At 37.7% G+C, this 57,671-nt stretch carries 56 protein-coding genes, 2 tRNA genes and 1 pseudogene (2 of these 59 running past the window's edge); 21 read left to right on the top strand and 38 right to left on the bottom strand.

Features of this window, described 5'->3' with window-relative positions:
• Nucleotides 1-534, bottom strand: the 5' end (the start) of a protein-coding gene (locus ACK2WI_RS02380; RefSeq protein ID WP_409149634.1) for a hypothetical protein. The gene continues 1,080 nt to the left of window position 1, outside the view; 534 of the gene's 1,614 nt are visible here — the first part of the coding sequence; the start codon lies at nucleotides 532-534; its stop codon lies beyond the left edge, outside the window.
• Between the two features lie 54 nt (nucleotides 535-588).
• On the bottom strand, nucleotides 589-750 hold the full coding sequence (locus tag ACK2WI_RS02375) for a hypothetical protein (protein ID WP_157739477.1): 162 nt from the start codon (nucleotides 748-750) through the stop codon (nucleotides 589-591).
• A 577-nt stretch (nucleotides 751-1,327) separates the two neighbouring features.
• On the opposite strand from ACK2WI_RS02375, the gene ACK2WI_RS02370 reads away from it, so the two are divergent.
• Complete coding sequence (locus tag ACK2WI_RS02370; RefSeq protein ID WP_312698155.1) at nucleotides 1,328-2,146, top strand: glutaminyl-peptide cyclotransferase; 819 nt, start codon at nucleotides 1,328-1,330, stop codon at nucleotides 2,144-2,146.
• Here ACK2WI_RS02370 and ACK2WI_RS02365 read toward each other — a convergent pair.
• The 7 genes and pseudogenes from ACK2WI_RS02365 to ACK2WI_RS02335 form a co-directional block, all read right to left on the bottom strand.
• Entirely contained in the window at nucleotides 2,143-2,529 is a 387-nt protein-coding gene (locus ACK2WI_RS02365; RefSeq protein ID WP_312698156.1) for a VOC family protein, read from the bottom strand. The genes ACK2WI_RS02370 and ACK2WI_RS02365 overlap by 4 nt on opposite strands.
• Before the next feature lie 34 nt (nucleotides 2,530-2,563).
• Nucleotides 2,564-3,283: a DUF2071 domain-containing protein gene (locus ACK2WI_RS02360; protein WP_312698157.1), complete on the bottom strand. Its 720-nt coding sequence runs from the start codon at nucleotides 3,281-3,283 to the stop codon at nucleotides 2,564-2,566.
• Between the two features lie 54 nt (nucleotides 3,284-3,337).
• A complete protein-coding gene (locus ACK2WI_RS02355; RefSeq protein ID WP_409149631.1) occupies nucleotides 3,338-4,060 on the bottom strand; it encodes a sugar-binding protein in 723 nt (240 codons plus the stop codon).
• Complete coding sequence (locus ACK2WI_RS02350) at nucleotides 4,060-4,305, bottom strand: hypothetical protein (RefSeq protein ID WP_312698159.1); 246 nt, start codon at nucleotides 4,303-4,305, stop codon at nucleotides 4,060-4,062. The genes ACK2WI_RS02355 and ACK2WI_RS02350 overlap by 1 nt, the downstream gene beginning before the upstream one ends.
• 44 nt (nucleotides 4,306-4,349) lie before the next feature.
• Entirely contained in the window at nucleotides 4,350-4,634 is a 285-nt protein-coding gene (locus ACK2WI_RS02345) for an addiction module antidote protein (protein ID WP_312698160.1), read from the bottom strand.
• A 10-nt stretch (nucleotides 4,635-4,644) separates the two neighbouring features.
• A pseudogene (locus ACK2WI_RS02340) lies at nucleotides 4,645-4,806 on the bottom strand (hypothetical protein); the annotation flags it as partial.
• A gap of 565 nt (nucleotides 4,807-5,371) precedes the next feature.
• A tRNA-Ser gene (locus ACK2WI_RS02335) sits at nucleotides 5,372-5,462 on the bottom strand.
• 106 nt (nucleotides 5,463-5,568) lie between these two features.
• Here ACK2WI_RS02335 and ACK2WI_RS02330 point away from each other — a divergent pair.
• From ACK2WI_RS02330 to coaA, 4 genes are all read left to right on the top strand, one after another.
• On the top strand, nucleotides 5,569-6,633 hold the full coding sequence (locus tag ACK2WI_RS02330; protein WP_093096224.1) for a patatin-like phospholipase family protein: 1,065 nt from the start codon (nucleotides 5,569-5,571) through the stop codon (nucleotides 6,631-6,633).
• 135 nt (nucleotides 6,634-6,768) lie between these two features.
• Entirely contained in the window at nucleotides 6,769-7,161 is a 393-nt protein-coding gene (locus ACK2WI_RS02325) for a methylglyoxal synthase (protein ID WP_093096223.1), read from the top strand.
• Complete coding sequence (locus tag ACK2WI_RS02320) at nucleotides 7,151-7,579, top strand: OsmC family protein (protein ID WP_312697142.1); 429 nt, start codon at nucleotides 7,151-7,153, stop codon at nucleotides 7,577-7,579. Before ACK2WI_RS02325 ends, ACK2WI_RS02320 begins: the two co-directional genes overlap by 11 nt.
• Before the next feature lie 33 nt (nucleotides 7,580-7,612).
• Nucleotides 7,613-8,557 (top strand): type I pantothenate kinase, encoded by a 945-nt coding sequence (coaA, locus tag ACK2WI_RS02315; RefSeq protein WP_093096220.1) that lies wholly within the window; start codon nucleotides 7,613-7,615, stop codon nucleotides 8,555-8,557.
• On the opposite strand, the gene ACK2WI_RS02310 is transcribed toward coaA, so the two are convergent.
• Nucleotides 8,544-9,425, bottom strand: a complete 882-nt coding sequence (locus ACK2WI_RS02310; protein WP_093096218.1) for a mechanosensitive ion channel family protein — start codon at nucleotides 9,423-9,425, stop codon at nucleotides 8,544-8,546. The two genes, coaA and ACK2WI_RS02310, sit on opposite strands and share 14 nt — an antisense overlap.
• A gap of 190 nt (nucleotides 9,426-9,615) precedes the next feature.
• On the opposite strand from ACK2WI_RS02310, the gene ACK2WI_RS02305 reads away from it, so the two are divergent.
• On the top strand, nucleotides 9,616-10,569 hold the full coding sequence (locus ACK2WI_RS02305; RefSeq protein ID WP_312697141.1) for an acetyl-CoA carboxylase carboxyltransferase subunit alpha: 954 nt from the start codon (nucleotides 9,616-9,618) through the stop codon (nucleotides 10,567-10,569).
• A gap of 30 nt (nucleotides 10,570-10,599) precedes the next feature.
• Here ACK2WI_RS02305 and ACK2WI_RS02300 read toward each other — a convergent pair whose 3' ends face one another.
• The 8 genes from ACK2WI_RS02300 to ACK2WI_RS02265 all read right to left on the bottom strand — a co-directional run bounded on the left by ACK2WI_RS02300 (nucleotide 10,600) and on the right by ACK2WI_RS02265 (nucleotide 19,161).
• Nucleotides 10,600-11,943, bottom strand: coding sequence for a PDZ domain-containing protein (locus tag ACK2WI_RS02300; RefSeq protein ID WP_312697140.1), 1,344 nt, complete (start codon nucleotides 11,941-11,943; stop codon nucleotides 10,600-10,602).
• A 201-nt stretch (nucleotides 11,944-12,144) separates the two neighbouring features.
• A complete protein-coding gene (locus tag ACK2WI_RS02295; RefSeq protein ID WP_312697139.1) occupies nucleotides 12,145-12,996 on the bottom strand; it encodes a sugar phosphate isomerase/epimerase in 852 nt (283 codons plus the stop codon).
• Between the two features lie 145 nt (nucleotides 12,997-13,141).
• Complete coding sequence (locus ACK2WI_RS02290; RefSeq protein WP_312697138.1) at nucleotides 13,142-15,355, bottom strand: NADP-dependent isocitrate dehydrogenase; 2,214 nt, start codon at nucleotides 15,353-15,355, stop codon at nucleotides 13,142-13,144.
• 187 nt (nucleotides 15,356-15,542) lie between these two features.
• Nucleotides 15,543-16,199 (bottom strand): hypothetical protein, encoded by a 657-nt coding sequence (locus ACK2WI_RS02285; RefSeq protein ID WP_409149626.1) that lies wholly within the window; start codon nucleotides 16,197-16,199, stop codon nucleotides 15,543-15,545.
• A gap of 26 nt (nucleotides 16,200-16,225) precedes the next feature.
• The gene (locus tag ACK2WI_RS02280; protein ID WP_093096209.1) at nucleotides 16,226-16,507 is read right to left on the bottom strand and encodes a GNAT family N-acetyltransferase; all 282 of its coding nucleotides are present in this window, start codon (nucleotides 16,505-16,507) and stop codon (nucleotides 16,226-16,228) included.
• 7 nt (nucleotides 16,508-16,514) lie between these two features.
• The gene (locus ACK2WI_RS02275) at nucleotides 16,515-17,009 is read right to left on the bottom strand and encodes a nuclear transport factor 2 family protein (protein ID WP_313368175.1); all 495 of its coding nucleotides are present in this window, start codon (nucleotides 17,007-17,009) and stop codon (nucleotides 16,515-16,517) included.
• A 136-nt stretch (nucleotides 17,010-17,145) separates the two neighbouring features.
• Nucleotides 17,146-18,126 (bottom strand): cation diffusion facilitator family transporter, encoded by a 981-nt coding sequence (locus ACK2WI_RS02270; protein WP_312697136.1) that lies wholly within the window; start codon nucleotides 18,124-18,126, stop codon nucleotides 17,146-17,148.
• Nucleotides 18,127-18,174: 48 nt separating this feature from the next.
• Nucleotides 18,175-19,161 carry a bile acid:sodium symporter family protein gene (locus tag ACK2WI_RS02265; RefSeq protein ID WP_093096204.1) on the bottom strand — a complete coding sequence of 329 codons (987 nt, stop codon included), beginning with the start codon at nucleotides 19,159-19,161 and terminating at the stop codon, nucleotides 18,175-18,177.
• 146 nt (nucleotides 19,162-19,307) lie between these two features.
• On the opposite strand from ACK2WI_RS02265, the gene ACK2WI_RS02260 reads away from it, so the two are divergent.
• The 4 genes from ACK2WI_RS02260 (at nucleotide 19,308) to rplI (ending at nucleotide 21,928) form a co-directional block, all read left to right on the top strand.
• Complete coding sequence (locus ACK2WI_RS02260) at nucleotides 19,308-20,513, top strand: pyridoxal phosphate-dependent aminotransferase (protein WP_312697135.1); 1,206 nt, start codon at nucleotides 19,308-19,310, stop codon at nucleotides 20,511-20,513.
• Nucleotides 20,514-20,839: 326 nt separating this feature from the next.
• Entirely contained in the window at nucleotides 20,840-21,208 is a 369-nt protein-coding gene (gene rpsF, locus ACK2WI_RS02255) for a 30S ribosomal protein S6 (RefSeq protein ID WP_093096200.1), read from the top strand.
• Nucleotides 21,208-21,471: a 30S ribosomal protein S18 gene (gene rpsR / locus ACK2WI_RS02250; RefSeq protein ID WP_093096199.1), complete on the top strand. Its 264-nt coding sequence runs from the start codon at nucleotides 21,208-21,210 to the stop codon at nucleotides 21,469-21,471. The genes rpsF and rpsR overlap by 1 nt, the downstream gene beginning before the upstream one ends.
• Before the next feature lie 13 nt (nucleotides 21,472-21,484).
• Nucleotides 21,485-21,928, top strand: a complete 444-nt coding sequence (gene rplI, locus ACK2WI_RS02245) for a 50S ribosomal protein L9 (RefSeq protein WP_409149621.1) — start codon at nucleotides 21,485-21,487, stop codon at nucleotides 21,926-21,928.
• 517 nt (nucleotides 21,929-22,445) lie between these two features.
• On the opposite strand, the gene ACK2WI_RS02240 is transcribed toward rplI, so the two are convergent.
• From ACK2WI_RS02240 to ACK2WI_RS02210, 7 genes are all read right to left on the bottom strand, one after another.
• Complete coding sequence (locus ACK2WI_RS02240) at nucleotides 22,446-22,676, bottom strand: quinol oxidase subunit 4 (protein ID WP_197701038.1); 231 nt, start codon at nucleotides 22,674-22,676, stop codon at nucleotides 22,446-22,448.
• Nucleotides 22,677-22,781: 105 nt separating this feature from the next.
• A complete protein-coding gene (locus ACK2WI_RS02235) occupies nucleotides 22,782-24,050 on the bottom strand; it encodes a hypothetical protein (protein WP_312697134.1) in 1,269 nt (422 codons plus the stop codon).
• A gap of 54 nt (nucleotides 24,051-24,104) precedes the next feature.
• The gene (locus tag ACK2WI_RS02230; protein WP_312697133.1) at nucleotides 24,105-26,141 is read right to left on the bottom strand and encodes a hypothetical protein; all 2,037 of its coding nucleotides are present in this window, start codon (nucleotides 26,139-26,141) and stop codon (nucleotides 24,105-24,107) included.
• A 25-nt stretch (nucleotides 26,142-26,166) separates the two neighbouring features.
• Nucleotides 26,167-26,850, bottom strand: a complete 684-nt coding sequence (locus ACK2WI_RS02225; RefSeq protein WP_312697132.1) for a hypothetical protein — start codon at nucleotides 26,848-26,850, stop codon at nucleotides 26,167-26,169.
• A 313-nt stretch (nucleotides 26,851-27,163) separates the two neighbouring features.
• Nucleotides 27,164-27,532: an aspartate 1-decarboxylase gene (panD, locus tag ACK2WI_RS02220; RefSeq protein WP_093096189.1), complete on the bottom strand. Its 369-nt coding sequence runs from the start codon at nucleotides 27,530-27,532 to the stop codon at nucleotides 27,164-27,166.
• A gap of 15 nt (nucleotides 27,533-27,547) precedes the next feature.
• A complete protein-coding gene (locus ACK2WI_RS02215) occupies nucleotides 27,548-28,594 on the bottom strand; it encodes a DUF6695 family protein (RefSeq protein ID WP_312697131.1) in 1,047 nt (348 codons plus the stop codon).
• Nucleotides 28,581-29,567 (bottom strand): cysteine synthase family protein, encoded by a 987-nt coding sequence (locus ACK2WI_RS02210; protein WP_312697130.1) that lies wholly within the window; start codon nucleotides 29,565-29,567, stop codon nucleotides 28,581-28,583. Before ACK2WI_RS02210 ends, ACK2WI_RS02215 begins: the two co-directional genes overlap by 14 nt.
• 303 nt (nucleotides 29,568-29,870) lie before the next feature.
• On the opposite strand from ACK2WI_RS02210, the gene ACK2WI_RS02205 reads away from it, so the two are divergent.
• Nucleotides 29,871-30,170 (top strand): LPXTG cell wall anchor domain-containing protein, encoded by a 300-nt coding sequence (locus ACK2WI_RS02205; RefSeq protein WP_312697129.1) that lies wholly within the window; start codon nucleotides 29,871-29,873, stop codon nucleotides 30,168-30,170.
• Between the two features lie 15 nt (nucleotides 30,171-30,185).
• On the opposite strand, the gene ACK2WI_RS02200 is transcribed toward ACK2WI_RS02205, so the two are convergent.
• From ACK2WI_RS02200 to ACK2WI_RS02170, 7 genes are all read right to left on the bottom strand, one after another.
• Nucleotides 30,186-30,374: an Arc family DNA binding domain-containing protein gene (locus ACK2WI_RS02200; protein WP_093096180.1), complete on the bottom strand. Its 189-nt coding sequence runs from the start codon at nucleotides 30,372-30,374 to the stop codon at nucleotides 30,186-30,188.
• A 33-nt stretch (nucleotides 30,375-30,407) separates the two neighbouring features.
• Nucleotides 30,408-31,277, bottom strand: coding sequence for an SPFH domain-containing protein (locus ACK2WI_RS02195; protein WP_093096178.1), 870 nt, complete (start codon nucleotides 31,275-31,277; stop codon nucleotides 30,408-30,410).
• Nucleotides 31,278-31,478: 201 nt separating this feature from the next.
• A complete protein-coding gene (locus ACK2WI_RS02190) occupies nucleotides 31,479-31,982 on the bottom strand; it encodes a hypothetical protein (protein ID WP_312697128.1) in 504 nt (167 codons plus the stop codon).
• Between the two features lie 216 nt (nucleotides 31,983-32,198).
• On the bottom strand, nucleotides 32,199-32,774 hold the full coding sequence (locus ACK2WI_RS02185; RefSeq protein ID WP_312697127.1) for a cytochrome b/b6 domain-containing protein: 576 nt from the start codon (nucleotides 32,772-32,774) through the stop codon (nucleotides 32,199-32,201).
• A gap of 15 nt (nucleotides 32,775-32,789) precedes the next feature.
• On the bottom strand, nucleotides 32,790-33,242 hold the full coding sequence (locus ACK2WI_RS02180; protein ID WP_312697126.1) for a hypothetical protein: 453 nt from the start codon (nucleotides 33,240-33,242) through the stop codon (nucleotides 32,790-32,792).
• Nucleotides 33,243-33,249: 7 nt separating this feature from the next.
• Nucleotides 33,250-33,846 (bottom strand): TetR/AcrR family transcriptional regulator, encoded by a 597-nt coding sequence (locus tag ACK2WI_RS02175; RefSeq protein WP_312697125.1) that lies wholly within the window; start codon nucleotides 33,844-33,846, stop codon nucleotides 33,250-33,252.
• Between the two features lie 426 nt (nucleotides 33,847-34,272).
• Nucleotides 34,273-34,345 (bottom strand) — tRNA-Lys (locus tag ACK2WI_RS02170).
• A gap of 778 nt (nucleotides 34,346-35,123) precedes the next feature.
• Between ACK2WI_RS02170 and ACK2WI_RS02165 the strand changes: the two genes are divergently transcribed.
• The 3 genes from ACK2WI_RS02165 to ACK2WI_RS02155 all read left to right on the top strand — a co-directional run bounded on the left by ACK2WI_RS02165 (nucleotide 35,124) and on the right by ACK2WI_RS02155 (nucleotide 37,742).
• Nucleotides 35,124-35,444, top strand: a complete 321-nt coding sequence (locus tag ACK2WI_RS02165; RefSeq protein ID WP_093096161.1) for an import component protein — start codon at nucleotides 35,124-35,126, stop codon at nucleotides 35,442-35,444.
• Between the two features lie 63 nt (nucleotides 35,445-35,507).
• Entirely contained in the window at nucleotides 35,508-36,461 is a 954-nt protein-coding gene (locus ACK2WI_RS02160; protein ID WP_409149615.1) for a DUF3829 domain-containing protein, read from the top strand.
• A 120-nt stretch (nucleotides 36,462-36,581) separates the two neighbouring features.
• Nucleotides 36,582-37,742, top strand: coding sequence for a hypothetical protein (locus ACK2WI_RS02155; protein WP_312697123.1), 1,161 nt, complete (start codon nucleotides 36,582-36,584; stop codon nucleotides 37,740-37,742).
• 88 nt (nucleotides 37,743-37,830) lie between these two features.
• Here the strand turns inward: ACK2WI_RS02155 and ACK2WI_RS02150 are convergent, their stop codons facing one another.
• Both ACK2WI_RS02150 and ACK2WI_RS02145 read right to left on the bottom strand, forming a co-directional pair.
• Nucleotides 37,831-38,439: a dienelactone hydrolase family protein gene (locus ACK2WI_RS02150; protein WP_312697122.1), complete on the bottom strand. Its 609-nt coding sequence runs from the start codon at nucleotides 38,437-38,439 to the stop codon at nucleotides 37,831-37,833.
• Between the two features lie 77 nt (nucleotides 38,440-38,516).
• Nucleotides 38,517-39,452, bottom strand: a complete 936-nt coding sequence (locus ACK2WI_RS02145; RefSeq protein ID WP_312697121.1) for a ring-cleaving dioxygenase — start codon at nucleotides 39,450-39,452, stop codon at nucleotides 38,517-38,519.
• Nucleotides 39,453-39,630: 178 nt separating this feature from the next.
• Between ACK2WI_RS02145 and ACK2WI_RS02140 the strand changes: the two genes are divergently transcribed.
• The gene (locus ACK2WI_RS02140) at nucleotides 39,631-40,893 is read left to right on the top strand and encodes an FAD/NAD(P)-binding oxidoreductase (protein ID WP_312697120.1); all 1,263 of its coding nucleotides are present in this window, start codon (nucleotides 39,631-39,633) and stop codon (nucleotides 40,891-40,893) included.
• A gap of 88 nt (nucleotides 40,894-40,981) precedes the next feature.
• Here ACK2WI_RS02140 and ACK2WI_RS02135 read toward each other — a convergent pair whose 3' ends face one another.
• Complete coding sequence (locus ACK2WI_RS02135; protein WP_093096150.1) at nucleotides 40,982-41,785, bottom strand: response regulator; 804 nt, start codon at nucleotides 41,783-41,785, stop codon at nucleotides 40,982-40,984.
• A gap of 4 nt (nucleotides 41,786-41,789) precedes the next feature.
• Nucleotides 41,790-44,900, bottom strand: coding sequence for a two-component regulator propeller domain-containing protein (locus tag ACK2WI_RS02130; RefSeq protein WP_409149611.1), 3,111 nt, complete (start codon nucleotides 44,898-44,900; stop codon nucleotides 41,790-41,792).
• A 180-nt stretch (nucleotides 44,901-45,080) separates the two neighbouring features.
• Between ACK2WI_RS02130 and ACK2WI_RS02125 the strand changes: the two genes are divergently transcribed.
• The 5 genes from ACK2WI_RS02125 to ACK2WI_RS02105 are packed head-to-tail and all read left to right on the top strand — an operon-like array spanning nucleotide 45,081 to nucleotide 54,106.
• Nucleotides 45,081-48,248 carry a TonB-dependent receptor gene (locus tag ACK2WI_RS02125; RefSeq protein ID WP_312697118.1) on the top strand — a complete coding sequence of 1,056 codons (3,168 nt, stop codon included), beginning with the start codon at nucleotides 45,081-45,083 and terminating at the stop codon, nucleotides 48,246-48,248.
• 2 nt (nucleotides 48,249-48,250) lie between these two features.
• On the top strand, nucleotides 48,251-50,068 hold the full coding sequence (locus ACK2WI_RS02120; RefSeq protein WP_312697117.1) for a RagB/SusD family nutrient uptake outer membrane protein: 1,818 nt from the start codon (nucleotides 48,251-48,253) through the stop codon (nucleotides 50,066-50,068).
• Between the two features lie 4 nt (nucleotides 50,069-50,072).
• Nucleotides 50,073-50,747 carry a DUF3823 domain-containing protein gene (locus ACK2WI_RS02115; RefSeq protein WP_093096143.1) on the top strand — a complete coding sequence of 225 codons (675 nt, stop codon included), beginning with the start codon at nucleotides 50,073-50,075 and terminating at the stop codon, nucleotides 50,745-50,747.
• A gap of 6 nt (nucleotides 50,748-50,753) precedes the next feature.
• A complete protein-coding gene (locus tag ACK2WI_RS02110; RefSeq protein ID WP_409149608.1) occupies nucleotides 50,754-52,244 on the top strand; it encodes a sulfatase in 1,491 nt (496 codons plus the stop codon).
• Nucleotides 52,245-52,255: 11 nt separating this feature from the next.
• A complete protein-coding gene (locus tag ACK2WI_RS02105) occupies nucleotides 52,256-54,106 on the top strand; it encodes a glycoside hydrolase family 2 protein (RefSeq protein WP_409149606.1) in 1,851 nt (616 codons plus the stop codon).
• Between the two features lie 300 nt (nucleotides 54,107-54,406).
• Here ACK2WI_RS02105 and ACK2WI_RS02100 read toward each other — a convergent pair whose 3' ends face one another.
• Nucleotides 54,407-55,474, bottom strand: coding sequence for a hypothetical protein (locus ACK2WI_RS02100; protein ID WP_312698457.1), 1,068 nt, complete (start codon nucleotides 55,472-55,474; stop codon nucleotides 54,407-54,409).
• 311 nt (nucleotides 55,475-55,785) lie between these two features.
• On the opposite strand from ACK2WI_RS02100, the gene ACK2WI_RS02095 reads away from it, so the two are divergent.
• A complete protein-coding gene (locus tag ACK2WI_RS02095; protein WP_312698458.1) occupies nucleotides 55,786-56,247 on the top strand; it encodes a hypothetical protein in 462 nt (153 codons plus the stop codon).
• Here the strand turns inward: ACK2WI_RS02095 and ACK2WI_RS02090 are convergent.
• Nucleotides 56,212-57,671, bottom strand: partial view of a TPM domain-containing protein gene (locus tag ACK2WI_RS02090; RefSeq protein WP_312698459.1) — the 3' portion only. It continues 49 nt past the right edge of the window; the window shows 1,460 of its 1,509 coding nt (coding positions 50-1,509); the start codon falls outside the window, past its right edge; it ends in the stop codon at nucleotides 56,212-56,214. The two genes, ACK2WI_RS02095 and ACK2WI_RS02090, sit on opposite strands and share 36 nt — an antisense overlap.

Genomic DNA, 57,671 nt, shown 5'->3' with positions numbered 1-57,671 from the left:
GCTATTGGTATAAACTAGATCCGGTAAGGGATCATTTGCGCTATTGATTGAGTAAGCGACAAAAGTATATTTTTTTCCGGCATCTAAGCTCATACCACTTGTTGCCCCTTCGTTGCCATAGGTATAATCCTTAGCTTGATTAAAAGAACCATCTGCGTTGAAGGCCACTAATCTATATTTAGTACCCTTTGTCAGTTCGGTTGTTTTTGTTACTGCAGCCGCCATATTAGCATCAGAACCGCGGTAAACAGTATGGTTACTTACTGTTCTATTTGATCTATCGTTGTCTTGGGTCATTTTGACATCCACAACAAAATCATCATAAACCAAAGAAGTATCTTTTACTATACCAGACGCAACTGAACCGTTTGTACTACTTTTCTTGTCGAAGTCTATATTGTCTTCCTCAAAGGAAACCCCATCAATCTGAACATTAAGTTTAGCTTCTCCATTGCCCCCAACTGGATCATCAGATCTTTTACAAGACCCAAAACTAAGCATCAGGACTGCCAAGAATCCAATACTAAATTTCATACTGATATTTTTTTTGATGTTATTCATATTCTCTTTACTATCCAATTATTGTAATTACCAATCGATATTTCTGTTATCGTCTTCCTCTTGGGTCCATTGGTCTTCAACCACATTGTTTCCATTTTGAGGGTATACTTTTGCAGACCCCAGTGCGATGTCGACTTCCATTTGTACTTTAACTAAATGAACACGGGGAGTTTTGTATTGCTTTTTCATCTTTTTTATCCTCCATCACGGATTTCATTCAAAACCAAAAAGAAAAAACTAATTTTCCTATCAGTTAAGAAAAAGCCGCAATTTTGTATGCCTTTATATTATTTTTTTTAATAGTTGTGTGCCATATAATTATGGTCTACAAAAATACACAGGAATTCGATTACCTGAAATCAATAGTATCTTTTTAGAGCTGTTAATTAAAATTTGTAGCCCTAGGTCTACAATAGCGAGTAAATTGAAAAACATTGCTAATATGTTTTAGTCCCTTATTTATTGTTTTTTTTCATAGAATTAATTGACTTTTTAATCTATTGTTTTTCAATAAAATTTAAGGTAAAACCTTTGTTTATCGGCTTTGAAAGGAAAAAGATAAATTTGAAAAAACCTTGAATTTTTAGCAGGTAATTAGCATAAAAAGTCAGTTTGCGCTGAATCATTAAAATGAGCACTTATATATTAATTGGATACTAATATTAACAATTGGTTTCATTTTATTAAAAACAAGTAAACTAGGTGTTTGAACACGCATAATAAGGAGCATTTTCTTTATATTAGGATCTATACATGAATATTGGGAATGAAAACACACATTATTTCACTATTACTTTTCTCTCTGATCCTTATCTTTTCCTGTCAGCAGGAATCAAAATCGACAACTACTCAAAGCACTTCAGAAAACACAATCCCAGAACCTACTCCCCTAACCTTTCAAATCATTAGAACCCTAGCTCATGACACATCAGCCTTTACCCAAGGTTTTATCTTTGATAAGGGACAGCTGATCGAAGGAACTGGGCTGGAAAAGCATACCCGAATCAATAAGATTGATACTTCGTCGGCAAAGGTTGAAGTGCTGAAGTCTAATTATGATAATGATATCTTTGGTGAAGGGATCACCATCTTAAACAATAAATTATACCAGCTGACTTACCTGAACAATAAGATCTTTACCTTTGATATGGACAACTTGAAGCAACCTATTGCTACCCATACTTGGCAGAATGAAGGTTGGGGCTTGACCCATGATTCTACCTCATTGATCTTGAGTGACGGCTCCTCCACGCTTTATTACCTCAATCCAGAGAACATGGCAATCGTAAAGGAACTAAAAGTACAGGATAACTTAGGATCTGTGAACAGCCTGAATGAATTGGAATATGTAGACGGTTTCATCTATGCTAATCAATGGGGTTCTGATTTCATCTATAAAATAGACCCTAAAACTGGGTATGTGGTAGGAAAAATGAGTTTTGAGGGTGTATTGCAACTTTATGACAAGGATTTTCAGTCTGATCCTGAAAAGGTGCTTAATGGGATTGCCTGGGACCCTGAGAATAAATTTATGTTTGTTACTGGCAAAAACTGGCCTTTAATATTTAAGATAAAGATCAATTAACCTTCATAATTATGATCTTCAGTAATGCTGATAAAATAGCCATCGAGATCGTAAAATGAGAATTCCATTTTTTGGGAATTGGGATTCTTATGTAAATCTTCAACCATTTGTATGCCCAAATCATTAGCTCTATTATAGATTGCTTGGTAATCCTTGGTCTTGAAATATAAGATTAAGCCATTGCCGTGGGCGAGATCCGGATTCACCATAGAGGGATGATGATGTTCGCCCCATTGGTGCAGACATAGAATAGTTTCACCAGTTGAGTCCTGAAATACGGCGAAATGTTCGCCTCCATGGTTATTGTGCAGATTAAAAAGGTCTTTATACCAAGCAGCACTCTTTTGAACATCTTGCACGGCGATAATAGGATCTAGTTTCATATTTGTTCTATTTACCTCTATTTAGCAAAAACAACTAAAGACAGGAAATTGATTTCAGAGATTGCCATTCATGTTCGATATTTAACATTAATACGGCATGATCAAATTGGATAGAGCCTTCAGGAAAGCGGTTTTTATCATCAAAATAAGTCGATTTTATGTTTAGTACCTCTAAAGGACTTACCTCCCAATTGTAGGTTTTTAACTTGAGTCCATCGAATGATTTTCCATTAGGTGAATAACCAATGGATCCTTTTTCAAAGAACTGGGAGACTTCTTGAAGGTTGTCAAAAATAGATTCTGAGATTAATTCGGAAGTACTTCTGGCATCGATTTGAATATGATTTTGATCTGAACTGCGGGCATCTAAATGGTAATTTCCATTCGACTCATGGATATTGAATTGTGCAAAGTGATGTTTTCCTGGGAAAACCCTACCTCCTACTAAAGTGTTGAGGTAAAGACTGGTATCTCTCCTGGGAATATAGACGCCTTCGCAAATTTGGCCGGATTCATCTGTCCATTCCACAGCAAAACGATGGGCGGCATTTTCAGAACTAACTCCAATAAAGTTAGGAAAACCCTTCGGCTTGATAGATTTGAGCCGGATCAAACAGATGCCCACAATTGCTTTTCCTTTATATAGTTTTGGCCTAAATGGAGCTGGCAAGAGTTTGCTCAAGACTTCAGGATCCGCGGTATAATTGGCTAAAATCCTTCTTTCTATAAACCCATGTATCTTTGGTATTTTCATCGGAAATTCTAAAGTCTATCTTGCCAATATTTTATTAGTAGTTTACAATATGTTTTACTGTCCAAATTGCACTTTTTTGAATGCAGATGGAATATGGAAATCTGGTTTTTTACTCGTTGGTCTGATCCAAGAAATCCAATTGATTGTTTTCTCATTCCATTCCAAACTATCAAATTCTCCTCTGAATAAGCCTAGATAAAGACCTTGCTCGGAATTTGAAGCCATTAATCCTTTAATGAAAGCCATTGGAATCCTTCCTTCCAGAATATAGCCATCAGGATTGATTTTTGACTTTACTTCTAAACTTTCTAAATCCCATCCATAATCAAACTTTCTATAATGACTTGCCCTATAATCCAAAACCTTTGCACTTGGCGATATTTCGAAGCAATAGTACTCCCTTAAATCTGAATATGCCGATAGAAATATCTCTCCTCTATCTCCTCTACCTACATCTTGTTCTTTCTCGAATTTCTTTTCTACGATATTATTATCCTTAATATCAAAGTAGAAATAGAAATAGGATCCATCATGAAAAGCTTTGAAGATGGTCCTCTCAAAGTTTTGATTTCCCCAAGGGGAAATAAATTGATTTACGCAAAATAGATTGTTTTGATTGTTCCAATCGGATAAGTTGCCGTCTATAGTGATGGAAAGATCTTTATTGAATGGAATTATGGGGGTATCCGTTAATTGAGCAATCGTGTATTTGGGATGACTAAACAAGCCGACCAGGAGGATGAAATTGAATAGAAAAGGTTTAGATTTTTCAAACATTATAGATTTCTTGATTTGATCTCGTCTTCTAATTCCTTTGTGCTCTTTTTGGATTTGACAAACCAATACACAAATAATAAAGGGAAGAGTGTGAAAAAACTGAATCCCTTGTTATAGAAACTATAGGCTGCAACGCCAATCGCTGCACCTATTAAGATTGCATTGATCAGATTGGTGGATTTTAATTTCTTTTGCTCAATAAGGAGTTGTTCGTCTGTGAATTGGGAATATTTATTTTGGTTCATGGATTTGGGTGTGAATTGTTTTACGAATATAGAGAAAAATGGAATTAGGTTGAAGAAGGGACAATTTTTAATTGGGCTCCAATTACCCTCAACACTTTCATAATAGTTTCAAATTGCGGCTTTGCACCTTCTGATAATGCCTTATATAAGCTAGGTCTACTCATCCCTGCTTCTTTTGCAATCTTAGACATACCCATTGCTTTTGCAACATGTCCAATTGCGGTTATTAAATCAGCATCATTCCCTTCTTCTAAAATCGCATTTAAGTATTCAACAATCATCTCATTACTGTCAAGGTAATCTGCAACATCAAATTTTGAAGTATTCATGTGTATTTAATTAGTGTTTTTTATTTTTTGAAAGGTTTTTTAAAATTAGTTTAGCCTTCTTTATATCTTGGTTCTGGGATGTTTTATTACCACCTAATAATAAAAGAATAATTTTATCTTTATGTTCCGTAAAGTAAACCCTATAACCATTTGCATGATTAATTCTCAGTTCATTTACTCCTTCTCATACTTGTTTACAATCGCCAAAATGACCTTCTTTCTCAATTTTCTGTATTCTGATAAGAATCTTTGCTTTTCCGGTTAAATCCTTTAGTTTTTTTAACCATTTGTCAAATTCAATCGTTTTTTCAATATAATACATTGGCAATAATGTCTCCGTATGGATACTAAAATAAAGATTTTATTTTTATAAAAGAGGACAATTAGGAAATTTTTATTGTTGTTTGGAAGTTGATGTGATGTTAAGATTATTAGCTATTGATTTGAGAAAAATTTTTGATAGTTATCATTATTGGAACATTATTGGTATTCTTTTTCTCAAACAAGTTTGGTATAGTTTAAAGGAAGACTATCAGGACTCTTTACCTTAAAAGGATTGGTTCAGCCCCACAAGGCCCGCACGCAAACCCTGAACCTTCCCTTTGGGTGGGAGGCTTCAAAGAAACAATTGCCTTGCTTCGCAGGCATTTTGTTGTTTCAGGACACTTTTGCTCAAACAAGTTTGGCAAAAGTGTCCTGAAACAACAAAACCCAACTATCATTGGGCTTTGTTTCTTTGGCGGAGAGAGAGGGATTCGAACCCTCGATACAGTCATCCCGTATACAGACTTTCCAGGTCTGCTCATTCGACCACTCTGACACCTCTCCTGTTTGTGGCTGCAAATATATTACTTTTAATGAGCTTTAAGGCATTTTTATTGAAAAATATTTATCCTTTCTGATTTCCTTTCCCTAACTTAGGTCAAACTCGAAAATGAAAAGGATTTTATCTATCGATGGCGGTGGAATCCGAGGAATTATTCCCGGAATGATGCTGGTATCCCTCGAACAAAAAATAAAGAAAGCTTCAGGCAACCCAAATGCCCATCTCTCGGAATACTTTGATTTCTTCGCCGGAACAAGTACAGGAGGAATTCTGATAAGTATCTTACTTTGCCCCGACCCTAAGGACCCAGCAAAACCAAGGTTCTCTGCCAAAGATGCCCTAGATATTTACCTGAAACATGGAACTGAAATATTTACAACAAGCAGCTGGAGACGATTCCTGAACCAATTCGGTTTATTGACGGAACTCTATGATGAAAAGGTTCTAGAACGGGTGCTGGAAAGCTATTTCGGGGATCAAAAACTATGTGAACTGATCAAACCTTGTATCATTACAGCCTATAATATTGAACTCCGCAAAAACCATCTTTTCCGACAGCAGAAAGCCATTTCACACGGAGAATCTCGGGATTTCTTTTTAAGAGATGTTTGTAGAGCGACCTCAGCGGCGCCTACCTATTTTTCTGTTGCAGAGATATATTCTTTGGCTGGAACTCGGTATCCATTGGTTGATGGAGGTGTATTTGCCCATAACCCTGCGATATCGGCTTTGTTGGAGGTGTTGAAGACTTACAAAACCTTTAAAATCGATGATGTCCACATCCTTTCCTTAGGAACTGGGATTGCTAAAAACGCTTATAAATATGAGGATTTCAAAAAACAGAAAGCAATTTCCATCGGACCTGCCCTAGTCGATATTATGACTAGTAGCTCCTCGGAAAGCAATGATTATTTCCTCCATCAATTGTTTCGATCGGTCCAACATTCCTCAAATTATATAAGAATCGAACCTTCCAACCTTTCTTCTATAGAACCTGCATTAGATGCAGCCTCTCCAGGAAATATCCAGAAGATAGTTTCCTTGGCTGACAAATTGATCAGTGATAATGAAAATATGCTTGACGCCTATGTTTTGGACCTCATCGCAGAAAAAGAGAAAAATGGAGAGAAAAAGCATAACTCTGTTTGGAAATTTCTACGAGAAAAATTATGATTTCCTTAAAATAAAGTCATAATTCCGACTAATACTTATAAACTTGATATTTTAATAGCCTTAAAATAATCTTGTAGAAATATTTTTGTTATATTATCAAAGCGATTAAAAACAGAACGCAAACAAAAAATTCAAATGGCAAAAACAATAGCTTTAATTGCACATGATGGTAAAAAAGCCGAAATGGTGGCTTTTGTAAAAGATCATCAACAAGGACTATCCAAAGCCCACCTCGTGGCAACAGGAACAACAGGTTCCTACATCCAACAAACTGGTTTAGAAGTAGAATTAAAATTGTCTGGTCCCAAAGGTGGTGATGCGCAAATAGCTGCTATGGCCGCCGAAGGGAAGATTCAAGGCATTATATTTTTTAGGGACCCACTTGGAAAGCATCCACATGAGCCGGATATACAGATGCTGATGCGCATTTGTGATCTATGGAATGTTCCATTGGCAACCAACCCAGCAACTGGGTCATTGATTATTAAAGGATTATTAGAAGAAGATACAGAGATATATGGCAAATGAAGTATTAGTGAGTATTGGAGAAACTAGTTATACAACGACTATTTCCTATGAAGATTTAAATATTTTAGCAGATGAACCCATTGAAGTTGGTGGTCAAAACAAAGGTTTGGCTCCGACTCAATTATTGCTTTCCTCGGTGGGCGCCTGCAAGGCAATTACCATGCGGATGTATGCAAACCGTAAGGAATGGAAAGTAGACAAGATTGATATTAAGGTATCAAGCGAGGTACAAAGGAGTGAACAGCAACAAACTACTTATATCAAATGCAATATCTTTATCGAAGGCGACTTGGATGAAGAACAAAAAAGAAGATTATATGCCATAGGTGAGAAATGTCCCGTGCATAAGATGTTAATGAACCCTATCGTGATAGAAAGTAATCTAATTGATACAATGCAGGAAAAAGACATTTCTTGATTGTATATTTGCGACTTGAAAAAATAAATTGCTATGCCCTTAATCAGCGAACATACTTTTACAAGTCCGTTCCAAAACTTTACTCGAGAACAATGGAAAAGGTTGAATGGTCAGTTGAGCCATTCCATTCAAGAGAAAGATTTAGATCAATTGCATGCCCTAAATGAGCCATTGACAATGGATGAAATTGAGGATATCTATATCCCATTGGCTCATTTACTGGAGGTTCATATCCATAACTTCCAGGAGCTTCACTCTAAGAGCAATGTTTTTTTCAAGAGAAACCATCAAAAACTTCCCTTTATCATTGGTATTGCCGGTTCGGTAGCAGTGGGTAAAAGTACTACGGCTAGGGTTTTGACCAAAGTCCTTTCGCTATTACCAAATAAACCAAAGGTAGAACTGGTAACAACAGATGGTTTTTTATATCCAAACAAGGAGTTAATAAAACGCAATATCCTGAACAGAAAGGGATTCCCTGAAAGCTATGACACCAAGAAACTAATGCAGTTTCTTGCGGACATCAAATCAGGCAAATCTCAGGTAACTGTACCTTTATATTCCCACTTGGAATATGATGTATTGAGCAATGAAAAATTAGTAATTTCTCAGCCGGATGTTCTGATAGTAGAAGGTATCAATGTTTTGCAGGTTAATTCAAGAAAGAATGGGGTCTTCGTTTCTGATTTTTTTGATTACTCCATCTACGTGGATGCTGATGAAAAAAATATCGTGAAATGGTATATCGACCGTTTTGAATCCCTGAGAGCCACAGCTTTCCAAAACTCTGCTTCTTATTTTCATAAGTATGCGAATTTATCGGAAGAGGAAAGCTTTGAAATGGCAAAGCATATCTGGAATGAAATCAATAAGCCTAACCTACATGAAAACATCCTTCCCACCCGATATAGAGCTGACCTGATCTTGAAGAAAGGTTCAGAGCACTTTATTAAGCGTGTAAAGGTTAGGAAGATTTAAGGATATTCCTTTCGAATTTGATAATCTCTTTCAAAATCTCATTCTCAATGTTCCTGTGCATTCTATTGCTGTTCGTAACAGCATAAAGATCCAATTTATAACGAACATAATCTTTTCCGATCTCTAAGACCTTCACCTGAAATTCATCTTCTTTGATTTCCAAGTTCGGATGTGTTGTCAAACTCAGTCTTAAATGTTCTTCTAATTCTTCAATATGAAGGGAAACTTCTAATGGAAGTTCGAATTTAACGGTAAAAAGACTGGATTGATGAGCAGATAGGTTCATGAAAGTAGCCGTAAATACCAAGTTGTTTGGAACCATGACGATATCGTCTTCTTCATCTTGTAAAACAAGATTGGCAAAGGTAATGTCAATAATCCTACCCTTGTGCTCCCCCACCTTAATCCTATCCCCTACGGACAATTGCTCAGAGAACATCACAATTAATCCAGAGATCATATTGGTGATGTAATCTTTAAAGATCACGGCAATGGCCATCGCCACAATGGTTATGCTGGTGATAAAGTCTTTGGGATTGATTCCAAAGGCTGTCATGATGGCTATTACAAAAAATACGGTATTCAATACAGCAGTAAGCCTATTGATGCCTAGAACAAAGTTTCCTCGCTCCCTTTTTTGAGAATCACGTGCATTATAAAGCATGATCACAATAAAGCGGAACATGGAAAGTACGATACTAGGGATCAAGAAGGAATACAGCCCTTTTAGGAATTGGGCTAATATTTTCCTTTTCTCGATATCATATTCAAAATTGATATGTAGAGCAATTATGATAATCACGAGAAGGACTTTTCCAATAAATACCCAAGGAATTTTTGGTTTATTTTCTGCGGCAGCTGCATTCATGGTCTTGAATATATTATTTTTTTATATACAACACAAAACAAGAATGAACTAGATTTTGTTATATCGCTAATTATCAACCACTAAATAGTTTTAGGCAGTGTTTATCTTTCCTTAATGATTAAATAACATTTTATAATTCTTAAAAAACAAGTAACTTAGCTACCGCTTTAATGACACCAAACAGGTAATTATGGAAACAACATTTGATTTTGAAAAGCCGATTGCTGATCTACAAACGCAAATCGAAAAGGTGAAACAAGTAGAAGAAAAAACCAAAGTAGATATGGGCGCAACAGTTCGTGAATTGGAAGAAAAACTAGAGCAAACAAAAGTTGAGGTGTATAGCAATATGACTGGCTGGCAAAAAGTTCAGATGTCCAGACATCCTGATAGACCACAAACATTCGATTATATTGACTTGATCTGTGATGACTTTATAGAGTTGCATGGAGATAGAAATGTACGTGATGATAAAGCTATTGTAGGTGGTTTTGCTACCATTGGCGGTCAATCTGTAATGGTTATTGGTCACCAAAAAGGAAAGAACACCAAGGAGCGTCAATTCCGCAATTTCGGTATGGCGAACCCAGAGGGATATAGAAAAGCGCTTCGTCTGATGAAGATGGCTGAGAAGTTCAACAAACCTGTTGTAACTTTAATCGATACTATGGGAGCTTATCCTGGTTTAGAGGCTGAAGAGCGCGGACAAGGTGAGGCTATCGCAAGAAACTTACTTGAGATGTCTGTTCTGAAGGTACCGATTATCTGTATCGTTATTGGTGAAGGTGCTTCCGGTGGTGCTTTAGGTATTGGAATCGGAGATAAAGTTTATATGTTGCAAAATACATGGTATTCTGTGATCTCTCCTGAATCTTGTTCTTCTATCTTATGGAGAAGCTGGGATCAGAAAGAAAGAGCCGCAGAGGCCTTAAAATTAACTGCAGAGGACATGCTTGGTAATGGATTGATCGATGGTATTATCGAAGAACCTATCGGCGGTGCACATCAAGATCCTGAGGCTACTGCACTAAACGTAAAAAACAAAATCCTTTCAGACCTAACTATTCTAGGTGCTAAGGATAAAGACACACTAGTTGCTGAACGAATCGACAAATTCAGCAAAATGGGAGTTGTAAACGAATAAAGAAAAAGCCTTGAGAATCTCAAGGCTTTTTTATTGATATTTCTTAAAAGGAATGGGATCCTTCAGAATAAACTGAGCTTTGACTTCCTCGGTTCCCCGCAAAAGCACCAATCGAATTTCCTCTCCATCTTTATGCATTAATTTCCCAATTATTTGCTTCAATTTCATACTTTGGGCATTACTACCATTTATTTTAAGCAATTCATCATCCACTTTTATTCCCGCTAAATCCGCCGGTGAACCTTCTCTTACACTTGCTATTTTATAGATTGGCCTCAGCGTGAATTCATATTTGAATTCTTCATAATTGTAAACATTGATTCCAGAATTGGGGTTTTCTGAGTCCCTCTTACCGATGTTTGTCGTAATCCTTCTCTTGGTCCATTCCAGTCCATCATGTTTGATCTCCATTCCAGACATATTGATTTCGAATTTCTTTCCAAAATTTCTATTCTTCTTAAGATAGATTTCATTCTTTGGATAATTGAGCAGAACATGGAAGTGCTGTAAGACCTGGTTACCGATGGAACCGACGCGATTGACGGCAAGCTTTGCTGCATGGACAGCATTGGAGTCTGGATAGGAAACAATGGGTTCCTTGATATAAAAACCTGACCAATCAAAACCCTCTATCCTATTCCTCTTTCCAAAGATCAGTCCGTTGAACCCCCTTCCGATAAAATCATATATACTTGGTTCATGGACTTCAAAAGAATCAAGCAAAAAAGGAAAAACCAACATGCCATCTGAATTTCCCATGTCCACCAGCATCTTGGCATCTTCTACTTTTCGGGTTCCTAAATCAACGTCAATATGAACATAAGGTCTGCTCCTTTCAAGTAGGACAGGAATTCTTGTAAATTTATCCGTCAGCTTTTCTGGATATTCATAAGCGTCATAAATAATTATCCTTTTCTTTAAGTAATCGACCTTAATCATGTAATCTTCAAAAAAGTGGCTTCCTAAAATTCCATTAATAGGCACGCCGATATGACTTGATAGGTCAAGGTCATCTCCATTCACAACGTAAATATTATGCAAGCTATCGATCAAGGTATTTCCGACCAATAGCTCATTACCGACTGCCATAATCCCTTCAACGCCATCTTCGATACCAATACCCGAAAACTTAACCTTGGAAACATTTTCCAATGGGACAGAATCCTGAGGAGTGGCAAAGAGAATAGTTTCTTTGACACCGGTATCCAATAAAAAGGAAAGTTCAACCCCATTTACTTTGACAGGGATAATCACCAGATTACCGCTTAGATCAAATTTGAAGGAATTCTTTTTGGGATTAATCAATGAAAAACTTCTTTGCGCATAACTATGCAAGAACATGATGTTCAGCAATAATAGAATTATGATTTTCATACACAAAGGTTTATATATGCTAATTTACCTAATTTTTAGATTCAAATAACTTAACATACGCTTAATATTAAACATTTGATAAATTATTAAGTTTCAATAAGCCCAATTAAAAATGTAAATGAAATGCCCATAAAATATTATTAAAACAAAAAGGAATAATCAATTTGATTATTCCTTTGTAAATGATCTTGGAATTTATCCTTAGACAGCGCTAAGCACTCCTCTAAAATATCCTACTGACTCAGCAATTCCAGCCAAAGGATCCTTCATGTCTTTTTCAAATTCTATACTGCAGCATCCTGGATATTTATTCTTCAATAATGCCCTTACAAAAGCAGGAATATCGATCACCCCTCTACCCAACTCACAGGTTGTACCTTTAGCATCTGCAGCAGTCACATTTTTCAAGTGAATATCGAATATGCGATCCTTGTATTTCACATAATCTTTAATGGCATCTTGCCCATCCCTAGTATCATGCCCCATATCAAAACACATCCCTAGGTTTTTATCTAAATCTTTGATGTGGTTCCAAATAACGGTAGCATTCGGATAGATCTTATCCTCAGGTCCATGGTTATGGATACCAAACTTTATATTGTTTTCTTTAGCTTTTTTGGCCACATAAGGAAGATCTTTGATTTCAGGAATGCCTATCATAAGATTCACACCAACGCGCTTACAATAATCAAAAGCTTTATCAATTTCAGCTTCGGTCTTCATATAGATTGGACCAACAGCATAACCAGTAACATTTGACTCAGCCAGTTTTTTATGGAAATCTGCGATCTGTTCGGCAGTACTATTCAAAGGCAGGTGAAAATCTTTGATGCAAAGATACTTTACATCCATTCTTTTCATCATGGCAAGGGACTGATCCAAATTGAAGTTAACAAAACTATAGCCGGCAATTCCTAATTTCAAACTGTTTTGGTCTGCTAAATCCAGATCTTTAGAATCAGCACTCGCTGTTAACCAACTCGGACTTGTCAATACTGCTGCAGCTCCCAAAGCACTGCGCTGCAAAAAATTTCTTCTACTGTTATTGCTCATTGATATAGGTTTATGTTGTTTTACTAACTAAAAATAACGAATAATACCCAAAATGGCAATAATATACCGTGGAATCATTTTCTAAAACAACAAAAAAAAGCCCTTGCTAATAATTAGCAAGGGCTTTTGATATTATTCTGAAATTCTACAATGAAGCGATTGCAGCATTCAAAGTCTCAGATGGACGCATTGCTTTAGCAGCTAATTCATCGTTTGGATAGTAATATCCACCGATTTCTTGAGCTTTTCCTTGCGCTGCAATCAATTCTTCATTGATCTTAGCTTCTTGTTCAGTTAAAGCTTTTGCTAAACCAGCAAATTTAGAAGCCAATTCAGCATCTTTTGTTTGGTTAGCCAAAGCCTCTGCCCAGTAAGTAGCCAAATAGAAGTGAGAACCACGGTTATCGATTTGACCAACTTTACGAGCTGGAGATTTATCATTAGCCAAGAACTTAGCATTTGCTTCATCAAGGGCATCCGCTAATACTTGAGATTTCTCATTATTTTGTGTTTGAGCTAAATGTTCTAAAGAAGCTTGTAATGCCAAGAATTCACCTAATGAATCCCAACGTAAGTACCCTTCTTCCAAGAATTGCTCAACGTGCTTAGGAGCAGAACCACCAGCACCAGTTTCAAATAAACCACCGCCATTCATCAATGGAACGATAGATAACATTTTAGCTGAGGTACCTAATTCTAGGATTGGGAATAAGTCAGTTAAATAGTCACGTAACACGTTTCCAGTAACTGAAATAGTATCCTCACCTTTGCGGATTCTATCAATAGAGAATTTTGTAGCCTCAATTGGCGACAAAATACGGATGTCTAATCCATTAGTATCGTGATCAGCCAAGTAAGTATTTACTTTTTTGATGATTTCTCTATCGTGAGCACGGTTTTCATCTAACCAGAATACAGCTGGAGTAGCTGACAAGCGAGCGCGATTTACAGCTAATTTAACCCAGTCTTGGATTGGAGCATCCTTAGTTTGGCACATACGGAAGATATCACCCTCTTCAACTTGTTGTTCCATCAAGGTTTTACCATTGTTGTCTACAACTTTGATTACGCCATTTGAAGGAGCTTGGAAAGTTTTATCGTGTGAACCATATTCTTCAGCTTTTTGAGCCATTAATCCAACGTTAGGAACAGAACCCATCGTTTTAGGATCGTAAGCACCATTTACTTTACAGTCTTCAATAACTGCTTCATAGATTCCTGCATAAGATCTATCCGGAATGATAGCTAATGTATCACGTTCAGCACCATTTTTATCCCACATTTTTCCACCGACACGGATCATGGCTGGCATAGAAGCATCTACGATAACATCAGAAGGAACATGTAGGTTGGTAATTCCTTTATCCGAATTCACCATTGCTAAATCAGGTCCGTTTGCAATTGCAGCATTGATAGCCGCTTTTACTTCAGCTTCTTGCGGAGTACCTGCGATTTTTGCATATACTTCACCTAAGCCATTATTTTTGTTGATACCTAATTCTTTGAAAAGAGCATCATATTTTTCAAATACCTCTTTGAAATAAACTTCAACGATAGCACCAAAGATGATCGGGTCAGAAACCTTCATCATGGTCGCTTTTAAGTGAGCTGACAATAAAACCCCAGCTTCTTTAGCTTCCTGAATAGCTTGTGCAACAAACTCTTTCAATTTAGCAACATGCATAACAGAAGAATCGATTACTTCGCCAGCTTTCAACTTAGCAAGACCTTTTAATTCTTTCGTTTCACCATTTGCAGCAACAAATTCAATTTTAAACTGGCTGTCTGCATCTAAGGTCAATGATTGCTCTGAGCTGTAGAAATCGCCATCTTGCATAGAAGTTACGCTCGTCTTGCTATCCGAAGCCCAAGCTCCCATTCTGTGTGGATTAGCTTTCGCATAATTCTTAACAGCTTTAGGTGCACGACGGTCAGAGTTTCCTTCACGTAAAACAGGGTTTACTGCAGATCCTAAAACTTTAGCATAAGCAGCTCTGATTTTCTCTTCTTCCTCGTTTGCAGGTGCATCTGGGTAATTAGGAATGTTATATCCAGCTTTTTGCAATTCAGCGATTGCTCCTTTTAATTGAGGGATAGAAGCTGAAATATTAGGAAGTTTAATGATGTTTGCATCAGGAGTAGTTGCCAATTGTCCTAATTCTGCCAACGCATCAGTAGTTTTTTGGTCCTCTGATAAATATTCGTTTAAATTAGCTAGGATACGTCCTGCCAATGAAATATCTCTTAATTCGACTTCAATATCAGCAGTTTTTGCGAATGCTTGAACGATAGGTAGAAATGAATACGTTGCCAATAAAGGCGCTTCATCTGTTTTTGTGTAAATGATCTTAGATGACATAATTTTCTATTGAAATGATATTATTTTGCAATTAATAGTGAAATTCAAAGAGTTGATAAGCCTCTTTTTTAAAATTCGCCTAAAGATAATAAAATGAATTTTAAATAGCCATAAAAGCCGAAATAATGATGGATTATCAAAAAACTTTGTCTTAATTCAATAGAATAACAGGAATTACAAAGTTGATCTAAGCTTTTTCTCCTAATTCGCCCCAGATCTCTTTGGAATTATAGATGTCGATCAAACCATCCTTGTCCTCAAATGCAGCATCCATGATCGCCCTCGCCAGGAACATTGTACTGATTGGTTTATATAATTTAAATAAACCCAACTTATTCAAAAACTTAAGGGTGCTGACTGCATACTGTTCGCCCTTCCTTTTGGTATTGGGGCGATCTATAGGACCAGGCCTAACGATTATTAATTTCGGGAAATTCAGTGCTTTGATCCCCTCTTCCAACAATCCTTTCATTTTGGTATAAAAGAATCGGGAGTTCTTATTCGCTTGGGCAGACGAAAGCAGCACAAAGGTATGGAACCTATTGAGTTTGCATAAAGCAGCAAACTTCAATTGATAATCATAATCCACCACCCATTGCTGTTCTTTGCCACCGGCATCTTTCAAGGTGGTGCCCATCGTTGAGAAAGCCACATCACCGATGATAAAATGGCTGAAATCTTCTAAACGATCAAAATCAACAATTACCTCATGTAATTTGGGGTCAGGCGTAAAAAACGGTCTTCTAACCAATACATTGACCGAATCCACTTTTGGATTGGACAACAATTGAAGGACCAATTCCCTACCTGTTGCGCCCGTAGCACCTATGACAACTGCTTTCATAATTGTTGATTTTGAATGTTTATCAATTAAAACAGAACATCGCGAATATTGACATCACGATCAAACTGTGCCTTAGCAAATGGACATAAAGGCATTATTTTCATTTTGTTATCCCTAGCGTGCTCAACTGCTTTGTTCAATAAAACTGAACCAATTCCTTTTCCTTTTTCTTCTGGATCTACCTCGGTATGGTCGATAATGATTTTACCAGGTCCAGCTTTGGAATAGGTCATTTCGCCTATTGTTTTGCCGTCTTCCACTGCTACAAATGATCCCTTATTTCCATTTTCTTCGTGTTTCACTAACATATTATCTTTATTTAAGTTTTAATTCTTCAATTATTTGATCTTCTAAATCGGTTTTCATTTTCACCACTTCATCAGCCAATTCATTAGGTACAGTCATGGAAAGTACATATTGCTTGATCAGCCATTTTCCATCTTTAAGGACTAAAACGCCCGAACCTCTACAGATCTTCATTTGTGTATTTAACAATTCATCTATCCATGCGGTTTTACCATCTTCAGAAATTTCTATGTTTCTCTCCAAACTACTGAAGTTCCAAGCTTTGCCTTTATCAAAATGTGGCCTTGCATAATCCATAAATTCCTGTTTGTCCCAACGCTCGGTGGCATCTGTACCAATGAATACCGAATTGGCATCCATCAGGTCAAAATACTCCTTAAAATTTGCCTTTCCAGCGGCAGCATGCCACTGATCTAAGACTTTTGCAACCTCAGTCTGTCCAGACTGTGCAAAAGAAACCTGAATAAACATCAATAAGGCTGCGAATAAGCTGTAGATTTTCATATGAATTGGTTTTTAATAAAGATACCTTTTTGAGAATTAAGACACAAGGCTAGCGCAAAAGACCATAATATCCTGACAAAACAGTGGGAATATTAGCAAGATCTTCGGTTTTCTCTCTAAAAATATTTGGTATTCCTTAGGCTTTCCTAAAGTGTTTCATATTCTTGGTGACATTGACAATGTTCCAATCTATATGTTTAGAGAAGGGTTCGGAACGGATGGGGCAGTTTTCTACGTTGCAATAATGGCAACATTCAGGCATGCAAGGGTCTGCATGGATAAAGAATTCCGTTTTGGATTCTAGATTATCGTTTAATAGAGAGTCAAAATCGGAGATACTGTCATGTACCTGATTGAGATCGTAATAATTAGGTAAAGTTAAATGGCAGTCAATATGTAATTCTTGACCATATCGTTGTACACGCAGGTTGTGCACATCAATCCATTCTGCTTTACGTTTCTGGTTCAGAATAGCTACCACCTCTTCGATTACCTCCGCATCAGATTCATCCATCAATCCTGAAATCGATTTCCTCAACAGCTTATAGCCGTTGTACAAAATAAAAGCACCTAGAACAAAGGATAGCGCCAAATCGATCCATGCCAAGCCAGTCAGCTTCATCAATAGTAATCCGGCGATCAAACCTATGGAACTGTAGGCGTCTACCTGCAAATGCTTACCATCAGCTTCAATAGTCAATGAGCGTAAGGCTTTACCCCTTTTCATCAGATAAAATCCAACTCCAAAGTTTATCAAGGAAGTAGCTAAGATCAAGTACATACCCTCCTCTACGTTATTTAAAGGTTGAGGTGAGAAAATAGCATAAATGGATTTGATCAGGATAATGCTACCAGCGATAAAGATCATCCCACCTTCGACAAAAACAGAGAAGAATTCTACCTTTCCATGTCCATAGGGATGGTTTTCGTCTTTGGGCTGAGCAGCTAGGTAAATACTGTAATATGCGAAACCAGATGCGACAATATTGACTATACTTTCGGCGGCATCGGAGAAGATTGCATTGGATTCCGTAATAAAATAGGCAACAAACTTGATCAGCATCAATACGATACCTGTAATCAAGGATAACAAAACCAACCTCATTTGCCTATTCATAACGCTAAATTTGAATCGCAAAAATAATTAATTAAGAAATAGTATTTATTACTTTTTTGTTAACATACCCTCATCTTTCTGATTTCCTAAGCGTTGCGCTATAATAGTAACTACAAAAATCTGAAAGGCATGATAGATCATCAATGGCAATATATATAGCCCTAATTTAGGGTTATTAGCGAACAAAAATTTAGAGAAAACACTGCCATGTGTAAGCGACTTCTTTGACCCACAGAATAATCCAGAAATTCTATCTTCACGATTGAACTTCAACACATAGCGAACCAACAGCAAAATAATCAGATAAACCGTAAAGAACAGCGCAATTACAGCGATAAATAAGCTAGCTAAGTAAGTCGTTCCAATGGTACTAAAGATATCATTCATAAAGGATTCCGAGAAACTGCTATACACAATCAGCAGAACTACCCCTTTATCAAAATTGGATAAGGCTTTGCCATATTTATGGGCCCATTTACCCCAATATGGCTGGATCAACAATCCTAAAATAACTGGAAGTAATACTTCAAATAAAAGTCCTATATACAGCTCCCCAAACACATTGACCTCTCCCACTTCTAAAAAGAAGTGCATCAACAACGGGGTGATCGCTACACCGATTAATCCAGAAATAGAAGCATTAAAGATGGCGGCAGGAACGTTTCCCCGAGCGATGGATACCATAACAACAGATGAAGTTACGGTTGAAGGAAGTGCGGCCAAGAAATAGAAGGAAAGCCAAAATTGCTCCTGCGTCTCGGTATGTACCAATGGACGGAACAGCAGGACAAGTAGAGGAAATAAACCAAAGGTAAAAAGCTGCACGGATAAATGTAGCTTCCAGTTTTTCATTCCGTCCTTGATTTCGTTGAAACTCAGCTTCAAGCCGTAAAAGAAGAACACTAATGCCACTCCTACACTGATCAAGGCATCCAAAAACTTGCCATCTAAATAACCCGCAACATCCGGAAAGACATAGGCAAGGATTATCATGAAAATTAAGGCTATTATAAACCCATCAAATTTTAACTTCATCTAAAACCTAAATTTTGCCTACAAAGCTATAATTTATTTCATAAACCCCCATTCCAATAGGTCCATTTACAAAGTATCATTTTTATAGAGATTTTGTTACACTTTTCTCATCGATAATAAATTGTATATAATATATTTGCAATATCATGAGTACAACATCCATATTATCCGATAGAATAAACAATCTATCCGAGTCAGCAACATTAAAGATGACCAAATTAGGCCGTGAACTGGCGGCTAAGGGTATTAATGTAATTAGTTTGAGTGTAGGTGAACCTGATTTCAATACGCCTGAGCATGTAAAAGATGCAGCTAAGAAGGCCTTGGATGAAAACTGGACCCGTTACTCTCCTGTTTCTGGTTATCCTGAACTTCGCCAAGCGATCGTAAATAAATTAAAAAATGAAAACGGTTTAGATTATGACATCTCTAACATCGTGGTTTCTACAGGTGCTAAGCAATCCCTTTCCAATGTATTGCTAACCTTAGTGAACCCTGGAGAAGAAGTGATCATCCCTACGCCATACTGGGTTTCATATTCTGAAATGGTCGTATTGGCAGAAGGAAAATCAGTTTACATCGACACGACGATTGAATCAGATTTCAAGATCACTCCAGAACAACTGGAAGCTGCGATCACGCCAAAATCCAAAGTCTTCATGTTCTCTTCGCCTTGTAACCCTACAGGTTCCGTATATTCTAAGGCTGAATTGGAAGCATTGGTTAAGGTTTTTGAAAAATATCCACAGATCTTTATCATTTCCGATGAGATTTATGAGCATATCAATTTCGTAGATAAACATGAGTCTATCGCACAATTCCCTTCTATAAAGGACCGCGTAATCATTATCAACGGTTTTTCAAAAGCATTTGCCATGACCGGATGGCGTCTTGGATACATTGCTGCTAACAAAGAAATCGCTGCAGCGAATGAAAAAATGCAAGGACAAACCACTTCTGGTACCTGTTCGATCTCTCAACGCGCTGGTATTGCAGCTTATGAGCAAGGATTGGAAAGTGTATTGGAAATGAAAGAAGCATTTGCTCGCCGTCGTCAATTGGTATACGACTTATTGAACGATATCCCTGGAGTAAAAACAAACTTGCCTGACGGAGCTTTCTATTTCTTCCCAGAAATCAGTTCTTTCTTCGGTAAAAAAGATCCAGAAGGAAATGTAATTAATAATTCAGCTGACCTTGCTTTATACCTCTTAAACTATGGTCATGTTGCTACAGTGGGTGGAGACTCATTCGGTAACAACAACTATATCCGTCTTTCCTATGCCGCTTCTGACGAAAACTTAAAAGAAGCCCTTCGCAGAATCAAAGAAGCATTGGCGAATCTGAAGTAGATTTGAGATATGAGATATGAGATTTGAGATATTAACCGGAAAACTACCTCCGCAATTTATCTCAAATCTCAAAACTTTTATCACGCTTGATATCTCAATACTCACATCTCAATACTCATTTCTATTCCCGTTTGATATCTCAATACTCATATCTCAATACTCATATCTACTCAATATCAGGCTACAATGATTTGAAAGGGGTTGATTACCAAATCTTCACACAAAAAATAATTCAGCATTTTTTTAATAATCAATGGATTTTTCTATCTTTGCACTTCCGTTAATATAACTACGGATAGAAATTAATAAACATAATTATTTACAAAATGCAACAGTACGAATCTGTAATCATTCTTACCCCGTTGCTTTCAGAAGATGCTGCGAAAGAAGCAATCGCAAAATTCAAAGACATCTTGACAGAAGGCGGAGCCGAAATTATCGCTGAAGATAATTGGGGTTTGAGAAAATTAGCGTATCCGATCCAGAAAAAAACAACTGGATTTTATCACTTAACTGAATTCAAGGCTCCAGGTGAATTAATCAAAAAATTAGAGGTTGAATACAAACGTGATGAGCGCGTGATGCGTTTCTTAACAATCTCTCTAGATAAGCATGCTTTGGCTTACAACGAGAAAAAACGTAGCGGTGCATTCAACAAGAAGGCAGAAACTAAAACTGAGGAGGTAGCAAACTAATGGCAAACGAAAACATCCAATACGTGACTGCTCCTAAAGTAGAGGACAACCGTAAAAAATACTGTCGCTTCAAAAAGAACGGTATTAAGTACATCGACTACAAAGACGCTAACTTCCTTTTGAAGTTCGTAAATGATCAAGGTAAAATCTTACCTCGTCGATTAACAGGAACATCATTGAAATTTCAACGTAAAGTTGCTCAAGCCGTTAAACGTGCGCGTATTATCGGACTTATGCCTTACGTAACTGATTCATTAAAATAAGGAGGATACGATAATGGAAGTTATATTAAAACAAGATGTTAAACACCTTGGAGAGAAAGACGATATCGTAGTAGTAAAACCAGGTTATGGCCGTAACTACTTAATTCCTCAAGGATTTGCAGCAATGGCGACGCCTTCTGCAAAGAAAGTATTAGCTGAGAATATCAAACAAGCTCAGTTTAAACAAGACAAAATTAAAAAAGATGCTACTGAATTAGCAGCTAAATTAGAATCAGTAAAATTAACTATTGGTGCTAAAGCTGGTGAGTCTGGCAAGATCTTCGGAAAAGTTAACAGCATTCAAATCGCTGACGCTCTTAAAGTTCAAGGTTTTGAAGTTGACCGCCGTCGTATCACTTTCGAAACTGAACCTAAGCAATTAGGTGAGTACATCGCTAACTTGAACTTACACAAGGAAGTAAAAGTACAAATCCCTTTCGAAGTTATCGCTGAGTAAGCATTTGACAATAAAAAAATCCCCGTTATCTTTTGATAACGGGGATTTTTTTATTGCTTAGTATTTAGTATTAAGTATTTAGTATTTAGACTGCATGGCTATCAATTATCGGAGCTATCCTAGGTAAGGGATAATTTTCAATCGAGGATCATTCATTGTATTAAATTTTTGAATGAACGGTGTTGATGGATTAAATATTGACCTCATTCGGGACACATTCGGAATTTTCGCAACATGAGCACATCTATTCTCGAACGTTTCTCGAATATGCCTCGAATAAGTCTCGAATGAAACCCACATTTCAGTCTATTAAATTCCTCTTAAAAAATAGTTTTTTAGGGGATTATATCTTTGGATTGGGATGAATGAACTGTTTGAATTTCCAAGGTTCGGATAGAATATTCTCCATGACTGATAATTAAATAGCAAAGAAAAAAGCCCCTCATATATTAAAGAAGGGCTTGTAGAATGCTATTTTTAAAGGAAATACTAAATTTCCGATTCTAAATCCTGATGATTAATAATGCCACATAACATCTACCCTATGTCCAGGATGGTTATGTCTGCCTTTATTTCCTTTGTATTTTTTCTTTTGTTGACCAGGTGCATAACGTTTTGCGGATTTACCACCGTATTTCTTCTTAGCCTGACCTGGAGGCATTCCATGCGGATGGTGACGATGTGTATAACATGCTGATACACTAAATGCCATAAAGGCTACCAATAATAATCCCAAAAATCTTTTCATACGATATTCATGTTGTTCGCTATATATGACCAAAATCTAAGCCAAAAGTTTAAAATTTTAATAAAGCATTAATAATTAAATGTTTGAACACTGATTATCAACATTTTACCTAGAGCCGATAATTTGATAAAAGGAATTAATTGCTGGGTTATCAAGGTCAAATCCACCTTTCAAACGCAAGCCGTTTGTTCCCTCCGCTATACCATTTACTTCTCCTTTTAGGATTTTATCATAATTGGGTAACCAGCCTAAGTACTTCGCCGCTACAGGTTTTTTCTGGTAGCTCATTACAAATACATTGGAGGATGGTTGAAGCTCCATATTTTGCCCAAGTGCCGCTGGATCAGTACTCAATCTAATCAATCCATTATGAAAATCCTTTCCAAACTTATAGAACATCTTTTCTGGCAGATATCCTAATAAATGTGGGGAGGCCATAACTTGGAATGTTAATGAAGGAACCTCAACCTGATTGATTTCCTTTTTCTCGGTCATCTCAAAATTATCATCATAATCATAAGTAATGATGGTATCAGACTCCAAGACTTCTTTATCCTTTAATTCAATGGCTGCAAAATTACCTACATATTTATAGATACTATCGACTGGTAGCTTTAGTTTTTCAAGTTCAGCCTCCTTATCCTTCAAAATAAGGGAAAGATCAGAATTTAAGGCCATATAAAACACATTGTCTTTAGGTATAGTAGCTTGGACCGGCTTTGAGGGGAAGCCTAATAAAGAGGATTTTACAAATGCATCTATATCAAATCTTCCATTTTGAAAATTAACAATAGCCCAATTGTCTTTCTTATCCACAAAGCTCATATCAGCCTCTTGGATCTCGCTTACATTTTTGCCCAGACCATTAGCATAAACCCAATCTCCTTGATCAGCTTTCAGTAAGGAAAGCATGGTTTCAGGTTGATAATCCTTACCCAGCGAAAAGACCAATTTATGATCATCCAATAATACTTGCACATGTTTTTTGGCATACAAGTCCTGCCCTTTTTCCAAACTTTGGACCACTGAATCTTGACTAAGCCCCAACTCTCTCTCTAAGAATGCTTGTAGTTTAGTTTTATCGGACACTTCCAATACCGAATAATATTGATATGAAGTATCACTTAAGCTAAACATATATAATTTAGCAGGTATGTGAACACCTATATTCCAAAGTTTTGGTTTATCCCCTACTGTACTGCTATCCTTCTTGCTGCCGTAATAATCTGAATAATTGGAAAGCGAATTCTTTAACATCTTCAAGAGAAGGTCATCCACATTCAATCGAATTACAGAAGCCGTATTTTCAGGGATCTTCAGGTTTTCTGCTTTCGAAGTTCTATAATATTTAAAAACAAAAAAACTTATAGCCAAAATGGCTATAAGTCCTATTAAAAATACTGTTATTTTTTTTATCCAACCCATCGGTTAATCATTTAATGACTTACTGATACGGTCTATAGAATTGAGCAAATAATCTAAAGCATTTTTACCGGTATTAGGAAAATCCACTCCCGCTTCCCAAGTAAAATTTTTGCCTTTCATACCATTGCTGATCATATAGATATCACCATATTCAGACAAGCCTTTCAGTTCACTTTCCATAGAACGGTGGACCGGAAGATCCAGATCATCAACCATACTTGGAACTTTTTTAGTGTTGAACAACATGGAGAATTTATTTTTCTTGGCGATAGCAGCAAATCTTCCTGGATTTCCTTTAAAGGTTTTATCCTTGATCTGTTGCATCTGCTCTAAATCATTGCCCAAGAAAACAATCCCTTGCTGAATCAAGATATATGGAGCAAACTCATCAACCTTTCCGCCAACAATCTCATAGATTCCATCATGGTTTACCATATTGTTCTCGGTCACTAAAATAGCAAAGATTTTTTCAAATATGCGAGTATCATCGGAAGAGAACATCCACAAATAGTTCGGGATTTTCTCCATTTTGGTTTTTTCTACCTCTTGATAGTTGTAATCATCATCATATTCATAGTCAATATATTTCACTTCTTTTTGGGTAATTCCATTCAAGATAAATAGGTTATCCCCCTTGAAAACTTTTGCTACAGCCTTTTCATCAACGATAATTCCCATACTGGTAGTAAATAGGTCGATGATCTTCTCTACTTTACCATCCATACCACCATAAATTCGTTGTACGATCCTAGGCATATGGGTTAAGTAGGCTTCTGTATTGACATTAAAAGAAAGGAACCCTAAAGCATCGTCATTTAAGTAGGTCAAAAATTTAGGATTGATTTTCTTATTGTAAATCTCCTTATAGAACCTGGTCATCTCCTTATCGAAGCTAAGATCGCCGAGGATTTTCATTCTATTGCCGTCAACCACAACAGTACTGTTGATATTTTCGTAGCCATATTCAAAACTTGGTTGTCCACTCATATATCCATACAGCAGGTTCCTTGGGTAATAAAAGTGCATCAAGCTATCAAACGAACCTATTTCTATTCTAAGCAGTTCATTATCCTTCATAGATGACATTTTTTTCGATTTATAACTCTTAATGTTTCCGGCTATAATTCGATCCATGAGGTTATTGACCTCTTGGTTTACAAAAACGTTCTTTATGGAGTCATTGTGATTAGAAGCCTGACTGTATTTCAAATAATAATCGTCTTGGTACTCATCTTTTTCTAAAACAGAATCCACGTATTTAAACTCATCCGAGACCATCGGTGGTGCGATATAACCTTCTTCCCCAGGTTGAGCCACTTTTTCGGGAGGTAATGGTAAACTATACAAATCTGAGGTATCTCTTTCCACTGGAGCTTCTTCCTCGATTTGATATACAGTGTCCGCAGCTACTTCCCAAGCGTTCCAATCCAAGGTACTATCTGCTGCCACTGCTATTGAATCCGCAGCATCATAGTCGTAATCATAGTCATAGTCATCTGCTGCATAATCGTACTCAGGCATTTCCAAAAGTCCAAATTTCTGCTTGATGTCCTCACGACTAAAATAGTTGTCCATTGGCACAGCAGTTAACAGGAAAATAGTATTTTGATTCCAACTGATACGGAGGGTCCTATCTTCATTATAAACGGTACTTAGGTCACCTTGCAAATCGATTGTATATTCTTCAGGAAAGATCGATTCAAATTGCGCTTTATCTTTTAATGGCAACATTGCTCCGAGGAACTGTAAGCTATCATTGACATTGGAATACAGATATGATTTGGCATGAATATCAATACCTAATTCTTCAATATTCTCAGATTGAAAATTGCTGTTGTCTTCTGCAATTTTTTCAAATAGACCAGCTCTTTTTAAGATACCATTCAGTTGTTGGGCACTCGCATGTTTGAAAAATCCTTTCCCATTTAATGCGATCACCACTTTAGATTCAGCAGGAACCTTGGACAAGAGATCTTGCGAATATACATTCCCTCCTAGACTTACTGCCAATAAGGCGATGGCAAGTTTCAAGTTATTCATATATGTTTTATTAGATATTCTTAAATTATTTAAGGACGATATTGTTAGATAGATTAGCCTTACCATTGATTAAGCTAGGCACAGAAACCTTCACCATCACAGCTTGCTTGTTGCCAGAAACTTTACCGCTCGTATTGTCCTGTTTAATGACAGGATTCTGAAAACGATAAATACTGGTATAAAATGCCTGATCAAATGATTTTTGATTTTCAGGCTTTAATTTGTCAAATTCCTTTTTAGCTTCCGTACTATATTTATAGTTTCGAACGAACGTTTTATTACTTGGATTAAAACTATAGCTAGAGTAACTGTTAAGCTTGGTTTTGAAATGCTTAGATAGTGTTTCCGTATAGGAATTTAAAGCTTGTACGTTTTGGAAATCGCAAGAAATACTTGCAATATAATTATTAAAATCAAGCCTGTAATCTACATTGCTGATTCCTTTGGTATTCTTTAACAACTGAACGATCGTTGCCACTTCCTTTCTGATCTCTGCTTGATTGGGGATCTTAAATCCATCAATCTTATCTAATTTCATAAGGGAGGAAACCTTTGTACGGCTTTTGCTCATGTTCAACGTCCCAACGATGGATCCGCTGCCATTACTCTTCATATCGATCTCTTCGACCACATCAAAACAGGAACTAAGAAATAAACAAACAATAGAACTGATAGCAAGTAACCCGATTTTCCTGATTTTATTCAACATATTAATAGTATTAGCAATCCAAATTTTCAATCTTCGAAATTATCAACTTAAACACAATAATCCTTCACTGATTTCAGTGATTTTTAAACTTAATGCTTAATGAAACATTATACAAGAAACAGAATGCGATAATTATATAAATAAACAATATTTTCAGCTTCCATTATATTAGCTAAATCATAGCATGACCCTTAGATCTGAGGAAGTTTAATAGTAATGTTACCCTAACAAATATCAGTATAATCAGCCATAACAAACAAAAAAAGCCATCTACAAATTGTAGACAGCCTTATAACTCCTTATTTACAATACCTTAGTAGTTGTATTTTTCTACTGATTTAATTTCATTGTTACCTTCAGTAAAGACCAAAGTCGGTTGATAGGTCTCCGCCTCTTCTGGACTTAGGTTCACGAAGGAAAGTATGTGCACTGTATCGCCTACTTTGGCATGCAATGCTGCACCACCATTCATACAGACTTCACCACTTCCTCTCTTACCAGGAAGTACATAAGTCATGATACGACTGCCATTCACCGCATTATTGATATAGACTTGCTCATATTTTACAATACCAGCTGCATCTAATAAATCTGCATCGATGGTGATCGAACCATTATAACTCACATTTGCTTCTGTTACTTTTACCGTATGAATTTTTGCTTTTAAAATTTTTAATTCCATTTTTTATTGTACTTTTTAGATAGACTGTTTTAAATTTAAATTATTAATATCTAATGTTTTAAACACTATTTCTTTATCCTTATGTTTAACTATATGTTTTTTATGGTGTATATGATAACTAAACTTGAAATCATGTAAATCAGTATAGGCAATATCCGAACTACCAATCACGGAATATTCAACTTCGCCCTTATGGTTAAACTTACAGATTTCAGCATCATCATTATTTACTGAAATAGAAAACCAACCTCCTTCTCCCAAGCCTCCTAACCATTCAGCAGAAGCAGGAAGATCCTTTGGGCGCTTAGGTTCCTCTATGAATCCTAACAAAAGATCGTTTGGAACTTCATGCGATCTTGAACTCAGGAAATTTGGTTTCAAGAGGTCGATCTGGAACCTTAAAGATTCCCAACGTCCCATTTTTTTCTTTTCCAAAACAGCTTTATGATAACAATATATCTCGTTATCCAGTACAGCATTGACCACGTTGCTGGTTGGACTGGCTTTCAAACATTCTGGAAAAAAAATCTTATTGCAACGCGGATCGTTCTTTTCCATGGCATTGACCAGGATCTGTGCAACGTACCTGGAGCAACTGTTGTTATTTGGTGCAATAGCTCCGTATAAAATCGGTCCTTTATCCACCAGGGATTCTGCAAATTCTACCCCTTTTTGAAAGGAAATATTATCTGCTATCGAACATAATAATCTCCCGGCTCCATGTGTGGCAGACTCCTTCTGGGAAAGTTCAATCAAAATCTCTTCGAAATTCAACAGTTGATCATCTGCGGAGAATCTCGCTTTGCTGAACAGCTCCAACCTAGGATCAAATTCGCTGGACCTCGCGCGACCAAATCCTCTTGGGACTATATAGCGTCCAAAATCAAAATATCTGAGGTCTCCTGTTTTTCTTTCAATAAGAACTATAGCTGCATGACCAACTTTGAAATTGAGGTTCTTAACAACCCCTATTTTCTTTAATGCAGCCATCCATAACTCATCACCCCTAGCCGTTTGGTCTGGCCAAGCTATTGGAATTGCGATATCGTTATATTGATGCATTAAAATTCTCTTTTATTTTTTTATGAGGATGGTGATCCTGATACAATTTATTAATATATCGACTACCATGGTCTGGAAAGAACAAGACCAATTGATCATCTTCTTTTAAGTCCATTTTATCAACATGCTCGTCCAAGGCAGCCAACACGGCGGCACTAGAAAAACCAAGCAATTCACCCTGTTCTTCTAAATACTGATGGGCCATGGAGACCGATTTATCCTTTCCTATTTGAAAAATATGGTCCACAACCTGTTTATCAAATGCTCCTGGTATAAATGTGCGGCCAATACCCTCAATGGCATCAAAACGAACTTCTTCTTCAGGAATCGGCTTGTTATTCATAAATAAATGGTAGACAGAGTTTTTAGGTTCTACTCCCCAAATCTTAACTTGAGGATTACGCTCCTTTAAAAACCGCCCGATACCCGAAATAGAACCACCTGTTCCGACACCTACTAAAACATGGGTGACAGCAGCATTGGTCTGTTGCCAAATTTCTGGTCCCGTTGTCTTATAATGTGCTTTGATATTGTTCGAATTATAATATTGGTTCGTAAAATAGGTATTTGGGTTATTGGAGCAGAACGCCTGTGCAAGATATTGAGTAGAATTGAAAACATGTAAACCATTTGAATTATCGCAGCGTTCTATTTCCGCTCCATAACTCTCTAATAATTTAATCTTTTCATCAGAACAGCTAGCGGAAACAAATATCTTTGATTTATAGCCTAGCTCCTTTGCAATAAGCGCTATGCTGATACCTGTATTACCACTACTGGCTTCAACAATGGTTCCTCCTTCTACTATTTTATTGCGTTTAATGGCATCTTCGACCATAAACCATGCAGCCCTATCTTTGGATGATTTTCCAGGATTATAAAACTCTTCTTTGATTAATATATTTGTTCTATAACGCTTGGATAAATATTCATCCCTTCGTAACGGTGTATTCCCAATAAAATCCTTTATCAATATTCCCTTTGTTTAGTTTTTATAATTTAACGTCAATATACTTAAGATTATTCTACTATTATAACCTAAAACGTGCCAAAAAGTTTATTAACAGTATTGATACAATCCAAATTGGATAAAAAATCGAGGTTAATAACCTAACTGCCAGGAAATACTATTCAAAACTTTTAATATTAGGAAACTTAATAAAATTACAATAAATTTTTAATAAAGTCTATAATGCGGTGTCCTGCATTAGCATATTCATACTAAAAATTGAAATCCTAGCTTATTTTTATAGTTTTGTTGTTAAAGTTTATCGATATGAAACCAAAGACCATAGTAATCGCTGTATTATTGGCCTTATTAGCCATTGTCCTTTTCAATAACAAAGAGGAAGCATCTTTTTGGCTATTTGGAGACATCCGAACTTCCAAATTGATTATCCTGGGGATATTCTTTCTGTTAGGAGTAGTTGTCGGTGCTATTTTATTTAGAAGAAAAAATAAGCATCCTAAAGAATATGGCATTACAAACACCGTCAATCCGACTGAGGATCAAAAATACCTGAGCAACGACGATGAAATGACGGATGATGACAGGGAATATATCAGAAGGGATTAAAAGATATGGAATGGATCAGTCATCATCTTTGACTGATCCATTTGTGTTTTTTGCTTTTGATTTTTTCATACGGCCAGATTTCTGTAAACCTTGATGTATCAGAAACTCAATCTGTCCATTGACACTCCTAAATTCATCTTGAGCCCATGCTTCCAATAGCTTAAAGGTTTCTTCATCTATCCTGATCACAAAACTCTTTTTCATAAATCTTTCTTTACTATTTGGAACAACTCTGTCTTAATTATAAAGAGTTCCTGTATTTACAATAGGTTGAGCTGCTTTTTCACCACATAGCACAACCATCAAATTACTGACCATGGCCGCTTTTCGTTCATCGTCCAGTTCGACAATATTCTTGTCTGATAGCTTTTGCAATGCCATCTCAACCATCCCTACAGCACCTTCTACGATCTTGGCCCGTGCAGCAACAATAGCTGATGCCTGCTGACGTTGTAACATAGCACCTGCAATTTCTGGTGCATAAGCAAGGTGGGTAATCCTCGCTTCTTCAACGACTACACCTGCTTTGGAAAGACGTGCGGAAAGTTCAGATTCTAGGATTTTATTTACATCCTCACCCCCATCACGTAAGGTCAAATCGGCATTTTCATCCTCAAAACTATCATAAGCAAAACTAACAGCAAGATGCCTCACTGCTGCCTCGCTCTGCACCCGTACATAATCCATATAGCTCTGAACCTCATAAGCTGCTTTGTAGGTGTCGCCAATTTTCCATACAATCACCGCTGCAATCTCAATCGGGTTTCCCAGTTTATCGTTTACCTTCAAGGTTTGTCCTTGTAGGTTCTCTGACCGAAGGCTGATTTTCTGTGCTGTAAAAAAGGGGTTGATAAAGAATAATCCATTTGCCTTAATGGTCCCAACATATCGACCAAATAGATTCAATACCCGAGAATGGTTTGGATTGACGATAATCAACCCTTTGATAATAACGACAAATACAATAAACAGAATGATCAATACCGGCACATAGCCTATTTGCCCATTTGAACCGATCTGTATAAATGAAAAAATAATTCCTAAAAGGCTTAAAAACAAAATCCCTAATGCTAAATAGCCTGAAGTTGGTTTAATGATCTTTTCCATAATTTTAGATTTATTATGATATTATTTTGATATCATAAATATATAGATTTTTTGGTTTATTTTTCCAAGAAAAAAATCAAAAAAAAAAGCCCCTATTGGGGAATATCCAATGGGGGCTGATATAATAAAGGCTACAACTTCCTTCTACCTTACAGAAAGCTATAAAATCCTTATTTAGCAGTACATTAATATGTTAAGTTCCTACAACGCACTCCTTACTTCAGGCTTCAACGTACCATCAAACTTTTTCTCTACAATCAAAATCGCCTGAGGTCTCATCGTAAAACTTTGTTTTTCACCGAAGGACTCTTTATATTTCAATAATAGCTCCGCTCCTTCTTTGTTCAATGAAATGGAATCAATGCTTGGTTTTAGATCTGAACTCGCTGAAATGATAGCTATAACAAACTCCTTTTCAAAATCAATCTTACTGGGTATTCCAGATTCTCCCATGGTAGCTGCAGGAGAAAAGAATTCGTCAAATGCCTCTTGAGATTCCAGCTTAAAGGCGCCATTCTTATCTTCAGGTACTGTATTTTTCACAAAGTAATTCTGTCCAAGGGCAAATGGTACAGGTTCCATATGGGATTCTTCAGGGATTCCAATGCTGTCATTCGTTGTATTTGAATGCTTGCTGCCTGCATTATTATTACAAGATGTAAATAAGAAAGCAGTTAGGACAATGGGGAATAATAGATTTTTCATCGTACAATCATTATTTTATATAAAATAAAGAACTGAAATAGGAATTTGTTTGGATGGAATCACAAATGTAGGCAGTAATACACAACGAATCCCAAAAAAGAACTCTTCCAAACCTTTCTAAGGAGATTTTCCAGATTAAATAAATGAAAATCAGTTAAAAAAAAGAGCTTCTAAAGGATAATCCATTGAAGCTCTTTTTTCTGAAATCTTTCTTTTTTAAGAATTAGGTTCGTTATCTCCTCCTATCATTTTAGATGTGATACCCTTCTTGTTGCTGCTTTCAGCAATAAAAATCCCTACTAGGTGAAGGACCACAAAAATAGGAAACCAATAAATTCCCCATTTATGGATCGATTCAATACTTTCTTTCCATTGACTAAAAAAGCCCTTTTCAATACAGATACCAGTCACTGCAGAAATCAGTACGAAGAGATAGAAATATACATAGGTCAAGCCTTGCAGACGTTCCTTTAATGGTTGGGCTTTCAAAAAAGGGTTTGGAAACCTGATACCTTTAACCAACATATAGATAATCCTTGCCAAAAAAGAAAAGATCATTATATGGGCAAACAGTTCATGCCATTCCCACATCGGTTCTCGAATAGCCTTGATTATCTCTGAAACTTGCTCCTTTGTAATTCCTGGTACATTCTTTTCCAAAACAGGAATAATGTTGTTCTTGCCCATCCAATACATCCTTAGAAAGCCTGTAATGAACAGAACCGGCATAGCAAATGCCATAATCCAGTGCAATAAGCGATGGAAAATTGTAAATTTTCGTTGAGCGCTCATAATAGAATATTTAGCCTAATTAAAATATTTACTGAACTCCATATAGGAACCATGAAGCTTAGCTACAATAGCCATTGCCTTTTCAGGATTTTTCTCAGCCTCCAACTCATTGACCAACTCCATGTGCGGGTGCAGCCATTTATGCAATTCATCGTGCCCTTTACCATCCATGGTACAGCTTTTAATGAGCTGATCATTCTGTTCCTTTAATTCTTTGGCAAGTCGCACATTATCGGTTTGTTTCTCTTGAGAATAAACTTGAAGAAGGTCTACCCCTTTCAAAACAAATGGCTTCATCTCTTCATTCATCGTCCATTTCTTTCCATTGTTCAATTCCAATTGTCCTTCAGCATGGTTATGCTGATGCTCCGCATGGCTTTCTGCATCATGATTGTGTGCATGTTCCGAATTTTGATGGCAGCTCCAAATTAAGATGCTGCTAATCCCCAATAGCATTAATTTTTTCATATTCTGTTTATTTTGTTTTAATCATTTTTAATACTCCATTGACCACGTCCTTTCCATCCTTGATCAGATCCGTTTTATTTCCGGACAATTTCCATTTGAGGACCGTAAGTCGAATCCCCCCCAATAAAATGGTTGATAAAGTAGAAGGATGAATCTGCTTACTAAAATCACCAATCAATTGCCCCTTTACTATGTTTTTTTCAACATAACCTTGCATTAATTCCAAGATTTGGGAAACCTTAAGACTTAAGCCTTCATCAAAATGGAAGATATTCTCAGCAAATATCACACTCACCACTGCCGGACGCTCAGTAAATGTCTTAAATTGAAAATTGAAAAGATCAATAAGATTTTCAGAAGGACTTTTCTCCTTATTAAGAGATATACTTGAGATCCTATTTTCCATCCTTGTGATAAAATAATTGAGCAAGCTCATAAGAATATCATTCTTGCTCTTAAAATGTCTATACAGTGCGGGTTCTGTCACATTGATATCTGAAGCTAGGTTCTTAATGGTCAAATTCTGTATGCCATATTGGTCAATTCGTCGAGTTGCAGCTTCTATGATCTCAACTTGCCTATCTGTATATCCTTCTATTTTCATATCAACAACATTATGTTAGTTAGTATTCACTAACAAAGTTAAGTATTGTTTAACAGATAAATACATAAAAAGATATTGATTTTAAGGAAAGGGAGTTGGAGATGGAAATTGGACCTGTATATTAATTCAAGATATAGGTACTGCTTATGCCCTGTTTGACTATTCCTAAATTCGGTTGGTGTTTTTCCGGTCCATTTTTTAAAGGCTCTGACAAAATTTCCTTGACAATTCTACAGCAAAGGGAGCCCGCTGGGAGTGGCTCAGCCCCGCAAAGCCCAAACACATATCCTGAACCTTCTCCGGATCGAACCATAATGAATGCCTGCGGTGCATGTCCGCCATGCCCTCAGCCCTTCCCGGAACATGCAATTATTCGAATCCCAGCGGGCACAAAAAAAACCTCACATTTCTGTGAGGCTTTTTTTGTGATCCCGCTGGGATTCGAACCCAGGACCCATACATTAAAAGTGTATTGCTCTACCAGCTGAGCTACGGAATCGTTGTTCTTTTATCGAGAACCCTTCGTTGTTTGAAGTGATGCAAAGGTAGGTTTTTTCAGGACAATTCACAATCTAAAAATACTTTTTTTTCATTATCCCATTAAACAGCCTGATTATAAAAGAATTATTTTTCATAAACCTCTTTCCTACCCCTAAAAACAGCCAATAGCTGGATTACAACAGCACATATCTCCTTTTCCCTTTCTCCTAACATTTTGAAAACGCATACTTACCCAAGAAATCATCTAAAAAAAGCTCAGCAACATTGAAAACAAGCTAATTAAATACTGAAAACCAACAGCTTATAAATTTATGTAGAGATATTGTAGATGCTTTTTCAAGGGACGTATAAACATTGTAGATTCTAATTAATTGTATCTGTCCCTAGAATTGAAAAACTTTGGATAACAAAAATAGAAACTATGTTTTTCATATTCGGAGTCAGAAAAAGTCGCATTGGAACTCAGGTTTGTTCCTCAGTCTGCAGTTACTGCCAGCAAAAGGATACGCTCGCACTGATTGCTTATCAAAATTACTTTCATGTGTTTTGGATTCCCTTATTCCCCCTTTGGAAGGAAGTGCATTCTGTTTGTGTTCATTGCAAGCAACAACGTAGAATGAGTGAATTCAGTCCTGAGGTGAAACAGGAAGCTATCGAGTTAAAAAAACAGTCAAAAACACCGTTTTTCACCTAGGCCCTGCCGGCATGCTTCCTCCTATTTTTTATTATCAGTGCAATAGTACATTCAATTAAATAAAATATTAAACAATAACATTATGAACAACAAAACATTAGCCGTAGTCGCTTACATCACACTTATTGGTTGGTTAATCTCTTATTTTTCGGGAAAAGACAATGCAGATGATTTCTTAAGATACCATTTGAGACAAGGTCTAGGCATCTTCGTTTTCGGTATTTTCCTTTCCATCATCTTGAATATCCTGATGATGGTAACTGGAATTTATAGCCTTGGTTACATTGGATTGATCAATATCGTATTGATGATCATTGGAGCGATCAATGCTTCGAATGGAGTTATGAAACCGCTTCCAATTATCGGTTCATTCTTCGAAAACAAATTCAAATTCATTAGCTAGGCTAACTGAATACTCACAAAAACTATACATAAAACATTAATTCACTTAATAAACAGATCAATAATGAATTACAAGACCATATATATAGGGAGCTTGTTGGCAATGGCCTTGATGGCAAGTTGCAACAATGCGGACAAAGCAAAATCAGGTGAATCCGAAAGCACTATTGGCGGACTATTCAGCGGAAAGGATGACAAAAAAGAAGCGAACGAAATCATTACTTTTAACAATTCCATTGTAAAAGTGGATAATTCCCAAAGCTCTGCTATCCAAACCTTCGCCAATAACTTCGATAGCTTCGAAAAATTCGTTCATGACAAGGTGCAAAATCCGGATGGCTTTATAACCATCCCACCGATGATGATTTTCCCTCCTACTATTCATAACTTGAAATCCCTGGTTTATCCTGATGGACAGAGCAAAGAATTCAAACCGCTTATCGATCAGATGAATGAAAGTTTTGATGCCATCAAGGAACTCAATAAAGAAGTAGATGCTTATAAATCCGCGGAAGATTGGAAAGAAGATAAAGGACAGAAATTGGTGGAATTAAGAGAGAAAGCTACCAATGAAATCAAGAAGTATCGCGAGGCATCAGCTGCTGTCTTTGCTAAATTAAAACCACTTGCTGAAAAAGCTGAAGAAACTACCTTAGCTGACAATCCTTTAAAAGATCAATATCTAGGATCTAAAAAAATCTTGGAATTAGTGCAGAATACGACTGATATCGCTTTTGAAACTGAGGATCAAGCCAAATTGAACACAGATTTCAAAAAACAATATCAGGACATTGAAAAGCTATACAAGGAAAACAAGGACAATGAAATCTCCAAAGACTATCAAAGTAAGGTTAGGTCGTACGGAATTTTCAATGATGATGTGAATGAATTCTTAGGCAAAATGAGGATAGCACAACGTGAATTGGATGCAAACACTCCTTTAAGCGAAAATGCTTTGACGGGACTGGAAAACGCTTCTGAAAACGTTTTAAGATCCTATAACGCATTTGTAGATTAATAGTCCACAACCACGCTATTGCCTTGGATTCGATCAAGGCAATAGTAATTAGTTATAAAATACAAAAACCTTCAATTGGATGCTTTTATTTCTTCAGCTTCCACAAAATCACGATCATTGATGAAAAACAAAAGATTATTGCTGCCAACCTTAAAAATACTTACCCTAGTCTTTGGCTTTTCCTTTTTGAGCAGTTGTGACTTTTTTTCCAGCTCCAACAAGGATTTCCAATGGAATGATGAAGTTGCAACATTGACAGGAAAGGACTTAAAGTCTTGGTTAAGAAAAGCACCTTTTTCCAATGAACTTAAGGGCAAAGATAATGAAGTGATGTTCAGCAATGCTGAACAGGTATTCCCTTTCTTAGGAAAATATTACAACAGTGTTGAGCAACAAAGAAAGAACTATTCCGATCCAGAAGCCGGACAAATCTATCAGACAGAAACAATATTGTTCCAAGATCCACATTGGGGTGATCTATTCGTCAATGCGGCATTGATGTACAACAATGATGAACTTTACCTGAGTGATAGTAATATTGAAACCGGAGACCCGATGTTTGAAGGAAAAGATGCAGTTTTTAATACCTATCATGGCGGCCTAATGGAAACATCTGTCCATAGCAAGGCTCAGGACACCAAAAATGGTTTATATTGGGGCTCTAATAGTGCAAAAGTGTATCTTTTAGCCTTTTACCAAAAAAACAACCTTGCCTTTGAAGTCGCTGTACCCCTGATCGGACAAGACACGCTGGCCACATTAAACAAGCTAAAAGAAGTTAACACAGCCCTTGGATTAAATGTTCCGGAATGGGCTAATGCCCAATTAAAGGATCTCAATCCGCTTGATAACAATGACACTTTTTGGAAAGATCCTTTTCAAGGATTTTTTGCTGTAGACTACTTTATACAGACAGTTTTTCTTAAAATCTTAGATACCGATTTTAAAGAAGAACAATCCTCATCTGATGAAGAAATTCATCAATTTTCTGCAAACCACAACGGTGGTACTGCTAAATTCAGTGTCCAAACTGCACCTAGCACCTTGAATTTTGAAGATTTTGAAAAGAAGTACAAGGATTTAGCCCATTACGAATACTTCCACAAGAAAGTCTATTACGAAGAAAAAGAAAGTGGAAATGAAGTCCAAGGTAAAGCTTACGCTTTCTATTCCAAGGATAAAGTATTGGAATTTGAATTCAGCTATCCTAAAAACAACCCAGAACTGAAAAAACAGATGCATTCCATCTTGAAGTATGTCAAGATCACGAATCCCTATTAAAAGATAATTGTATAGTATAGTTTATTAAGTGAAAAACCCCTTTGGCCATAGACCTCAGGGGTTTTATTATTAAAAATAGAGAATAGACTTAATTAAAAATTGTATCATTAACTATCTTGATTTCATCTTGAGAGATGGTATGCCCCATATTCGGATATATTTTCTCCTCAACTTGGGCACCTAATCCGCGCATCAATTTGCTGCTTTCCTGAACACGCTCTACTGGAACATGGAAATCAGGATCTGAAGTGCCGATGAACACTTTAGTGCCATCAAAATTACCAGTATAGTGGTCAGGATGCAGTTTCTCACCAATCAATCCACCGGTGAAAGCAACAATTCCACCGTATTTCTTTGCATTTCTACTGGTATATTCAAGGGTCAAGCAAGCTCCTTGGGAGAAACCCAAGAAATAAATGTTCTCATTCTCAATTCCTTTTTCATTTGCGATTTGAACTGCTTCTCCAATTAATTCCAGGGCTATATCTAAATTTGGTTGATTAGAGATAATTGGCGCAATAAATGAATGCGGATACCAAGTATTCTGTTCAGCTTCTGGACCTAGCAATAAATAATCATTAACTTTTAAATATTCAGCAAGCCCCATGATATCCTGAGCAGACCCTCCTCTACCATGAATCATGATTAAAGCTTTCTTCGGGTCATTGATGTTTCCACTTTGATATACTTTTGACATAATCTTTTTATTTAAATTTAATCATTCAACAATTTAATAATGAAGCAGATGTACAACATCCACCTCATAAAATTATCTTATTTCAATACAGGTAATACTTTTTCGATAGCAGACCTCTGAGGCTCATATTGTTTAGGCAATTTCAATGAATTACCTAATTCTGCCAATGGTTCATCCACATCAAATCCAGGGTTTTCAGTAGCGATTTCAAACAACACACCTCCTGGTTCGCGGAAGTATAAGGAGTGGAAATAATCCCTGTCAATTTGCGGTGTGATCTGTAAACCAGCTGACATGATCTTTTCACGTAATTCCATTTGATCTGCATCATCCTTAACTCGGAAAGCGATGTGGTGATTGGTTCCTGCCGTATTGATACCTCTAGCTGCATTCTCATCCACTAAAATGTCAATGATATTCGCCGTATCTATATTTTTGCTTTTGAATCGGAAACGGTTTCCTTCTTGAGCGATTTGTTCGTAATCCAACAAATCAGTCAAAACTTTCGCAGTAGGCTCTAATTCCCTTAAAGTTAAGGTGCTGTTATGAAAACCTTTAGTTGCCACTTCTTTACTTACCGCTTCAGTAGCCCAACCTGTTCTGTTATCAGCATCCTTTGGAACGACCAAGGATAGATTTAATCCATCAGGATCAAGGAAAGGGAAATACAATTCTCCAAATCGTTCTACCACCTCACCGGTCAAAACATTGTTTTTACCAAAACGTTCGGTCCAGAACTCTAAACTTCCTTCTGGAACAGAATACGCAATTTCTGTTGCCATTCCACCCCCAGTTCTACCTTTGCCAATTCCTTCCCAAGGGAAAAAGGTTAGGATGGTTCCAGCATTACCTTTTTCATCTCCATAATAGAAGTGGTAAGTTCCTGGATCATCAAAATTCACGGTTTTCTTAACCATTCTTAACCCAAGGGTATTGGTATAGAAATCGTAGTTTCTTTGCGCCAAATTAGCAATGGCTGTTATGTGGTGTAACCCTAATACTTTATTGTTCATCTTAATTCCTTTCTATTTATACCTTAATTATTTGTTTTTGTTTATTTGCTATACAAAGGTGACTAAATCTGTATAGCTGTGCATTGATGTATGGTAAGAAGTATCCCTCTTTGGTAACTAAAGTTACAAAGCCTAGGTTTTCAGAATGTTAACTTTATACTAACCATTATTTAGACTTATGGATATACATTATAAAATCATCATCATCGGTGCTGGTACGGCAGGTATTATGACCGCTGCCCAGCTGCTCAAAAAGGATAAAAACTTAGAAATAGCCATTATTGACCCTGCCAAGAAACATTATTATCAACCGGCATGGACATTGGTTGGTGCTGGAGCCTATGATTTTGATAAAACTGTTAGACCAATGAAAGACTTGATCCCCGAAGGTTGCACCTGGATCAAGCAAGCCGTAATTTCCTTCTCTCCTCTAAAAAACAGCATCCAATTGGATAATGGAGAGGTTTTAGAATATGATTTCTTGATTGTTGCCTGTGGTTTGGTCAACGATCTCAGCCTAATCGAGGGATTGCAAGAGGCTGTGGACCGAGGTGTGGTATGCTCCAACTATATCGACCCAAAATATACCTGGGAGTGCATTCAAAACTTCAAAGGTGGGAATGCGGTTTTTACCCAACCAACGACACCTATTAAATGTGGTGGAGCTCCACAGAAAATAATGTACTTGGCATGTGATTATTTTAAGAGAAATAATCTATCTGACCAAGTGAATGTAACATTTGCAACTCCAGGTTCTGTGATTTTCGGCGTAAAGGTTATAGCCGATACCTTGATGCAGGTCATCAAACGCTATAACATCAATTTCAAACCTTTCTATGCCCCTATCAAAATCGATTCTGACAAGAAGACCATCACCTTTAAGAGTTCTGACCCAAAGGATAACGAATGTGTAATCAATAAGGGCGATTCAGATGAAGTTCCTCAGGCCATGGAGCAATTTATTGAAATGCCTTTTGACCTATTGCATCTAGCTCCACCTCAAACAGCACCAAAATTTGTTAAGGACTCTGAATTGGTCAATGATGCTGGCTGGCTCGATGTAGATATCAATAGTATGCAACATAAAAGATTCACCAATATCTTTGGACTTGGCGATGTAGCTGCATTACCAACGGCTAAGACAGGTGCCGCTATCCGGAAACAAGTTCCTGTGGTGGTAGACAACCTTCTCAAATTAATGCAACAACAAGCAGCTGATAATAAGACCTACGAAGGCTACTCCTCCTGTCCATTGGTAACGGGTTATGGGAAAATGGTATTGGCAGAATTTAATTATAAAAATGAATTCACTCCAGATCCAAAATTGAAGCAAATGCTGATTAAGGATAGCAGCAAAGAGCATTGGCGCTTATGGCTATTGAAAAAATATATTTTACCCCACCTCTATTGGAACAAAATGCTCAAGGGCGAAGAGGTGTAATAAACTAACACTCTACCTATAATTTTTTTTAAAATTAGCGATGTAAACTGGTTGACAGATCTGTCGGCCAGTTTCTTTTTTGAAGGGATTAATTAAACCTAAACTTCACCAACTTCTCCTGCTGGAATCTGGCCTCCCACTCTTTCGGACTATAGCCAAAATGTTTCTGGAAATTCCTGATAAAGTGAGAACTCGAACTAAATCCTACCATATTGGATATCTCATAGACCTTATAAGAACCACTGTTCAGTAATTGGGATGCTTTCTTGAGCCTCAGGTTGTTGATCAATTCATTCGGAGATAAATTGGAAGTTTGCTTGATCTTTCTATACAAAGTTGGCCTACTGATATTTAATTTATCCGCCAAAAACTCCACACATAAGGAGGTATCATCAATATGGTCTACGATGAGCTGCTGTAATTTATCCATGAAATCCTCTTCAATGGAATTCCCTAGCAACAGATCCTCAGGTTCAGGATGCTGCGCATAATGTTCCTTCACAAACATCCTGTTTTTTAACAAACTCCTAATCTGCGCTTGTAGGAAGGAAGGTGAAAAAGGTTTTTCAATATAAGCATCTGCCCCATGTTCCAAACCTTCAATCTTTGCTTGAAGGCTATTTTTAGCTGTAAGAAGAATAAAAGGGATATGCTTATAGTTCTGGTTTTTCTTCACCTGCGAGCAGAGCTCGAATCCGTCCATCTTAGGCATCATCACATCAGAAACGATTAGATCGATATGTTGTTTCTGCAAAACCTCCAACGCCAGATAGCCATCATGCGCCTGCACAATATCATAGTCATCACATAGATCATCTGTCAAGAAATCTAAAATCTCTTGATGATCATCTACCAATAGAATTATTTTACGGACTTCTATTTCGTGTGACATTTTTTTATAGGTTTTTAGGAATAGCGAGAACGAATATATTTAAATTTTCGGAATTCTCTACATACCTTAAGTCACCCGAATGTAGCAAGGCAAATGAATGTGCCAAAGCCAGTCCTAAGCCCGAGCCCTCAATTTGACTATGTTTGTTGGAACGATGGAAGGGCTTAAACAATAAGTCTACCTCCCTTCTATTCAAGACATGCCCATCATTTTTAAGTTCCAATATCCAATAGTTCAACTTATCATCATCGATCAACTGAACATCAACCATTTTATCAGCATATTTAAGCGCATTGGAAAAAAGATTCTCGACAATTTTACTGATCATATCCTCATCAATTTTGCCTTTAACACCTTGTTGTATATGCTGGGTCAATACGATTCCCTCCAATTGAAAAGAGGCTTGATAATCATTAATAAACTCGGTAATAAACTCAGATATATTGCATACTGTCAGGTTGAGCTGTTTTTCATCGGTTTCAACCTTCCGAAAATCCAATATACTGTTTGTCAATCGCACCAGCTTTTCGGTATTCTTCTGCATGGTCGTCAATAGCCTATCCGTTCTATCTTCAGCAAGGTTTTTATTGTCAACCAACTTTTCCAATGGTCCCTTGATTAAGGTCAATGGAGTCTTGATATCATGGGCCACCTGCGTAAAGAAATCCAGTTTAGCCTGATACAATCTCCTTTCCCGATTTGCATTAATCTCCATCAATTGCCTGCGATTTCTTTCCTTGATTTGGTTATCAAAATATTGGTAAACAAAAAATACAATGAGGATCAGGATAATAGCATAAACGGCAAAAGCTAAGCCACTTGCCCAAAAAGGCTTGTTCACTTCGATTGGAATGGATATCTCATCCGAAATAATCCTTCCTTGGCTATCGAGTGCCTTCACCAATAAGGTATACTCCCCTGAAGGCAATTTCGTATAATAAGCTCTGTTTTCCTTAGATACTACCCAATCATTGTCAAATCCTTTCAGCTTATATAAATAAGAGGTAGAAGCTGCATCTACATAATTTAAGGCAGCAAAATCTACTTGAATAGTAGATTCATCATAATCAAGCATGACCTTATCATAACTCAGTTTGGTAAATTTTTCAGCATAATCATAATTGACTTCCAAATTTCTTTTGGATGACCTAGCAAAGGTGAAATAAATAGGAACCTTGGTTTCGCTATTCCTTTCTCTCAACAAGGAGTCTGGGTGAAATTTAATCAAGCCGTTGGTGGATCCAAAGTACATATTTCCTTCTTGATCCTTGAACATGGAATTATAGTTGAACTGTAGGTTTGACAAGCCAAACTCTTTATTATAAACACTTAACACATAAGTATTGATATCAATACTGATCAAACCATTGGTACTGGATAACCACATGTTGTTATTTGAATCCTCTTGCATCGACAGGATCAAATTACTCGGTAGGCCATCCGATTTGGTAAATCGTTTGACGATTTTATTGTCTTCTGAACATATCGTTAAGCCGTTCTCAGTTGCTATCCATATTTTCCCTTCCGAATCCTGTTGTATCCTATTGGTCCGGTTGCTATTGATGCTAGATTGGTTATCCCAATCATGCTTAAAGACTTGGCTGTTTTTCAAATCAGGATCGATGAGATAAACTCCATCACGCCAAGTAGTCAGCCAAATCCGTCCCATCCTATCTTCCAACATGGAGGTAAAGAAAATAGAATCAGGAACAGCATCTACTACTTTAAACCTATCGTTCCCCGGAAAAAACTGATACAAGCCATTTGGAGTCGTAAAGAAAACCCGTCCATCTTTGGTCTTATAAGTACTCATAACGAAATTTGAACCTAGTTCGGAATGGGTATTTTCTTGGGTATAATGGGCGATGATCTTTTTGCTGTTTATATTGATAATGTCCAGACCATTATTGAAAGTGCCAACCAAAAGGCTGTCACCAACGATTTCCAGTCCATGAATATTATTATGGGATAGACCATTCTTGGTAGAAAAATGTAGGAAGGTATTATTCCGCTTATCCCAGAAGTTCAATCCATTATCTTCCGTTCCAATCCATAGGTTCCCATTTTTATCCTGTCTTATTTCACGGACTGCATTTCCAGAGATCGAATTCGGATTCTCCATTGGAAAAGTCCTTTCAAATAAATTATGCTTATGATGAAAGTAATTGAGTCCCCCAAAATAGGTTCCTATCCATATTCCACCTTGATGGTCTTTTAAAATGCTATATGCCGCATTATCTGATAAAGACCAAGGATTGTCCCGCTCATGGCAAAAGACCCGCCAAGCATTGGTTCTGGTATCTATTACGACCAACCCAGACTCTGAGGCAATCCACAATTCGTTCTCATTGATTTTTTTGATATCCCGAACAAACAACCGGGTTCCATTCTTTACAAAAGGAATGACCAGATCAAATCTCTTTGATTTCATATCGAGCGAGATCAAACCATTATGTTGGGTGCCGATCCAGATTTTATCGTCATTTTCGAAGGCAATGGATTCAACATTGAGTGATTTCTCCTGATTGACCTTGAATTCAATCCTGTTTTTACCGTCTACCGATAACAAACCTTGATGACTCGCAGCCCATACCTCATTTTTGGAATTCTTAGTCAAGGCAGTCACATAAGTATCAGGGAATAGTGGTTCAGCTTTAAGCTCCAAGGCTTTGGAATTCAGTTTAAATAGTTTGTAACTGGAGAGAAACCATAAATTATCTTTTCCATCATGCTGCATCTCAATGATTTCCTTCATTTCAGTCCCGGGAACTAACTTGAAGGATTCCGAATTAGCATGAAATTTATACAGGCCATTATCGGTCCCAACCCACAGCACGTTGTATTGGTCTACCAATAGACAAGTAATATAATTGCTGGATAGCCCATTCCTAGCCTCAATATCACTGAAATATTTTTTGAAGGTATACCCATCGAACCTATTCAGCCCATCCTTGGTACCAAACCATAGGAAACCATTCTTATCTTGGGTACTGCAGAGCACTGCATTATTAGATAGGCCTTCGGTAATATTTAAATGGTCAAAATTGAATACCTGCCCCCAAGCTTTGCCAAGGAAAGAAATAATAAGGACCGTAAATAGCAGCAGGTTTTTCATCAAATAGGTTTACCATTAGCAAAATAAGAATTTTCCTGAAAAAGAAATATCTCCCTTCTTTATTATGGCACTTGTAACAGGCTTTGATACAAATTGGCTATAAATTGAGATAAATAGTCAATTTAATGAAATGCCCCCTCTTTAAATTTGATTATCAATTATAAACTAACCAATTTTCCAATGAAAAAAAGAAATCTACACTCTTTGCACATTCGGTATTTATTGCTTTTGGGCTTATCGATGCCATTGGTTCCTCTGTTTGTTCATGCTCACCCCGTTAGCTTCCGTGCCCCACTATTCCAACAACAGGAAATAAAAGGTACTGTACGTAATCAACAAGGCGAACCATTACAGGGGGTAACCGTGTTCCCCAAGTCAAAACCAAATGCAGGGACAGTAACAGATGAACAAGGTAATTTCACGGTTACTGTTTCTTCTACCAACGAAACTATTGTTTTTAGAAACATCGGTTATGTCACTCAAGAACTTCAAGCGAGCAACAATATGACGATTACCCTAGAGGCGTCAGATGACAATCTAGAGGAAGTCGTTGTAGTTGGTTATGGTACTCAAAAGAAAGAATCCTTAACGGGCGCTATCTCGACGGTGACCTCCAAAGATATCGCCAGATCTGTTGCAGCAACGACCTCGGGTGCCATGGTCGGTAAGATCGCCGGGGTAAACAGCCGTATGCCAGATGGGCGCCCAGGTGCTTCCACCAGTATCAATATCCGTAACATGGGTACTCCACTTTATGTTATTGATGGAGTACAGAAAGATGAAGGCCAATTCAACAACCTTGACTTCAATGATATCGAGAGCATTTCCGTTCTTAAAGATGCATCAGCCGCCATTTATGGTGTTAGAGCAGCAAACGGAGTGGTTGTGGTAACCACAAAAAAAGGTTCGCGTGGTGATAAAAACGAATTCAATATTAATTCTTACTATGGTTGGCAGAGCATGTTTAGATTCCCTAGACCAGCTAGTGCCTCAACCTATGTAAAAAGTTATATCCAATCTGACGCTATCTTGGGCATCCCCAACCCACAGTATACGCCAGATGATCTTGCCAAATGGGAACAAGGAACTGAAAAAGGTTACAGACCTTGGGATTGGTATGATTATATCTTAGAAACCAGTCCACAGAAATATATTTCCGGTAGTGTTTCAGGTGGTTCAGAAAAAATCAATTACTACTTGAGTGCAGGCCATTTAGACCAACAATCCATCATTAGAAATTATGGTGGTTTCAAAAGGACCAATGTTCAGTTGAACCTTGAGGCCAATGTTTCCGAGAAATTGAAGATCGGTGGTAACTTAAATGGTCGTATAGAAAAACGCAGACAACCCGGTGTTCCAGGTGGCGATGATACCTGGCAGGCTTTGTTTGCAATCTATAGAAACTTACCTACTGCAAGGCCATATGCCAACGATAATCCCCTATATCCAGCTAGAACTGCCGCTAACACCGAAACGAACTTTGCGATGTTGAACTATGATCTTTCTGGAGAGTTCAGGGACACTTGGCGCGTGATGCAATTAAACTTCAATGCCGAATATAAGATCAATGACCACTTAAAACTGACTGGCTTAATGGGCTACTATCTTGCAAACCGTTGGATGGATAACCAAGAATACACTTATAAGCTTTACGGTTATGATGAAGCAACGGATACCTATCCAGTGGTCTTCAGCATGGACAACCCATGGCGAGAGCGCGATATCCGGATGGTAGAGGAATTGAGTTATCAAGGAACCTTGAACTATAACCGCACATTTGGAGAGCATACCATCGCTGGGGTATTTGCAGCTGAAGCAATCCAAAGGGATACCCCAAGGTTTTGGGCACATGATAGGCCCGCATCAAATGCCTTATCATTGATGTATTTCCAGACTATGGACCAATTTGATGATTTCGGTAATGACACCCAAGCACGTGCTGGTTTCGCAGGTCGTATCAATTATGACTTTGCCCAAAAATACCTCTTGGAACTATCTGCTCGATATGACGGTTCCTGGAAATTTCCAGAAAGCAACCGTTGGGGATTATTCCCTTCAGTTTCGGCAGGTTGGAGAATTTCAAAAGAGAACTTTTGGAAAGATTCCAACTTTGGCTCCAAATTCACCGATTTAAAGGTCCGTGCCTCTTATGGTGTATTGGGTGATGATAACTTGGATCCTTGGAACTACTTTGCATTTGGCTTTATGCCAGGCTACACCTACAAACAAGGTGGCTCGGTTATCAATGGAAACTATGTTGTAGGTGCACAGCCTCGCGGATTACCAGTGACTACCCTATCTTGGATCAGAGCAAATACCTTCGATGTAGGTATTGACTTTGCGCTATTAGGTGGCAAACTGACCGGTTCCATTGATTATTTCAACAGAAAAAGAACTGGATTACCTGCATCGCGCTATGATGTACTATTACCTACTGAGGTTGGATTTGGATTACCTTACGAAAACCTAAATTCCGATATCCATAGAGGTATGGATGGTAGCATTATGTGGAGCAGCACCCTTCAAGATTTCAGGTATAACATTGGTGGTAACTTCACTTTTGCTAGACAGATTGATGGCGAACAATATAAACCAAGATTTGGTAATGCTTGGGATCAATATAGAGGTTCTATCCTAAACCGATACGCCTTCCTAAACTGGGGCTATGAATCCTTGGGTCAATTCCAAAGCTGGGATGAGATCCGTAATTATGATGTAGACAATGATGGCCAAGGTAATACCAGCCTAAGACCTGGAGATATCAAATACAATGATGTCAATGGCGATAAAGTCATCAATGGACTGGATCAAAGACCAATCGGTTACAGGCAAGGTGGATTACCTTATCTGAACTTTGCCGTTAACCTTGGTTTAGGTTACAAAGGATTCGATTTGGCTGCCGATTTCACCGGAGCTTCCTTTGCATCCTACCGTGCAAACTGGGAAGGTATGTTACCATTCCATGATGGAGGTAACAATGCTGCCTACTACATGGAAAACCAATGGACCTTGAGTGACATCACCGATCCGAACAGCGAATTGATACCAGGAAAATTCCCAACACTGATCCGCGGAAACCAAAACCACAGTAACTATTGGCACAGCGATTTCTGGGTGATGAACGTTACTTATCTGAAATTAAGAAACCTGCAAGTAGGTTATACCCTACCAAGCAAAATGACAGAACGATGGGGATTCAGGAATATTCGCATCTATTCCATGATGCAGAATGTATTCAGTATTGATAATCTAGGCGAAATGAAAATTGACCCAGAGATCACTTCAGAATCTGGAATCCAATACCCTACGAACCGAGTAATCAATGTGGGATTAAACCTAACCTTTTAGTCATGAAGAAATTTAAAATATATATTCTATCAGCAGCATTATTGGCAGGTACTGCATCCTGTTCCAAGTTTTTGGACAGAGAATCTGAATCTATCCTTTCAGATCAACAGGTCTATACAGACGAAAAAATGGTTGCTTCCGTATTGGCCAATTATTATGGAAGAGTAAGTTGGGGACAACATATCGCGAATACTGGAAGTATGGCGATGCTGGATGAAGCTGCTTTTTCTTCCGGTGGCCCCAACAATATGCAAGATTATGGCGATGCGCTTTGGCGTGTATATGATTATACGCTGCTTAGAGACCTCAACTTATTTATCAATGGGGTTAGAAACTCTTCTTTCAGTGAAACTACGCAGGATAACTTTGAAGGTGAAGCACGCTTCCTGAGGGCTTGGACTTATTTCAATATGGCTAGAGGCTTAGGTGGGGTTCCCATCATCAATGATGAGGTTTTTGATTACCAAGCCGGTATCGATATCACCACGCTTCAATATCCGCGTTCTACCGAAAAAGAGATCTATGATTATATCATTAAAGAGTGTACTGAAATCAGCAGCTTATTGTCTTCTGCCAAGAATCCAAACTCGGCCAGAGCCAATAAATGGGCGGCATTATCCTTGAAAGCCAGGGCAGCTTTATATGCTGGGTCTATCGCTAAGTACAATTATAAAACACCAGAAGTTAAGACCAGTGGTGGTGAAGTAGGAATACCAGTTGCCGAAGCTCCAAAATACTATACGCTAGCTTATGAAACCGCTAAAGATATCTTACAAAACAGCCCTTATGAATTATACAATAAGAATGCTGATAAGGGAAGAAACTTCTATGAGGCCGTAAGCAGCAAAGGGAGCACGGAGGTTATCTGGGCAAGGGATTATAAATATCCTGGACAAACACATCAATACACCAATAATATCATCGCTTCTTCTGTTCGTGGAGATATTGATGCCAATATCATTACTCCCGTGTTAAATCTTGTAGAGGATTTCGAATACACCGATGATCGCAATGGCGCATTAAAACTGACCAATGGTTCGGGAGATTTTATCTATTATAACAATCCATCTGATGTCTTTGCCAAAAAAGATCCGAGGTTATATGGAACCATCATCTATTCGGGTGCAGACTTCTTAGGCTCAACCATCACCTACCAAGCCGGAGTGCGATATTTGGAAGGCGGTACTTGGAAGGTTAAGACAGCTGAACCTGGAAAATCTGAAGCTCCATACGGTTTGATTACCAGTATGGATGGACCTACAACTTCTAATGATCAATTTGTAAACAAATCTGGATTTAACATCCGTAAGTTTTTGGAAGAAAATCGTGATGCTTCAACACGTGGACGTGGTAGCGATATGTGGTTTGTCCGTTTTAGATTGGGGGAAATTATTTTGATCGCAGCAGAGTCAGCTTTGGAATTAAACAAACCTCAAACCGAAGTTGCCGGATTCATCAATCAAATAAGAGATCGTGCTGGCATCCAAAAATTAACTACAGTAACCTTCAATGATATCGTTCAAGAACGAAGAGTTGAATTGGCATTTGAGGATCACCGCTATTGGGATTTGAAAAGATGGAGAATGGCACATACCGTTTGGAATGGCCAACAAGATAATCCAAAAGCGACTATGTATGTGTTATTCCCTTACAAAGTCTATGCACCTGGAACTCCAAACCATGGAAAATGGGTCTTTGAGAAACGCAAATCTAGTCACGTTATGTATCCTAGGTATTTCAGGTTCCAAAATTATTACAACTTTATCGACCAAGGTTGGATCGATAGAAATCCAAAATTAGTTCGTAACCCTTATCAATAAGACAATGAAAAGATTAAACATACTAGCCATCGGATTATTCCTAAGCCATGCCCTACTCTTTTCCTGCGGGAAGGACAATTACGATGCTCCCAATGCTAACCTGACTGGCAAAGTAACCTATAAAGGTGCAGCTGTTGGAGTTAGAGGTTCTAATAATTCCGTTCGCCTGCAATTATGGCAAGATGGATATGCTTTAAAAAATCCTATTGATGTATTTGTCACTCAAGATGGTTCTTTCTCGGCTGCCCTATTTAACGGTACCTATAAACTGGTTACTGTTCCTGGAAATGGTCCTTGGAAATCTAAATCCGACACCATGACCGTCCAGCTCAATGGCAATACCAATATTGATTTTCCAGTAGATCTATACTATGATCTCAAGGATATCAAATACCAATTGAATGGAAATAACTTAACAGCAACCTTCAATGTGGAGAAACTCGACCCAAGCAAAACCTTGGATGATGTCAACCTATTGGTAGGCAAGACCAAATTTGTGGATTTGGGCCATTTCCTGAAAAGAGCGAATAAATCGGGGGATTCAAATGGCAATGTGACTCTGACGCTGGATATCGGTCCAGAATTGCAGGCTAATCCAATCCTGTTTGCTCGAGTTGCCGCTAAAATCAATGGTATTACTGAAGCTATTTACGACGCTAACATACACCAAGTTAAATAATTGGAAATGCAGATTTTAAGCCGTATAACCCTCATCATCATTACTTTATTTAGCTTCTGCCAAGCGCAGGAAAAGCAGTATAACGTATTGATGATCCTAGTGGATGATTTGCGTCCTACACTGGGAGTATACGGCGATAAAGCTGCAATCAGTCCAAACCTTGATAAATGGTCCAAAAATGCAATGGTCTTCGAGAGAGCCTATAGCAATCAAGCAGTTTGTGTTGCCTCTAGGTACAACCTGCTGCTAGGATCAAGATCTACATCTACCGGGTTATATGATTTTGGGAGGGCATTTCGGGATTTTTACCCTGAAGCAACGACCCTCCCAGAGTTGTATAAAAACAATGGCTATTATACCGCTGCAATTGGAAAGGTTTTCCATGTCGGCCATAATACCTATAACGATGAACAATCTTGGTCGGTTCCCCATTGGCATGACAAGGTCATAGAATATGCTGAAAAAGGACATGACAAGGAAACCAGAGAGGAAGCATTATTCGCCAATAAAACTTGGGAATATGCCAACCAATTGGAAAAAGGCTCTGCTTGGGAAAAACTGGATGTATCGGATGAAACCTATGCCGACGGCAGGGTTGCTCAGGAAGCGATTTCGCGGATGGATGAACTAAAAGGAAATCAAAAACCATTCTTTTTGGCTGTAGGATTTGCCAGGCCTCACCTACCCTTTACGGTCCCTAAAAAATATTGGGATCTATATGATAAGGACAAGTTGCCATTTCCGACCATTCAAAGCAATCCTAAGCATGCCCCATCTTTGGCTGTAAAAAGGGATGGTGAAATTTCACAATATGCACAGATCCCAGCTGCAAAGGATAGTGATCCCTTTCCAGCTTCCTTAACCAAGGACCTTATCCATGGTTACTATGCCGGAGTCAGCTATGTTGATGTACAAATCGGCAAGGTATTAAAACATTTACAAAGCACAGGCTTGGACAAGAACACAATTGTTGTAATTTGGGGAGACCATGGCTACCTATTGGGGGAAATGGGTATGTGGACGAAACATGTTAACTATGAATTGGCCAATCGGATTCCTCTGCTGATCAAACATCCTGATATGAAAAAGGCTGTACACAGCAAGGAATTGATTGAAACTGTAGATATCTACCCTACATTGGCAGCACTTAGCGGTCTGAAATTAACCAAGATACAACAGCCCATTGATGGCACAAGCTATGCTAATTTTATCCGTTCAGGAAAAGGAAGCTTAAAAGAGACCATTTACCATTGCTTTCCAAGAGATGGAAAACTTGGGCGTGCCATTCGGGACAAAGATTATCGATTGATAGCATGGCAAACAATCCAGGGTAATGAAGAACCACAATTTGAACTCTATCAATACAAAGATGGACTTATAGAAACTGAAAATATTTGGAGGGAAGACCATCCAGCATTTATAAAACTAAAGAAAGTCTTGGAGGCACAACCTAAACCTTTGCCTATGAGACCTGCATCTAAACCACGTAAACATTAACAAACAAGAATATGATGAAGAAAACAATTGCAATTGCATGCTTAATTGCCGCTTCTTTCTCGGAGGGAAATGCTCAAGAATGGGCACCAGTCCGCGATAAAATCCTTACTCCATGGGCGGAACAGGTAACTCCTCAAAACGCACACCGAGAGTATCCAAGGCCTCAACTCGAAAGAAAGAACAATTGGCAGAACCTAAATGGTTTATGGAAATATAAGATTACCAATAAAGACCAAAAGGATATCCCAAACGCTTGGGATGGTGATATCTTAGTCCCTTTCGCTGTAGAATCAGCTCTTTCGGGTGTTGCCAAACCAGTAACTAAAGATGATGCCCTATGGTACAACAATAAAATAACTATCGATAAAAAACTGAACAAAGGTCAGGTCCTTCTACACTTTGGTGCTGTGGATTGGGAATGTGACATCTATGTAAATGGGCAGCATGTTGGAAACCATCAAGGTGGTTTTGACCCGTTCAGCATTGACATCAGCAAGGCTATCAAAAAAGGAAAGACCCAAGATATCGCTATCCGCGTTTGGGATCCAACATCAGATGGTCCTCAACCTAGAGGAAAACAGATCAATAACCCACATGGAATTTGGTACACGCCTGTTTCCGGAATTTGGCAAACAGTATGGTTGGAATCCGTTCCTGAAACCCATATTGTAAGTACTAAACAAACTCCAGATGTAGACAATTCAGTCTTGAAATTCTCAGCTGAACTGTCTTCAGCAAAAGCTGGAGACCAAATCCTAGTTGAAGCTTATGACAACAGCAATAAAATTGCTGAAGCAAAAGCTAATGCTGGTGAAGAAACGCAGTTAAAAATCAATAACCCACAATTATGGTCTCCAGATTCTCCAAAACTCTATGACCTTAAGGTGAAGGTATTGAGAAATGGAAAGGTGATTGACGAAGCTAGTTCATACTTCGCCATGCGCAAGATCAGCGTGAAGAAGGATGCTAATGGAATCCAAAGAATGTACCTGAATGATAAGTTTGTCTTCCATTACGGTCCATTAGACCAAGGTTGGTGGCCAGATGGCTTGCATACTGCCCCGTCGGATGAAGCATTACGTTTTGATGTGGAGAAAACCAAGGAAATGGGCTTCAACATGATCAGAAAACATATTAAGGTAGAACCAGCGAGATGGTACAGGCACTGTGATAGCATTGGGGTATTGGTATGGCAAGATATGCCAAGTGGAGACCTAGGAGGCAATATCTGGGATATGAACCCTGGAAAGATCAGAATTGGAAAACACGATAAAGATCGTACACCTGAATCTGAAGCCATCTATAAAAAAGAATGGAAAGCCATCATGTCCCATTTGCATAACTTCCCATCCATCGTAGTTTGGGTTCCTTTCAATGAGGCTTGGGGTCAATTTAAATCCAAAGAGATTGTGGATTGGACCATCCAAAATGACCCATCCCGATTAGTGAATGGCGCTTCAGGAGGTAATTTTGATGCCCCTGGTCATATCTTTGATATCCATAATTATCCAGATGCAGCCATGCCGAGAGCCGAGCTGTTTGGTGATAAATATGTATTGGTATTAGGCGAATATGGAGGATTAGGCTTACCAGTAGAAGGCCATACTTGGCAACAGAAAGACAATTGGGGCTATCAGTCATTCAAAAATGCTGATGAACTAAAGAAAAGATACCAAGAAGTCGTATCTGACTTAAGCAAACTGATCCCTAAAGGTTTATCAGCAGGAGTGTATACACAAACAACCGATGTGGAGGTAGAAACCAATGGCTTGATGACTTATGACAGAAAGGTCATGAAGATCCCTGCTAATGAGTTGAAAGAAATCCATAGCAAGCTTTACCAAAGTGATCTCGTTAAATAATAACGATTATACCCATAAATAGAATTTCATAGAACTGGTCGAAATTGCTTTCGACCAGTTTTTTTTATTTTTAATCAGCTTAAACTAAAATATATTGGGACCAAAAATGGACCTCATTCCAGAGATATTCGGAAATTTCGCAATATGGCTCGAACATGCCTCGAACAATTCTCGAATCAACATTCCAAATTTTTGTTGATTTTCAAATGCCATAAACTCGATATCAACAGAAAAATCCTATAAAAAGATAAGGCTGCCTAAACAAATAGACAGCCTTCAGCTAAATATTATTCAAGAACACTAGTATCGTACTTTCAATACGATCTGTCCTAATTCACTGAGCTCTTCTTGTCCTGTAAAATAAGCCTTCCCTCCTTTTGAGAGCACATTCCAAGCGATACTGGATACAATATCATCCACTACGCCTGTTTCTTTTGCATCGTCCACTAAATCGAAGCTGCGGTCTGATGTCATTTTTACAGGCTGTTCATAGTCTTGTTGTACCATCAACAGGTCTCCTCGACCATCTATTGCAGCTTGATAGATATCTTGAAGATCAGTGAGTACCTGACCGGAAGAAACCGCTTGCTTCAATTCTCCAATTGCAAGGCCACGTTCTTCTTTTTGAAGGTCTTTAATACTTTCAAAAGCCTGTTTTGCCATTTTATCAGGTTCTGAGACATCATAGTTCTTATTATCATGAGCGATATACATTTTAGGGATATCGGCAACCTCCATAAGCATTGCGTAGTTTGGCTCAGTTGAAATAACGACAACATCCAAATCGTTGGCATTATGAACCTCAACCACCGCCTTATCAATTTGATTGAAATACTCCTTTAATCGATTTTCCACTTTGTTGTTATCGGAACCCGTTACTTCCAAAGGATTAGCATCAAATGGAAAATCATCATTGACGATTTCCTTTTCAATTCCATCGTTTAAGGCTTCAAACAAATGTGCACCACCTTGGGCAATCGACAAGATCATATATTCTTTGGTTCTATTCAATGCCTTGATCAGTGGTTTTACAGCAAAGGTATCATCAATAAAAACTGCCTCATTATCTACCGGCCAAGGTGATACGACTAGTTCATCAACATCTTTGGAAATAAATACATGTAAGCTATCCATTAACTTGGTGGTAGCCAACTTATCAGGCAATTCCTCCAATTTTTCTAAGATCTCTGGAATATCTCTTTTTCCATATTCTTCAAGTAATCTATTTTCAGCTTCCTTAATCAGATTTTTGAGGATAATTGGATTCTTTTCGCTATCTGGAAAAGTTCTATATGTATTAAAGGAAAGAGTGATGCTAGGAGATTCATTTTTTTCTGTCAATGACTGAATAATATCTTTTAATGCCATAGGTTTTATTAATTAAAAATGTGAATTACTGTTTATTACCTATTAATAAAACAGGCAGGATCACTTATGGTTTTATAAAATCTAGATAAGACCTAATGAATTGAGGGATAAAAGGTCAAATATTACAAAAGATGGATTTTGATAGCTAAATTTGCGCCTGAGAATCGATTTATGAAGAACAAGCAGAAAAATTTCTTTTCAAGGCACTTGGATGAGATCAAGGACACGATCTTTCCTTACGATGAAACGGACAGCCCATCACAAAGAAGGGTTAAAAAATTAGGTTGGGTGATGTTTTTAATTTTAATGACATGTGGACTTTTAGCGATGTTGGTAGCCGTATCATTCGCACACTAAGAATCTTTTTCCTGGATCCTTATTTCCTTGCTTATTGTCTTTCATGGATCATCGTTAGGTATAGCAGAACAGCAGGAAATCCTATTCCTTTTGTCAATAACTGGCTAACCGACTTGGTATTTATCCCCCTGATTGCTCATTTTGCCTTTTGCTTTGGGTTTTTGCTATTAGACCTGAAAAAGGGATTTTCATTTCCAATGGCTCAGCTATTGGCTCTGGCTTTCATGTGCTCCATATTCTTCGAGTTCCTCAGTCCCAAGTTTACAGATTACAATACGGCTGATATCTTTGATGTAGTTTGCTACTTTCTAGGCGGTCTATTTTATTATTTTATCCATCAGCCCTATAACAACAGCAAATTCGTCAAGGAAGGAACAAGCCTACCAGCGACCGCCGGCACCACCTCCTCCAGATGAGCCACCGCCAAAGGAACCACCACCTGATGAGCTCCCTCCGCCTCCACCTGAGGAACTACTTCCGTCAGAACTTCGCTCTAATATTGGAATAACAAAAGTGCCCAATTTTAGGATATAATCACAGTTTTCGCATTTATCCATTTTCTCACCCTCTCCTCTTGTGGTATATGTTGCCTTTTTTAGTACTTTTTCTTTATTTTTTTCCAAGGTGTAAAAATGGCATTCAGGACATTCGAATAATGACTTATTAATGTCCCAAGGAATGAGATTCAGCTCTTGGGTTTTCTTGTTTTTCCAGATTTCATATCTCCTTGAACCAATTTTCTCTTCTTTAAGTTGACCTTTATTCAAATATTGGCTGTTTTCAGACTTCTTGGATGTCCTAATGATCCTTTCCCAATCCCCTGAATTGTCTGGTGGATCATAACGATGTTTGTATTTATTTAATCGAAATAGGATTCCACCCATATTGAACAATGCCAATGGAGCCAGAATGGAAGGGATAAAAGTCAATCCTGCAAATTTCTTTAGAGCGATTCCCTTTTCCTTCTCATCGACATAGCTCTTTTTAATAGCTTCTTGGGTATCGTGAATCTTCATCCAAAGAACCAAACCTCCAAAAACAAACAAGAAATAAGGGGTATTTTTAACCTGATAGACTTGTTCAAAGTTTTTGAAAATAAAGGCGAATATGAAAATAGATAGAAACATTAAGAAAGCCATGCAACCCAAACCATAAAAAAATGGAGCAATGGGTTTTAACTTTTGTTTTTCAGTTTTTAATCGCTTACCTATTATATGTATATAGATGTAAAGGATCAAAAAAAATCCTATCACCAATAGGCTATTCTTGAAATAAGGATTCTGTAGGTTAAAGAAAGGAATAGCCTCGGGCATCATGGATTTTAATTCCTCCAATGAGTTCGGTGATTTCAAGATATGGGCAATAAACTCACTAGCTTGATATACTCCTTGATCATAATTGCCTTCTTTAAAATTAGGGACCAGATATTTTTCACCTACCCGTTTTAGATATACGTCAGGAAAGATCCTTTCCATTCCGTAACCTGAAATAAAACGGTATTGGCGCTTTTCCTTAGCAATAAATAGTAAGAGTCCATTATTGGCTTCCTTCTTGCCTATTCCCCATTTATTGAACAAGTCCAGAGCAAACTGGAAATCATCATCCGATACATAATCATTTACAAGCACGATGGCATACTCAGCACCGGTCTGTTTTTCGATATCTATCGAGATGCTATCCAATAGATTGACTGTGTGGCTCTCTAAGATTCCATCAGGATCACTCACAAAGTAATCCTGTCCTTTGGCTTTCGGACTTGGGACTTGGTCCATACTATAGATGGTTTGCGCCGAAAGGCTATGGGTAAACAGCAATCCTTGTAGGATAAAACCAATCCATA

Origin of the sequence: Sphingobacterium sp. BS-2 (assembly GCF_046161205.1) — a bacterium.
Taxonomy (GTDB): Bacteria; Bacteroidota; Bacteroidia; order Sphingobacteriales; family Sphingobacteriaceae; genus Sphingobacterium; species Sphingobacterium mizutaii.
This window is presented reverse-complemented; position numbering and strand designations above follow the sequence as displayed.

Bases quoted from the DNA above. Each gene is read 5' to 3' on its own strand.
- rplI (WP_409149621.1), top strand. From the start codon at position 21,485: ATGGAAGTTATATTAAAACAAGATGTTAAACACCTTGGAGAGAAAGAC.
- ACK2WI_RS02120 (WP_312697117.1), top strand. From the start codon at position 48,251: ATGAAGAAATTTAAAATATATATTCTATCAGCAGCATTATTGGCAGGT.
- ACK2WI_RS02230 (WP_312697133.1), bottom strand. From the start codon at position 26,141: ATGAATAACTTGAAACTTGCCATCGCCTTATTGGCAGTAAGTCTAGGA.
- ACK2WI_RS02375 (WP_157739477.1), bottom strand. From the start codon at position 750: ATGAAAAAGCAATACAAAACTCCCCGTGTTCATTTAGTTAAAGTACAA.
- ACK2WI_RS02305 (WP_312697141.1), top strand. From the start codon at position 9,616: ATGGAAACAACATTTGATTTTGAAAAGCCGATTGCTGATCTACAAACG.
- ACK2WI_RS02175 (WP_312697125.1), bottom strand. From the start codon at position 33,846: ATGAAAATAGAAGGATATACAGATAGGCAAGTTGAGATCATAGAAGCT.
- ACK2WI_RS02115 (WP_093096143.1), top strand. From the start codon at position 50,073: ATGAAAAGATTAAACATACTAGCCATCGGATTATTCCTAAGCCATGCC.
- ACK2WI_RS02140 (WP_312697120.1), top strand. From the start codon at position 39,631: ATGGATATACATTATAAAATCATCATCATCGGTGCTGGTACGGCAGGT.
- ACK2WI_RS02345 (WP_312698160.1), bottom strand. From the start codon at position 4,634: ATGAATACTTCAAAATTTGATGTTGCAGATTACCTTGACAGTAATGAG.
- ACK2WI_RS02095 (WP_312698458.1), top strand. From the start codon at position 55,786: ATGTGGACTTTTAGCGATGTTGGTAGCCGTATCATTCGCACACTAAGA.
- ACK2WI_RS02325 (WP_093096223.1), top strand. From the start codon at position 6,769: ATGGCAAAAACAATAGCTTTAATTGCACATGATGGTAAAAAAGCCGAA.
- ACK2WI_RS02105 (WP_409149606.1), top strand. From the start codon at position 52,256: ATGATGAAGAAAACAATTGCAATTGCATGCTTAATTGCCGCTTCTTTC.
- ACK2WI_RS02125 (WP_312697118.1), top strand. From the start codon at position 45,081: ATGAAAAAAAGAAATCTACACTCTTTGCACATTCGGTATTTATTGCTT.
- ACK2WI_RS02240 (WP_197701038.1), bottom strand. From the start codon at position 22,676: ATGAAAAGATTTTTGGGATTATTATTGGTAGCCTTTATGGCATTTAGT.
- rpsR (WP_093096199.1), top strand. From the start codon at position 21,208: ATGGCAAACGAAAACATCCAATACGTGACTGCTCCTAAAGTAGAGGAC.
- ACK2WI_RS02110 (WP_409149608.1), top strand. From the start codon at position 50,754: ATGCAGATTTTAAGCCGTATAACCCTCATCATCATTACTTTATTTAGC.
- ACK2WI_RS02135 (WP_093096150.1), bottom strand. From the start codon at position 41,785: ATGTCACACGAAATAGAAGTCCGTAAAATAATTCTATTGGTAGATGAT.
- ACK2WI_RS02270 (WP_312697136.1), bottom strand. From the start codon at position 18,126: ATGAATAGGCAAATGAGGTTGGTTTTGTTATCCTTGATTACAGGTATC.
- ACK2WI_RS02200 (WP_093096180.1), bottom strand. From the start codon at position 30,374: ATGAAAAAGAGTTTTGTGATCAGGATAGATGAAGAAACCTTTAAGCTA.
- ACK2WI_RS02280 (WP_093096209.1), bottom strand. From the start codon at position 16,507: ATGTTAGTGAAACACGAAGAAAATGGAAATAAGGGATCATTTGTAGCA.
- rpsF (WP_093096200.1), top strand. From the start codon at position 20,840: ATGCAACAGTACGAATCTGTAATCATTCTTACCCCGTTGCTTTCAGAA.
- ACK2WI_RS02350 (WP_312698159.1), bottom strand. From the start codon at position 4,305: ATGAACCAAAATAAATATTCCCAATTCACAGACGAACAACTCCTTATT.
- ACK2WI_RS02360 (WP_312698157.1), bottom strand. From the start codon at position 3,283: ATGAAAATACCAAAGATACATGGGTTTATAGAAAGAAGGATTTTAGCC.
- ACK2WI_RS02225 (WP_312697132.1), bottom strand. From the start codon at position 26,850: ATGTTGAATAAAATCAGGAAAATCGGGTTACTTGCTATCAGTTCTATT.
- ACK2WI_RS02215 (WP_312697131.1), bottom strand. From the start codon at position 28,594: ATGCATCAATATAACGATATCGCAATTCCAATAGCTTGGCCAGACCAA.
- ACK2WI_RS02130 (WP_409149611.1), bottom strand. From the start codon at position 44,900: ATGAAAAACCTGCTGCTATTTACGGTCCTTATTATTTCTTTCCTTGGC.
- ACK2WI_RS02190 (WP_312697128.1), bottom strand. From the start codon at position 31,982: ATGAAAAATCTATTATTCCCCATTGTCCTAACTGCTTTCTTATTTACA.
- ACK2WI_RS02320 (WP_312697142.1), top strand. From the start codon at position 7,151: ATGGCAAATGAAGTATTAGTGAGTATTGGAGAAACTAGTTATACAACG.
- ACK2WI_RS02275 (WP_313368175.1), bottom strand. From the start codon at position 17,009: ATGAAAATCTACAGCTTATTCGCAGCCTTATTGATGTTTATTCAGGTT.
- ACK2WI_RS02185 (WP_312697127.1), bottom strand. From the start codon at position 32,774: ATGAGCGCTCAACGAAAATTTACAATTTTCCATCGCTTATTGCACTGG.
- ACK2WI_RS02160 (WP_409149615.1), top strand. From the start codon at position 35,508: ATGAATTACAAGACCATATATATAGGGAGCTTGTTGGCAATGGCCTTG.
- ACK2WI_RS02300 (WP_312697140.1), bottom strand. From the start codon at position 11,943: ATGAAAATCATAATTCTATTATTGCTGAACATCATGTTCTTGCATAGT.
- ACK2WI_RS02100 (WP_312698457.1), bottom strand. From the start codon at position 55,474: ATGGCATTAAAAGATATTATTCAGTCATTGACAGAAAAAAATGAATCT.
- ACK2WI_RS02155 (WP_312697123.1), top strand. From the start codon at position 36,582: ATGAAAAACAAAAGATTATTGCTGCCAACCTTAAAAATACTTACCCTA.
- ACK2WI_RS02150 (WP_312697122.1), bottom strand. From the start codon at position 38,439: ATGTCAAAAGTATATCAAAGTGGAAACATCAATGACCCGAAGAAAGCT.
- ACK2WI_RS02355 (WP_409149631.1), bottom strand. From the start codon at position 4,060: ATGTTTGAAAAATCTAAACCTTTTCTATTCAATTTCATCCTCCTGGTC.
- coaA (WP_093096220.1), top strand. From the start codon at position 7,613: ATGCCCTTAATCAGCGAACATACTTTTACAAGTCCGTTCCAAAACTTT.
- ACK2WI_RS02265 (WP_093096204.1), bottom strand. From the start codon at position 19,161: ATGAAGTTAAAATTTGATGGGTTTATAATAGCCTTAATTTTCATGATA.
- panD (WP_093096189.1), bottom strand. From the start codon at position 27,532: ATGGAATTAAAAATTTTAAAAGCAAAAATTCATACGGTAAAAGTAACA.
- ACK2WI_RS02260 (WP_312697135.1), top strand. From the start codon at position 19,308: ATGAGTACAACATCCATATTATCCGATAGAATAAACAATCTATCCGAG.
- ACK2WI_RS02180 (WP_312697126.1), bottom strand. From the start codon at position 33,242: ATGAAAAAATTAATGCTATTGGGGATTAGCAGCATCTTAATTTGGAGC.
- ACK2WI_RS02205 (WP_312697129.1), top strand. From the start codon at position 29,871: ATGAAACCAAAGACCATAGTAATCGCTGTATTATTGGCCTTATTAGCC.
- ACK2WI_RS02330 (WP_093096224.1), top strand. From the start codon at position 5,569: ATGAAAAGGATTTTATCTATCGATGGCGGTGGAATCCGAGGAATTATT.
- ACK2WI_RS02290 (WP_312697138.1), bottom strand. From the start codon at position 15,355: ATGTCATCTAAGATCATTTACACAAAAACAGATGAAGCGCCTTTATTG.
- ACK2WI_RS02195 (WP_093096178.1), bottom strand. From the start codon at position 31,277: ATGGAAAAGATCATTAAACCAACTTCAGGCTATTTAGCATTAGGGATT.
- ACK2WI_RS02310 (WP_093096218.1), bottom strand. From the start codon at position 9,425: ATGAATGCAGCTGCCGCAGAAAATAAACCAAAAATTCCTTGGGTATTT.
- ACK2WI_RS02285 (WP_409149626.1), bottom strand. From the start codon at position 16,199: ATGAAAGCAGTTGTCATAGGTGCTACGGGCGCAACAGGTAGGGAATTG.
- ACK2WI_RS02365 (WP_312698156.1), bottom strand. From the start codon at position 2,529: ATGAAACTAGATCCTATTATCGCCGTGCAAGATGTTCAAAAGAGTGCT.
- ACK2WI_RS02145 (WP_312697121.1), bottom strand. From the start codon at position 39,452: ATGAACAATAAAGTATTAGGGTTACACCACATAACAGCCATTGCTAAT.
- ACK2WI_RS02370 (WP_312698155.1), top strand. From the start codon at position 1,328: ATGAAAACACACATTATTTCACTATTACTTTTCTCTCTGATCCTTATC.
- ACK2WI_RS02295 (WP_312697139.1), bottom strand. From the start codon at position 12,996: ATGAGCAATAACAGTAGAAGAAATTTTTTGCAGCGCAGTGCTTTGGGA.
- ACK2WI_RS02165 (WP_093096161.1), top strand. From the start codon at position 35,124: ATGAACAACAAAACATTAGCCGTAGTCGCTTACATCACACTTATTGGT.